This is a genomic window from Polyangium spumosum, from assembly GCF_009649845.1.
In the GTDB taxonomy this organism is placed as follows: domain Bacteria; phylum Myxococcota_A; class Polyangia; order Polyangiales; family Polyangiaceae; genus Polyangium; species Polyangium spumosum.
On the sequence record NZ_WJIE01000031.1, the window covers coordinates 1 to 42,867 of the forward strand.

At 65.2% G+C, this 42,867-nt stretch carries 31 protein-coding genes; 15 read left to right on the forward strand and 16 right to left on the reverse strand.

What is annotated here, in order from left to right:
• A partial coding sequence (locus GF068_RS41795; protein ID WP_153825165.1) for a tyrosine-type recombinase/integrase occupies positions 1–558 on the forward strand: 558 nt, incomplete at its 5' end.
• A 423-nt stretch (positions 559–981) separates the two neighbouring features.
• Here GF068_RS41795 and GF068_RS41800 read toward each other — a convergent pair.
• Positions 982–1,542 carry a hypothetical protein gene (locus GF068_RS41800; RefSeq protein WP_153825166.1) on the reverse strand — a complete coding sequence of 187 codons (561 nt, stop codon included), beginning with the start codon at positions 1,540–1,542 and terminating at the stop codon, positions 982–984.
• A 384-nt stretch (positions 1,543–1,926) separates the two neighbouring features.
• Between GF068_RS41800 and GF068_RS41805 the strand changes: the two genes are divergently transcribed.
• From GF068_RS41805 to GF068_RS41815, 3 genes are read left to right on the forward strand one after another with little or no spacing between them, the layout of a single operon-like run.
• The gene (locus tag GF068_RS41805; RefSeq protein WP_153825167.1) at positions 1,927–2,511 is read left to right on the forward strand and encodes a hypothetical protein; all 585 of its coding nucleotides are present in this window, start codon (positions 1,927–1,929) and stop codon (positions 2,509–2,511) included.
• Between the two features lie 4 nt (positions 2,512–2,515).
• Complete coding sequence (locus GF068_RS41810) at positions 2,516–3,715, forward strand: leucine-rich repeat domain-containing protein (RefSeq protein WP_153825168.1); 1,200 nt, start codon at positions 2,516–2,518, stop codon at positions 3,713–3,715.
• Between the two features lie 5 nt (positions 3,716–3,720).
• Entirely contained in the window at positions 3,721–4,689 is a 969-nt protein-coding gene (locus GF068_RS41815) for a SpoIIE family protein phosphatase (protein WP_153825169.1), read from the forward strand.
• A gap of 46 nt (positions 4,690–4,735) precedes the next feature.
• On the opposite strand, the gene GF068_RS41820 is transcribed toward GF068_RS41815, so the two are convergent.
• From GF068_RS41820 to GF068_RS41890, 15 genes are all read right to left on the reverse strand, one after another.
• Positions 4,736–5,377: a hypothetical protein gene (locus GF068_RS41820; protein WP_153825170.1), complete on the reverse strand. Its 642-nt coding sequence runs from the start codon at positions 5,375–5,377 to the stop codon at positions 4,736–4,738.
• A 187-nt stretch (positions 5,378–5,564) separates the two neighbouring features.
• The gene (locus GF068_RS41825; RefSeq protein ID WP_153825171.1) at positions 5,565–7,013 is read right to left on the reverse strand and encodes a B12-binding domain-containing radical SAM protein; all 1,449 of its coding nucleotides are present in this window, start codon (positions 7,011–7,013) and stop codon (positions 5,565–5,567) included.
• Between the two features lie 140 nt (positions 7,014–7,153).
• Positions 7,154–7,324 carry a hypothetical protein gene (locus tag GF068_RS41830; protein ID WP_153825172.1) on the reverse strand — a complete coding sequence of 57 codons (171 nt, stop codon included), beginning with the start codon at positions 7,322–7,324 and terminating at the stop codon, positions 7,154–7,156.
• Between the two features lie 117 nt (positions 7,325–7,441).
• A complete protein-coding gene (locus GF068_RS47305) occupies positions 7,442–8,821 on the reverse strand; it encodes a sigma-70 family RNA polymerase sigma factor (RefSeq protein ID WP_153825173.1) in 1,380 nt (459 codons plus the stop codon).
• Positions 8,822–9,269: 448 nt separating this feature from the next.
• Complete coding sequence (locus GF068_RS41840; protein WP_153825174.1) at positions 9,270–11,393, reverse strand: DEAD/DEAH box helicase; 2,124 nt, start codon at positions 11,391–11,393, stop codon at positions 9,270–9,272.
• Positions 11,394–11,395: 2 nt separating this feature from the next.
• Positions 11,396–12,802, reverse strand: coding sequence for a BREX system ATP-binding protein BrxD (brxD, locus tag GF068_RS41845; RefSeq protein ID WP_170320004.1), 1,407 nt, complete (start codon positions 12,800–12,802; stop codon positions 11,396–11,398).
• Positions 12,799–15,423 (reverse strand): BREX-2 system phosphatase PglZ, encoded by a 2,625-nt coding sequence (gene pglZ, locus GF068_RS41850; protein WP_153825176.1) that lies wholly within the window; start codon positions 15,421–15,423, stop codon positions 12,799–12,801. The genes brxD and pglZ overlap by 4 nt, the downstream gene beginning before the upstream one ends.
• A 2-nt stretch (positions 15,424–15,425) precedes the next feature.
• Positions 15,426–19,061 carry a DUF6079 family protein gene (locus GF068_RS41855; RefSeq protein ID WP_153825177.1) on the reverse strand — a complete coding sequence of 1,212 codons (3,636 nt, stop codon included), beginning with the start codon at positions 19,059–19,061 and terminating at the stop codon, positions 15,426–15,428.
• Positions 19,062–19,098: 37 nt separating this feature from the next.
• Positions 19,099–19,899 (reverse strand): hypothetical protein, encoded by an 801-nt coding sequence (locus GF068_RS41860; RefSeq protein WP_153825178.1) that lies wholly within the window; start codon positions 19,897–19,899, stop codon positions 19,099–19,101.
• Positions 19,881–20,672, reverse strand: a complete 792-nt coding sequence (locus GF068_RS41865; RefSeq protein WP_170320005.1) for a hypothetical protein — start codon at positions 20,670–20,672, stop codon at positions 19,881–19,883. The genes GF068_RS41860 and GF068_RS41865 overlap by 19 nt, the downstream gene beginning before the upstream one ends.
• 171 nt (positions 20,673–20,843) lie before the next feature.
• Entirely contained in the window at positions 20,844–23,243 is a 2,400-nt protein-coding gene (locus tag GF068_RS41870) for a CHAT domain-containing protein (RefSeq protein ID WP_170320006.1), read from the reverse strand.
• Between the two features lie 21 nt (positions 23,244–23,264).
• Positions 23,265–26,819: a BREX-2 system adenine-specific DNA-methyltransferase PglX gene (gene pglX, locus GF068_RS41875; protein WP_153825181.1), complete on the reverse strand. Its 3,555-nt coding sequence runs from the start codon at positions 26,817–26,819 to the stop codon at positions 23,265–23,267.
• An 8-nt stretch (positions 26,820–26,827) separates the two neighbouring features.
• Entirely contained in the window at positions 26,828–27,421 is a 594-nt protein-coding gene (locus GF068_RS41880) for a hypothetical protein (protein WP_153825182.1), read from the reverse strand.
• Positions 27,418–31,515, reverse strand: coding sequence for a protein kinase domain-containing protein (locus GF068_RS41885; protein ID WP_153825183.1), 4,098 nt, complete (start codon positions 31,513–31,515; stop codon positions 27,418–27,420). Before GF068_RS41885 ends, GF068_RS41880 begins: the two co-directional genes overlap by 4 nt.
• Positions 31,516–31,518: 3 nt before the next feature.
• Positions 31,519–32,256: a hypothetical protein gene (locus GF068_RS41890; RefSeq protein WP_153825184.1), complete on the reverse strand. Its 738-nt coding sequence runs from the start codon at positions 32,254–32,256 to the stop codon at positions 31,519–31,521.
• A 364-nt stretch (positions 32,257–32,620) separates the two neighbouring features.
• Between GF068_RS41890 and GF068_RS41895 the strand changes: the two genes are divergently transcribed.
• The 11 genes from GF068_RS41895 (at position 32,621) to GF068_RS41945 (ending at position 42,850) form a co-directional block, all read left to right on the forward strand.
• A complete protein-coding gene (locus GF068_RS41895) occupies positions 32,621–35,194 on the forward strand; it encodes a DEAD/DEAH box helicase family protein (protein ID WP_170320007.1) in 2,574 nt (857 codons plus the stop codon).
• 70 nt (positions 35,195–35,264) lie between these two features.
• Positions 35,265–35,921, forward strand: a complete 657-nt coding sequence (locus GF068_RS46770; protein WP_153825186.1) for a JAB domain-containing protein — start codon at positions 35,265–35,267, stop codon at positions 35,919–35,921.
• A 220-nt stretch (positions 35,922–36,141) separates the two neighbouring features.
• A complete protein-coding gene (locus GF068_RS41905; RefSeq protein ID WP_153825187.1) occupies positions 36,142–36,306 on the forward strand; it encodes a hypothetical protein in 165 nt (54 codons plus the stop codon).
• A gap of 438 nt (positions 36,307–36,744) precedes the next feature.
• Positions 36,745–37,032 carry a hypothetical protein gene (locus GF068_RS41910; protein WP_153825188.1) on the forward strand — a complete coding sequence of 96 codons (288 nt, stop codon included), beginning with the start codon at positions 36,745–36,747 and terminating at the stop codon, positions 37,030–37,032.
• Between the two features lie 22 nt (positions 37,033–37,054).
• The gene (locus tag GF068_RS41915; protein WP_153825189.1) at positions 37,055–37,696 is read left to right on the forward strand and encodes a hypothetical protein; all 642 of its coding nucleotides are present in this window, start codon (positions 37,055–37,057) and stop codon (positions 37,694–37,696) included.
• Between the two features lie 101 nt (positions 37,697–37,797).
• The gene (locus GF068_RS41920) at positions 37,798–38,742 is read left to right on the forward strand and encodes a hypothetical protein (RefSeq protein WP_153825190.1); all 945 of its coding nucleotides are present in this window, start codon (positions 37,798–37,800) and stop codon (positions 38,740–38,742) included.
• An 82-nt stretch (positions 38,743–38,824) separates the two neighbouring features.
• Positions 38,825–39,970 (forward strand): AAA family ATPase, encoded by a 1,146-nt coding sequence (locus GF068_RS41925; protein ID WP_153825191.1) that lies wholly within the window; start codon positions 38,825–38,827, stop codon positions 39,968–39,970.
• A 3-nt stretch (positions 39,971–39,973) separates the two neighbouring features.
• Positions 39,974–41,143 (forward strand): vWA domain-containing protein, encoded by a 1,170-nt coding sequence (locus GF068_RS41930; RefSeq protein WP_153825192.1) that lies wholly within the window; start codon positions 39,974–39,976, stop codon positions 41,141–41,143.
• The gene (locus GF068_RS41935; protein ID WP_338046786.1) at positions 41,140–41,541 is read left to right on the forward strand and encodes a DUF6573 family protein; all 402 of its coding nucleotides are present in this window, start codon (positions 41,140–41,142) and stop codon (positions 41,539–41,541) included. Before GF068_RS41930 ends, GF068_RS41935 begins: the two co-directional genes overlap by 4 nt.
• A 69-nt stretch (positions 41,542–41,610) precedes the next feature.
• Positions 41,611–41,949, forward strand: a complete 339-nt coding sequence (locus GF068_RS41940; protein WP_153825193.1) for a hypothetical protein — start codon at positions 41,611–41,613, stop codon at positions 41,947–41,949.
• Positions 41,950–42,106: 157 nt separating this feature from the next.
• Positions 42,107–42,850 (forward strand): magnesium chelatase domain-containing protein, encoded by a 744-nt coding sequence (locus GF068_RS41945; protein ID WP_170320008.1) that lies wholly within the window; start codon positions 42,107–42,109, stop codon positions 42,848–42,850.
• Positions 42,851–42,867 lie beyond the last annotated feature (17 nt).

The window sequence follows — 42,867 nt, forward strand, 5'->3', positions numbered from 1 at the left end:
ACCTCCGAAGAAAGATCGCCGAAGCAGAAGCCCGCGCCACGCCGCCGAGCTGACATCCCACCCCCACTGCACCAGAGCTCGCGCGAAAACGTCGCGTCGCTGCAGGACAGTGTGCGCGTAGATAGCGAGGGTCGGTCACACGGCGAGATCCACACGCCCAAGACCGGCCAGCGGGAGATCCCGATCTCCAGGGAGCTCGCGCGTCTCCTCGCCCCCATCGTGAAGAGGGGACCCAGGGAGGCGCACGTCGCCCTGAACGACCACGGCAAACCGTGGGGTCAGTTCGGGATCGACCAAGCGTTCGAGCGCGTCTGCCGGCGGGCGGGCCTGAGCGGGTGGTCGGTGTACGGTCTCCGACACTACGCGATTACCAGTTGGCTCCGCGCTGGCATCCCTGTCCACGTCGTCCAGAAGATGGCAGGTCACAAGCACCTGGCGACCACGCAGAAGTACGTCCACTTCCTCAAGCAGGACCTGGAAGAGGCAGCCCGCCGGCTGCCGGTACGCCGAACTCGGCAGAACGCCAAGACGGACGGCCAGGACGAGGACCAGAGCTGAGGCCACCGAACCGACCATCGTCGGTTGAGGCCACAGTGAGGCCACAGGATTTCTGGCCACCGGACGGGCGATCAACCTCGCGGTCTGTAACCCCGCGGAATCACCCAAGAAACGCCTGGAGCCGCCTTCGAGATTTGAACTCGAGACCTACGGTTTACGAAACCCCTCCGAGCCTTCTCGGGTGACTCGCCAATTGCAGCCTTTTCGCAGGGATTTCAGAGGGTTGGAGGTGGACAGGAGCGGACAGGTTGGGACGGGTCTGGACGCGAGATTTGGCAAAGATTTGGCACGGGGAGCCGCCTGACGAACGGGATCGGCATCCCGGTCCAGCAGTTGTCCTCCCTTCCCCTCCCCTTCCCTGAAGTCGGGACCGACAAACAGGCTTGACAGCCACAGGTTCTATGTGGCGGAAGCGATCCCGATCTACTGGACGCGCTGGCGAGCGGGCGAAGCCGCGAGCCGGTCGCGCGCCTCTGTCAGCCGACGCTCGAGCGCTTCGCGCGCCGCGGTCTGCGTCATGAGCTCCCGCTCTAGCTCGGCCGCAACGCGCTCGTGCTCGTCCACGATCGTCTGCCCGTATGCTGCGAGCTCGTCGTCCCCCACGTCGCGCGCAAGCTGCACGCGTCGCCGCCATTCCTCCGTCTGTGCACGCGCCGCGGCGAGCTGTTCTCTGAACGCGCTCTCGTCGCGCCTCACCTCGCCGACGGCCAGCTCGGCCGCGCGGAGCAGCGCCTGCTTTTGCGCGGCTGTCCTCGGCTTCGAGCCGCTGAGCTTCGCGAGCCACCGAGCTCTCAGGATCTCTCCTGCGTGCCTGGCGATCCCGGACTCAGCCTGAAACAGCAGGATCGCGCCGATGATCTGCGCGGTCGCCACCCGCTCGGCGGCGGCGATCCGCTCCTCGACCTGCATGATCGCGCTGTCGATCGTCGCGCGGAGTGCCGCGGCCGCCTCCACCTCGGCCTCCACATCGTGGAGGAACAGCAACTCGATCTCCTTCCTCCACCGATGTGCGCCCCGCGTGAGTGCCGCCTTCGGCAGACGTGGCCGCTTCGCACGCGCCGCACGCCTCTGCGCCGCGTGGAAAGAGGCATCGATCCGCTTCTGCCCCTCGCTCCATGTCGCCTCGTATCCGCGCCGGAGCTCGTCGCTCCGCCGCGCGACGAGCCTCACGACCGCTCGGTCGACCTCCGCAACGAGAGCGCGGGGATCGTCGGTATCCGTGCGGCGACCGTCCTTTCGGGCACGACGGGGCTTGGCCATTCGCAGAGCATGCAGCATTCGCGGCCCGACTGCGCGCACGATGTGCGACTTCGTCGGGCGACGACGGACGGGGGCGGATCGGCTATACTGCGTCTCATCGAGCGCACGATGTACACCGTGAAGCGCCTGGAGGGCTCCGACGCACCGCGCCCCGCACGCTGGCTCGGCGCAAGTGAGGGGAACGAAGGGCCGATCTACGTCCTCGAGCGCGGGGACGAGGTCGTATGGAGTGTGGGCATCGATTTCGGCAGGGCTTCCTTCGTCCCATTCCGTGAGGAGCTGGTCTGGGAGAGTGCCGACGCGATCGTCCTCGGAGGTGGGGACACCGTGTACGTACTCGACATCGGGACCAGCGCCCTCCGCGCCACGATCGCCGTTCCTTCGCGTTTCGGCCACCTGGCGCTCGCGCCCGTGCCCACTCCGGACGGAGGAGAGGAGTTCCTCTTCGTCCTGGGCTGGACGGACGTGCACGCGGTGGATCGAAGGCTCGAAACCCGGTGGATCGCACGAAACGTTGCAGTCGACGGCATCGTTTTCCACGAGATTCGAGGCGACGCGCTGATCGTATCGGCGGAGATGGATCCGCCGGGCGGCTGGGTCGAGGTTGCGCTCGACATCCGGACTGGGAGCGAGCTGTCGCGACGGTCCCCTTCGCTCCCCGGCCCACGGTCTGGTACCGTGCATAACGACTGAATTCATGGACCGAGCAACCTTCGCCTCCCGCCTCGAAACCGCATCCCTCCGGGCTCGCGACTTCGCGCGCGAGCTGGTCCTCGAGCACCTGCCAGACGAGATTCGCTTCGATGTCGTGCTCAACGCGTCCTACGACGGAAACCCCCTTCACCCGGACGAGGTTGTTTTTCCCGGCGACGGCGAGCGCTTCTCACGCGCCGACCTGAAGGGCGTCGATGCCACGACGGTCCTCGATCTGCTCCTTCGCGACGGCATGGTCCCCGAGTGGATCAACCTCACCGTGACGCACGAGCACGGAGGCAAAACGTTCATTGAAGTGCTTTGCTGCGGTCGATTCACCGCCAACGAATCATTGCTTTACCATGCGGAGGAGGGGTATCCGCCTTTTCATGTCCTGGGCCCTTCGATCCCGCCCCACGTCGAGACGCCGAGTCGCTCACGGTACAGCCTGTACTGGTCGATGGAGGTCCATGATGACGAGCTCGAAAGGCTCGATGGTCGGGACCAAGTACAGACGTTATGCCTGCGTGGCGGCGGGATCCATGACCACACGCTGGAGCGATTGGCCCGGCTGCATCGGCTGCGCTCGCTCCGGCTTGAAGGCACCTCAGTCCGCGGAGAAGGTCTCGTTCACGCGGTCGGAGGGGCGCTCCAATATCTGATGATATCGGGATCGCTCGTGCGGATCGATGGGCTTGCGTGCTTGCCGAGCAGCCTGTCATCGCTCGTTTCGCTGACTCTCGACGAGAGCCCGCTCGTCGAGGGTGAACTGGCACACCTGCAGCGTATGACGAGGGTTCATACGCTCGAGCTCACGAACACGTCCGTGACCGACGAGGGCGCGCGTCTCCTCGCGGCTGCGCCGACGCTGCGCGAGCTCGATCTCAGCGGCACGGCGATCTCCGATGGGGCCTGCGCCCATCTCGGCCGCATGGCCGCGCTGGAGACGCTCTCGCTGGATCGGACGGCAGTAACGGATGCCGGCGTGCGCCATCTCGCGAACGTGCCGCGCCTGCGGTTCCTGTCGCTCGCCGGCACGGGCGTCACCGATCGAGGAGCGGCAAGCCTGGTCGATTCAACCTGCCTGCAGCAGGTCGACCTTCATGACACGCAGGTAACGCCGACGGGTGTTGCCCTGCTGAGGAAACGCAAGATTTACGTGGTGAGAGCGCCGCGTCGTGGAAACGCGGTCCCCGCCTCATAGCCGTCATGGGCATATTCGATATTGTTGTGGCCGAAGCAGAGTGCCCGCGCTGCGGCGACCTGCAGCCGTGGCGAATCCAGTACAAGTACGGGTATTGCCGCCTGCACGAGTACACGCTTGGCGACGCGATTTGCTGGTTCGACCCACCAGGGCGACGCGCACCCCTGATCGACATGGGGGAGAACGTGGCCGGTCTGGTTGCCGTGTCGGGCACGCCGGAGGCCGCATGCCGCCACTGCAAAGTCGAGCCGGACGAAGCAACGGTGTGGTTCCGAGACAACGTCGTGGAGAGCGTCGAGGTGGGCGTCCCCGTGCCAAATGACGACTTCATACCCGTCACCCCTCCACTGGAATGGCTACAGGTCTGGTCGCAGCGGCGCGCTGGCAGTGCAAACGAGGATCGCCTTGAAGCGAGCTGCCGTGGTCGCCGGTGGACACTGGTCATTGCGGACGGCGCGGGCGGGCTTTCCGGCGGCGCGCTCGCTGCACAACGGGCAGCGGAGGCGGTGTCTGCCTTGGGTGCAGACATGGAGCTCACGCCTGCGACTTGGTGCGAACGGCTCGTGCAACTCGACCGCGAAATGTCCGCGGATCCAAAGTGTGGGGAGACGACGCTCGTCGTGGTCCAGGTGAGCGGCAGCGAGCTGTGGGGCGCGAGCATCGGAGACTCGGGGGCGCTCCTCGTAGAGGCCGGGCGGGTCGTGGAGCTGACCGCGAGGCAGAAGCGCAAGCCGCTTCTCGGCAGTGGGGAATGCATGCCTACGAGTATCGAGCGTCAGCCCCTCACGGGGCGTCTTCTCCTGGCGTCCGACGGTCTTTTGAAATACCTGCCTCAACCAAGGCTCTCCGGGATCGCTTTGGCGGGTGACGTCCGCTCGGCCGTCGATGCGCTGGTCGAGGCTGTGGAGCTTCCTTCGGGGAGGTTCCACGACGATGTCGCCGTGATACTCGCCGAGCATGTCGTGCGCTCGTGACTCCGTACGACGGCACCCAACGACGGCCATGAAGTCTACGTGTAGCTTACTCCGTTGCCCGTGCCGCCATCCATCGCCCGTGCGCGCGTTGGAAGATTAATGGCGCCGCGGGGTGCGCCAGCGGAATCCACTGCGCGCTCATGTTGCCGATGCGCACGGCCCGAGCATTTCCGTAATGCCCTGGATCCGGGCGTAGGCGGCTCCCCGGGTCCTCGGAGGTCGCAAGCGGGACGAGCTCGCGAAAGACGCGCAGCGCCGCGTTGCCGAGCGTCACGATGACCTCCGCGCGCGCAGTCCGAAGCTCAGCCAAGAGCCGGTCGCGATGATCTCGCAGCGCCTCGCGTACGATGTCGTTCTCCGAGGGATGCGGTAAAAACGTTGCACGGAGAAGCCCGTTTGCAACAGCGAATGGTGCATACGTATTCTCGATCCGTCGTGCCCCGCCGGTGCTGCCGCGGTAGGTGTCGAGGCAGTCGGTGATCCAGGCAGCGCCACGCGCGGCCCCCAGAGGCGCGAGCACCTGCCGCTCCACCCAGACCCCGGAGGAGCCGTTCAGATTTCCGCACCGTCCGATCCGACCCCACGCCGGCGAGAAGCCGACGGAAGCCTTCCAGCGCTCGATATGCACGCCTTCATCCGCCCCCGCCCAGAAGGGCTCGGGTTCGTTTGCCACCGCGAGCGCCTTCACGGGCTTCCAGGGTCGAGGTGGCTCCCACGCGACGCGAAGCGCGCTCGGATAGGCGCCGAGCACGAAAAGGCCACGGGGCGAGGACGCGGATGGCGGGCAGGAGGCGACGGGGACGCCGAAGGGGAAGCGCTGCTCCATGATCTCGTCGCCGCGATCCTACCCGATTCTGGGTCGCAAAAGCATCTCCTCATGCCACGACGCGTAACCCTGGCAGCGCGCGCGGCGCCGTCGCCATCCGCCACCCCAGCACGCTCGCCCACGGCCATTCCCCGGTGATCGCGATTCCCCAGGCATCCGGCGAACGCGCCATCGGCGAGAGTCGCTCGAGCTGGAAGTCGTTGTGCTCCACCACGGCGCGCAATCCGGTGCGTCGCGAGAGCTCTTCCCGCACCCACGCGAGCTCCTCGGCCGCAGCGACTGCGTTTTGCTCGGGGAACCCCGTGATGTAATTGACCACGAGCCCGACGCCGGCTTCCCCCGCGGCATCGAGCACGCGTAAAAACAAACCCTTCGATTGCTTCTTGTCGATGCGCCGTTGCTGTTCCGGATCGATCGTCTCGAGCCCCACCTCCAGCGTATCGCATCCACCCAGCGAAAGCCGCCGTAGCGCCGTCGCATCGAGCGATGCATGCAGCTTCGTGCACCCGCTCCAGCGAACGCGCCCCGCGATCTGCTCGGAAAGCGCCGCGAGTCGCTTCGGGACGAGCAGGCTGTCCTTGAACGCGACGTTTGCGCCTCGCTCTGCCGCTGTTCTCACGACGGGCTCGACGACCGCATCCTGGAGCGTTCGGTAGACGCCCTCGATCGTCGGGTACGTGCAGAACTCACACTTCCCATAGCTGCAACCGCGAGACGCTTGCGTCGGCAGCGTGAGGCGCGGCAATCCATACAGCGATAGATCCTGAAAGACAGGCGCATGCGTCGGATCGTCCACGGCACGACGAACCATTCGACCGCCGGCACGCAAGCATTCCTGTGGCAACGGCAGGTCGCGTGCGACCGCGTCGAGCAACTCGACGAACGTGCGCTCGGCATACCCGATCACGAACGTATCCACGAACCGGCCGAACCGGGCATCCTGCACGATCCGGTCCTGCAACGCCGTTACATGAGCGCCGCCCCAAACGATTTGCACCGACGGCCAGAGCTCCCGGGCAATCGCGCTCGCGACGAGCCCGAGCAACACCTGCCCGCTGAAAAGTACGGAGACCCCGAACACGTCGGGCCGCGTGGAGGATTCGAGCTGCGAGCGGATCCAATGGCCCACGGGTGACGCGACGAGGCGCTCGACCGCAGCATCCACGGCGTCGTGCGAGCACGTGAGCGATAGATGGGGATCCGCGTCACCGAGGCGATCGAAGTCGGTCAGGTACACCTGGAGCATGGGCACGAACGTCTCGCGCTGGAGCGCGGAAAGGAGCGCGCCGGGCTTGTCGTGGTCGCCGACGACGGTCGAAGCAGGGAGTTCGAGGTCGGGCGGAAGCCGTTCGCGAATCCACCGGATGCTCAGGTCGAGCGCGTCGGCCTCGTGCCCCGCGGCGCGAGCGGCGGCGACGAGGAGCGCGGGGCCGAGGAGGGGGCCTGCGCTGTACTTGAGAAGGGGCGGAACGACGAGGAGCGCACGGGCAGCGGGCATGAGGACCTCCGGGATCGTGGTCCGCAGGCGTCGCTGCGAACCGTCCGAAGGCCCCAGTCAGGAGGGGGCAAAACGTGACGAAGATTTTTTTCGAGAGCGCGGGGCGCGTCCCCGGAGGAGCGCGCCCCGCTGTTGTCACGTCACTTCTTGGGCTGCTCCTTCGGCGGCGACGGCTGCGCTGCGGGCGCAGGCGGCGGGGCGTTGCCATGCCCCTGCCGTTCACGGTTGATCCGGTCGGCCTCGTACGCCGGGTTGTTGGGGTTCTTGACCTTCGCGCGATCGTCGTTCGGGCTGGACGGCTTGTTCGCCATGGTTTCTGCTCGTTTTCGTGATGGGAATTCGCGCCCTCCTGGCGCGAGGCGGAGCCGCTAACCGGCTCCGCAGCTCCCAGTCACGAGGCGACGAGACGTGACAAAAATTCCTGTAAGTTACTGACATCGCTCATCAAATTTCTCCTTGAGCGCACGTACGGCCCGACTGTACCGCTGCCGTACGGCCTCCGTGGTGAGGTTGAGGCGCTGGGCGATCTCGGCGTGCGGACGGTCCTCCCAGAGGTGCTGCACGATCACCTTCCGCTCTTCCGGCTTGAGGCCACATAACGCGTCGTAGACGGCCTTCTCCCTCGCCTCCTCTCGAAGAAGGTCCGGGATGGGGCCGTCCTGGAAACATGCCACGGGGAAAGGAGGGGGATCGTTCGGATCGAGCGGGCAGGACCGGCGGCCCTGGCGTGTCTCCTTGAAGGCCGCGTTGCGCACGGATTTGAAGAAGTACTCCCGGACATTTCTGAGCCGCTGGCTCCGCGTGCAGACCGCGACGATAATCTCCTGCACGATCTCCTCCGCCGAATCCTTGTCGCGCGTGTAGCCGTATGCAATCCGGATCCCTTCGCTTCGATCGCTGTTCCCGTAGGCATCGCGATGGTGCAGAGCCTCCACACACCGATTGAAGCCCGCCTCCTCCTCCGGCGTCGTGATCTCCCCAGCCTGCGCTGGCGCCAGGCTCCGCGGTTTTCCCCCGAGCGCGCCCTGCACGACCTGCCGCGAGCAAGCCGTCGTCGACCCCGAGCACGTCTCGAGCGCACGCGCCATCTCCTGCGCCGAGAGCGCCGACGCGACCTGGCCGAGCGCATTGCCGATGAGCAGCGCGATGACCGAGACAGCGAGGCTCCCCGCCGTCACGAGCCCCGCGAAAAACGCCGACCGGCGCACGCCCGTCCAGAGCGAGCGCATCCAGAGCCACCACCCCCGGGTCGAGAGCGCCGCGGCAAACAGGAAGAGGAGCGTCGCGCCCGCGAGGATGAAACCACCGAGCAGATCCAGCGGCATCCGGATGACGCGTGATGCCTGGAATGGCACGACGCACCCGTCGACGAAGAGCGCCACCCCGCCGAGAGAGAGCCACGGGTGACGAAAGAGCTCCCGATACCAGGACGAACGCTCTTTCGGCGGGGGAATCGGCGGCACGTAGTAACCCACCGGCTGCGACGCCGCGGGTCTTGATGGTGCACCGCGGGAGCCGAGCTTGCGCACGACCGAGGCGATGGCGCCGATCAACGCGACGAACCCGGTCAGCCCGAGCAAGGACGCGGCGATCGCCACCGCGCCCTCCACGACGTGCGTCTCCCGCGCGCCGATGGCGTCGAGCGCCCACGCGCTCGCGAGGCCCAGGACGCCCGCCCAGAGGGCCAGCAGCGTGACCGCGAGCGGCAACAGGACGAGCACCGAGAGCAGCGCGAGCGACACCGCCGCCAGCGCGGCCTGCCAGCGCGGGGTGGACGAGGTTGGCGCAGTGGCCTGTGGCGTGTTCACCGGGCCTCTTGGTAGGCGAGCATGGTTGGCTGGGTACCCGAGCGTAAAGGAGAGTAGCCCGGTGGTGCAACAGGCACAGAGGGCGGGTCGTCGTCGCTCGCGACGTGCACCCTCGACGCACTAGGCCGACTCATGTAGTCTCGGACACCACGTTGCCGGAGGAGCCATGAAGCTGGGAATCATTGGGGACGCACACCTGGGCGCGACGGACTACTCCGAAAAACGGCGCGCCGACTTCTCACGTCGAGAGCGCCTCTGGGCCAGCATGAAGAGACACGAGCTAAAACTGCGCAATGCGGGGTGGCGGTTGCGGCGAGGTTTCCTTCAGCTCGCGGTTCATGATTTCGACCCCAAGCTGTCCGTCGGTGAACTGGGGGGGGAGGCTGGGGGAACTGGTACGAGTAATGGTTCCGGCGGTCGATCTGGGCATTGCCTGAACCATGCGGCCTCATCCTCCACGCCTAGACACGACCGGCACTCGTAACCGCCCCGCAAACGCCATCACTCCCTCGACATCGAACAACCTCTCCACCGCGAGCCTTCTCGCCATCCGTTCCGGCAAGCACCTTTGAAATTTGCTCACCTCCTCGAGCTTCGCGTCGTTCGCCTCGCCGCCCGCAACCTCCTCCCACCGCAGCCCCGCGAGCCTGAGCACATCTTCCCGCACGGCTCCGACCTCGACGTGCCCCTTCCGCTTCAGCGACCAGTTCCCGGCCGTCCACTCCCCCGCGCCCACCCGCTCGAGCCCACTTGCGAGCAACCGATTCAACGCTCCCCCGGCGAACGTGTACCAGCGGATCGTCTCCCCATCGTCCTCCAGCGGCGTCTCACCCTCGCCCACGAGCCCGTCGTAGTCCTCCCGCAGCTCCCGCAACTCAGCCCCCGCCGCATCGGACAACCACGCATGCTGCTCGTCACCGGCCAGCGTTCGCTTGATCTCCGCGCACACCGCCCCCGACATCATCGAAGGCGTTCCCAACCAAACCGGCACGCGCCCGGCCTTCGCAGGCGTCACACGGCACACCGCCTTCGACCACTCGACCTGCCCGACCTGCCAGGAGCGTCCCGCGAGCCGAAAGCTTCCGCCGCCCGGCTTCTCGAGCACGGCGCGGACAAACGCCGTCTCCACGATACCCACATCCTGGTTTCCATGCATCACCCGCATCGCCTGCGGGGCGTCGAAGACCGCGTAGAGCTCGAAGAAGTTCTTCCGACCGAACCGTAGCTCTCCCGCTACCCCCAGCGATAAAAGACCATCAGCCTCGTGTAGGATGTCACGCGCGATCATCGTGTCGACGAGCTCCGCCACGTCCGCCTCGTCCAGCCCGTGAAATGGCGTCGCCGATGCCACCCATTCGCGGACGCGATGCCGCGAGATCCCGCCCTCCTGAAGCACGAGCGCCATGATCTGATGCGCTAGCACGTGCGCGGCAGCGTGCACGGGACGCACGCTCTCCACCCATCCGCGCTCGGCCAAGCGAAGCAAGGCGACCGCCTGCACGAGTGTCTCCGGGCTCTCGCACAGGAACGTGCAGTTCGCCCTCGTCCCCGCACGCCGCCCCGTGCGACCCATGCGCTGAAGCAAGCTCGCGACCGAGGACGGCGCGTCGACTTGGATCACGAGATCGAGATCGCCGATGTCGATGCCTAGCTCCATCGTTGACGTACAGACAATCGCTGTGTTCGTCCCCGCCACGAAGTGCGCCTCGGCCAGCTGTCGATCGGCGCGGCTCACGGCGCTGTGGTGCACGAAGACTTCGACGCCACGACCGGCCATCGCCGCTGCCACCCGCTCGGCCTGGCTGCGGCTCTCAACGAATATGAGGCTCTTTTTGCCTTGCCCGAGCCGTGCCGCCTCCCGAGCCGCGTCCGCAACGTCGGAGACTCGGTCAATCAGCAAATTCCGTTCGGCCAGTGGCCGTGGCGGATCGACGAGACGAAATGGCCGTCGACTCGATCCCTGGAACCACGCGCCAATCTCCTCCGGGTTTCCCACCGTCGCCGACAAGCCGATACGCTGGAGATCCCGGCCGCAGAAGTGTGTGAGCCGCTCCAGAAGGGCAACGAGATGCGCGCCTCGGTCATCCCCGGCGAACGCGTGGATCTCGTCCACGATGACAGCCGATAGCTGGCGAAACAGATTGCGCGCGCTCGTCTTCTGACTGATGAGCATCACCTCGAGCGATTCGGGCGTCGTGAGCAGGAGGTGCGCAGGCTCCCTCGCAAATCGGGCCTTCTTCGTGGCAGCCACGTCGCCATGCCATTTGAATGCGTCGAGCCCCACCATCCGCGCATAAGCGCGAATGCGCTCTTCCACGTTGTTCAACAGCGCGCGGATCGGACACACGTAAAGCGCCGCGACGGGGTCGAGCCCCTCGCTCAGGATGCGGGACAGCACGGGAAAAATGCTGGCCTCGGTTTTTCCGCCCGCCGTCGGCGCCAGGACGACCACGTTGCAGCCGTCGAGAACCGCATCGACGGCGAGCTCTTGCACCGGGCGTAAGCTCCGCCATCCCAGGTCGTTCACGATGCCGTGACGGAGCTGGGGATGCAGACGGACGAAGCTGCTCATGCTCAGCCGTCCAGGCGACGCGTCGACCGCTTGCGAGTCCGTGCGGGCTTCGTTTCCGAGGGCTTCTCCTCCGCCGGCTTGGCCTCGGTGGTTTGCTCTTCGAGGTCCAGCTGCGCCGAAGGTGCGATCCCCCTGCGGGCCGCAAGCTCCTCGGGCCGCAGCTCGGCCTCGTTTACTTCGAGCTTGTAGCGACCACGCGGATCGTAGTCGGAGTGCTGATCGACCTTGTCCAGCACATCGACCACTTCTTTCAAGAAAATGCGCGGACAAACTGCAACTTGTCCGCCAAAACCGCTCGTCACCTCGCGGACCATGGCCTCGAGAAAGGCGTCATCGGCGACGGTCTGAACACGGGCGCCCTCTTGCGCTGGGAACAGGCCCCGCACCCTCTGCCCCACGAGAAGAAGGCGCTGCGTGTCGAACGGAAGAAGGCGGACCTGCAAAGCGCGAAGGTTATCGTGGCGCGGGTCTTCCTCGAAGCGCGGAGCAATCCGCTGGTAGAGCGGCGGCAGTGACTTGAGGCCCTTGTAGCCGTCGAAGAACTCAGGCGTGCCAGTGACGACGAGGTACAGTCCCGGAAGGTCGTTGTTCGCCAGCATGTCGACGAGCTGGCGAAGCGCATTCAACGATTTTTCGCGTGCCGGAGCGGACATGCGTTGCACGGTCTCCACCTCGTCGAGCACGACGACGAGCCCCGCATATCCCGATTGTCGGAGTAGCATGAGCACGCCGCGCAGGAATGCGAGCGCCGCTTGCCCATCCACGTTTCCCTTCACACCTGCCCGGCTCGTCACCGTGCGATCGACGTTCGGTTGCCCCGAGAGCCACGCGAGGAGCTGCTGGGCCGTGCCGAAGTCGTTTGCGGACATGGCGCGGTGGTAGGCGCGGAGCACCTGGGTAAACGCCGGGTTGTAGGCCCGAAGGGCCGCGAGCTTGTCCTCGAGACGCTCCTCGACGGCCGTGATGAACGCGGGATCATCGTCGGAGAGTCCACGCAGCGCGGTCACCTGTTCGCCCACGTCGAAGAGCCACGCGTCGACGATCGAGGGGAACGCGGGCGAGCCCTCGGCTGCGGTGGTGAGCCGCTCCATGAGGCGCCGGTACACCGTCTCGAGGTGCTGTAGTGGCGTGTCGTTGATCGAGATCTGGACCTCCGACGTCGCGAAGCGTCGCGCACGGGCGCGCGCACAGAGCAAGCGTGTCGCGAAGGTCTTGCCGCTGCCGTACTCGCCGCGGATCCACTTCGATAGACCGCGCCCCGCGCCGCTGCTCACGAAGTCGAGTTCCGCGTCCACGGCGTCCATCAGCTTGTCGAGGCCGGTCGCGATGTGGTGGAGCCCGCGCTCCGGCACCGCGCCTGCGCGCAGGGCTGCGACGATCTCGCGGGCTTCTATCTCGCTCACGGTCATGCGTTCCTCCGGCGCTCGGGCGGCACGAAGGTGTACTGCTGCTCGCCGTTCGGCAACCGATCCGTGGAGAAACATGGCGCCCCGACGTCATGCAGCTTGCGATGGAGCTTGGCCATCCAACCTCCCACGCGCGCGGCGGGTTTGCCCAGGACCCGCGCCACCTCGCTCATGCGTGCGCTCCCGTGTCGGGCGAGCAACGTGAGGACCGCCCGCTCGTCAGGCTCGAGCCCCTCCATCACGTCGGCTGGGAGCCCCAGGAGTCGATCTGCATCGACCGCGAGTGCCTCGATCGACGGTCGACGATCGTAGAGGTCGGTCTGGATTGGCTTGGCTGCCGGAGGCGCCGGGGCAGCTTTCTTCTGCTGGCGGGTGGGCGCCGTGGCTTTGGCGAGAGGTTCGGCCGGCCGAACCTTCATTTCCGCGGCCGAGGCGTGCGTCGGGCCGAACCACCAAGACGGCTCACCGGCGCGGACGCCATCGCGCACGAGCCAGGCCAGCGGCACCACCATCTCCTCGAGCCCCACGCCCCCGTGAAACCCAACCTGCGGCGAACCCTGGTAAGCGCCCATGCGCCAAGCAAACGCTTTCCTGCCGGACGAGCCACCGAGTTCTTCGACGTTCACCTCGACGAACCCGTCGGGAGCAGCCTCTTTCGGACCGAGCTCGCAGAAGCGTGGGGTCGAGCCCGCCCCCACGCGCAGAGCCTTGTTCCAGAACGGAGTGTGGCCGTGATCCGCGACGACGAGAATCGAACGGCCATGCGCCAAAGCCGCCTGCAGGCTCGGGATGAAGCCGGAGATCTGGTCCGGTTTGACCTGCAGCTGCGCTCCGGTGTTCGCTGAGCCAATTTGATCATCGATGGCATTGAACACCGCCGCGACGATTTCGATGCTCGTGTCCTGGAGCGCGCGAAGCAACGGGCCCGGCCCCTCGGCCAGATCCCCTTTCAGGAACAGCTTTCGCGTGCGATTGCCGAGCACCTTGTTCTGCTTGAATCTCGCCGGATCGGTCGACCGTTCGCCCTCCTCGCGCCAGACCGATTCGGCGGCGAGAGGGTCCTTGGGGATCTCCCCGAGGAAGATCGCGCCGCGGGCATGGCTCGTGATCGTGGGCAGGAGCGAGAGGGCGAGGAGCCCGGTCGCGCTGTCTCGCTCGGGCGCGCGAAGCCCCAAGGGCTCGCCCAGCTGCGCAAGCTCCTCGACGATCTCAACGAAAGCAGGGTAGCTGCAACCGTCGAGGACGACGAGGAAAAGGCCCTCATCCTTGGGACGCCGAAGGGCAACGTCTGTCCAGAGGCGGTGTAGCGGTACGACGCCCTCGGTCTTGTGGAGCGCCTCGACGTATCCTCGCGCGAGCGTTTTCGCGAACGCGAGATTGTCCCTGTTGCGCCGCTCCTGATAGGCCACGAGGGCCTTCTCAGCCTGCTCATGGAACTGGGCTGTCGATGCGAGAGCGCGACGTAGCCGAGCAGCGCTCATGTCGGCAAACGCGCCGCTCTTCTGGTAACTGCGGATTCGCCCGGCGAGCTCCGGTCCCGCCTCCTCGGCGTCAGGCGTGGCGAGGTAACGCGAGAACCGGGCCATCTCCTCGAGCAGGCTGATCTCGTTGCGCATCAAGCCGGCCGCGCGGTGCTCACGCATCCACGTGATCTCGCTGCTCGGGACGGGCTCGCCACGCGCAACACGTTGCGCGACGTCCTCGCAGCGGTTCGCCAGACCGAGCGGAAGAATGGTGCTACGCGACCGCGCGTCCTTCGACAGATGGCGCCGGCCTATGGTTTCGGCCTCCGTCAGGTACTTCTTGGCGTCATCCTTCAGCTCCTCGATCGCCTCCACCGCAATGCGCGAGAGAACGCCGCGAAGGACGTCTGGAGGAACCCCGACCTGCTGATCCTTTTGCAGCGCCTCGAGCTCGCCCCAGACGGCTTCAGGGACCTCGCCATCGATCGCGAGCAGCACGCCACGCACGACGAGCGCACGCAGGCGCTCGGACGACGCGAGGGCCCACGCGAGGATGCGGCCCTCGGTCGCATGCAGGCGGGGCAGGTTGCGCCGCACCAGCTCGCGGACACTCTCGTCCCAGTCCGGCGGATGCTCCACCCACTCGGCAAGGAGCGCGCCCGGGCTGCGCGCGCGTAGGCGCTCGCCCGAACCGAAACATACGTCGAGCAACAGCTCGTCGAGGAGCTGGCGATCGATGACGGTGGGGTGCGTCCTTTGGCTGATCTGAGCCCGCAATGCCTCCAGGTGGTCGAGCGCGAGGCGCTGTACGGCTCTATCGTCTGTCCCGACCACCGGCACGCCCAGCACGACGGAGAGCACGTCCTGGATGTCGAGCGCATGCACCCGCCTGCGACGCGCGCGGTGCAACAGATCCGCGGGCAAACTGCGGGCGAGGTCCGGCGGGAGAATCGCGATGAAGGGGGCACCGCTCGACTTCCACACCATGCGGCGCAGCTCGAGCTCCGTCCTTGGCCGACAAACCTCGTAGGTCGCCTGGCTCGTCTGGACCCGCTGCGGCACGCTCTCGAGCCCGTCTCCATCGAGCGCGAGCACGTACCCCTGCGCCGCCGGGCCTCCGGCCATTTCCACCAGCTTGCGCAGCAGCTCGGGCGTCTCCATCGCTACTTCTTCACCCGCACACGGATCTCGATCTCGAGGGGGGCAGCGCCCTGTTCCTGCAGTTTTTCGCGGAGGCGGCGCCAGAATGCGGTCAATGCATCGCCATCACCAGCCTGGAGGCGCTCCTCGGCGAGGATGACCTTCCACTCCTCGGAAGGGCCGGTCGCCTTGCCGCCAGAGAAACCCACGGTGGCGTCGGGCGCGGGTGGCATAGGTGACGGGCGCCTCGCGGATGGGTTGGTGAGCGGCGGCGTCTGGCGCAGAACCTCTTCGATGAGCCGGTGGGCCTCGGCGTTCCAGCTCGCGATGGCCTTGTCCGTGAGCGAGCGCTCGTGCTCTTCGGTGCCCAGGAGCTCGTGAAGCGTCTCGAAGTGCGCCCGCACGTCGTCCCCGAGCGCGCTGTGGCCCACGATGCGGCCCAGGTGATTTCTGGCCTTCTCGTCGAGCCCTTCGAGTGCCCGCTGGACGCACTCCACGGAGCGTACGACGACGCGGACGGGATCGGCTGTATCGTCGGGCCAGCGGATCAGGAGCTCGCGGAGCACGGTGCAGGAGTCGGTGCTCGAGCTCGCAAGCGGAGAGAGCCGCTGAAGGGCGTCCCGAATCGAGCGGAGACGAGGCGGTGGCTCGCCCTCGCCGAGGAGGGTCCGGATCCGACCATGGAGGCCCTCGAGCGCGATGCGCTTCTTTGTCGCCAGCTCGCGGAGATGGCGTGCGTAACGGTCCTGCTCGGCGAGTGTACGGTGGGAGGCTGGGGCTTGCCCCTCGAAGAGCGACGGACCCAGCTCGCGGAGGCGGCTCCACTCGGCGAGCTCGAGGAGTGGAGCGCGTTCGAGGGTGACCGAGGTGCGGAGCTTCGAGTCGATCTTCACCTCGAGCGTCTCGCGCGTGACCGTGTGGAGCGCGCGGAACCCGTACGCCCGCGCGAGGAAGGCCAGGAAGAAGTTGCAGACGGCGGGCTGCAGGCCAAACTCCTTCACGAGCTGCTCATTGACGGTGTCCCACCGGACGGTCGCCTCGGTGGCGTGGCTCGATACGGCCTTGAGGTATCGCGTGTCGCGGCGCAATCCCGCGGTGGTTTGTCCTATGTCGACGAGCTCGAGAGGGATACCCAGCCCGCGCAGCACCTTGGCCGTGGCCTCGTCGAAGTGCTTTCGTTGACCTTCGGACTCGGCCGCCTCGACCATCCAGTCGCACAGCTTTTGCAGGTCCTCGGGCCGAGGCTCCATGCCGAAGCTCGGATGTTGCGAGTAACGCTTGTCGAGAAGCTCGTGCGCGAAGCGCTCGAGGTTCTTGTCGAGCTCGGGCTCCGGGACATCCGTTTTTACGTCACTGTTGAGGGGAACCACCTCACCGTGGTTCTTGTAGACCTCGCGCAGGATGTCCCGCAGGCGATTGACGAGGTTCGCTTCGTGCTTGGAGGCCTGCTCCACGACCTGCTGACGATCGTGCATGGCGAGGTTCCCCAGGAGATCCTCCTGCCCGACCGGGCTCGCAATGTACTGGGCTGCCGCAAGGTCCGCGAGCACGCTCTCCTCGGAGGGCGTGAGGTGCCGTGGGAGCCAGCAGAGCGTGAATTGCGCACCCTCGCGCTTCCGTGCATCCCGCGCGCGTTGCCTGTCTTCCTCCACGGTGTGGCCGGGGGCGTCCCAAGGATAATCGATCAAGATGCGGAACTCGTCCCCATCCGCAGGCTTGAAGGCGGCATTCGACAGCTCGCGGATGTTCCGCAGCGCCAGCGAGCCCTTGCGCATGGTGCCGCGCCACTTCATGCGCAGCGCATGCTCGTTGTTTTCGCCGCTCGCGAAGACGAGCTCCTTCTTGGGGCCGAGCATGTCGCTGAAGACACGGTAAAACGCGCCTGCACGCCCGCTGACCGTGTCCATCTTGCTGCGCGCGCGGTCCATCACCTCGCCGAAGTTCGCCCCTTGGAGGACGACGCCTACGACGGCGCTCCGGCTTTTGCCGGTGAGCTGGAGTGCGGGCACGCGGCGCGAGAGCTCGACGAGATCCTGGTAGGCGCGCTCCATCCGTGCCTTGTCCATCTCGCCGGGTACGTCCACGTCGTTGAGCTGCACGAGGCGCTCGACGCTCATGCCGCCCGAGCCGCGCAGGCGCGGCGAGACCTCGGCGAGGAGCACGGTTTTCACGAGTTGATCGAGCACGCGACGTCGCTTGTCATCGAAGCCGGTCTTCTCCTCCTCGGCCCGCCGCTTCATCTCGCCCATTGCAGGCCGGAATCGCTGATAATAGAGCTCGTGGATGGCCTTGAGCAGCCGGAAGCTCTCGCGCCGCTCGCTGCCCTCGACGCCGCTCTCGGGGAAGATCGCCTCGAAGGCGCTTCCCACGGGCAAGAACTCACCGACCGGGAGCGTCGGGTAATGGACGATGAGCAGCTCGTAGAGCAGGCGCAGAGCCGTGCGCTCGCGCTGCATCAGCGTCGAGACGTCGATGAGCATCTCGATGAGCGCCGGGTGGAAGGGGTATACGTCGCGCAGGTAAGCGACATCGGCGCCCTGGAGCAGGGTTGGCAGGAGCTTCTTGTGTCCCTCGGCCAGCGCATCGATGACCGGCTGAACGACGTCGGGCGCTTTTCGCCGAAGAACGCGCTCCCTGCATATGTGGCGCAGCTCGACGTCCTGGAGCGTGGTGAGCTCGAAGCGCTTGGCGTGGTGGTCGAGGTGCTGGTGCAGCCCATCCTCCTGCACCATGTCCGGGAAAAATTCGCGGATGTTGCGCTGCCGGGCGACGAACACGAAGAGGGGCAGGGCGCGGCGACCGTCGGTGTGGTCGACGAGGACGTTGAGCTGGTTGATGGCGCGCTTGAACTCGGGCCCGGTCTTCTCGCTGAGCCAGAGGAGGAGCTCGTCGACGAGGAGCACGAGGCCGCCGAAGCCCTGCGCCTTCACGTGCCGCGTGAGCCGTTGCAGGCCCTCGGCCCAGTTCGGGTCGATTCCGGCGCTCGCAGCGTCGCGGCCTTTGAATGAGAGGTATGCGCGTGCAAGGTCCTCGCGCTCTTCGAGGCTGCCCTGGGCCATGGTCTGGAAGTCGTCCTTCGAGGCGACGATGCCGGCGCGCTCGAGCTGGCTCCAGAAGATGTCGCCGTATTGCTCGGCTTCGCGGAGGGCCTCGTCGAGGACGCCCTGCACGTCGAGGAACTCGAACGCGGGTTTGCCGTGGTGGCGGAGGGCGACGTTGCAGGCCTCGTACACGGCACGGTCGAAACCGGTATCCGTGTGGCTGGTCGTGAGCATGTGGAGGCGGACGACGAGGAAGTGGGCGTCGCGGATCCACGCGCGGTGGCTCTTGTCGAGCTCTCCGACGAGGGGATCTCGCTTCTTCCAGGCGACCGAGTCGTCCTCGAGCAACATGCCGAGGAAGCTCATGAAATGGCTCTTGCCGGAGCCGAAGCTGCCGTGGATGAACCGGCCGAGCTCCTCGCCGCGCTGGAAAACCCGGCGCATGCCGTCGAAGATGCGGGGGAGCTCCTCGCGTACGGCAGGCGTGAGGACGTACTCGTCGACAAGGCGGCGGCGGGTGGCCTCGGCGCCTTCGGCTTCGAGGCGGACGACGAAGCCGAGGGCGGTGATTTGGTCCCGGGTGGGGAGGTCGAAGGCGTCGAGGATGGTCTGGGTCATGTCACACAGAACCGGCTGCAGTGTGCTTCATGCAGTATCATGTCTCTCCTTGTGGATGCTGTCCATCCGGAGCGACGGAAGCGAAGAGTGCTATTGCCGAGGGGCTCGCCGCCATGGCTGGCGGCTGTGCTGAAGGACTGGTGCGCTTCGCTGTTGAACGCGTGTAATGCTGGGTGCGTGGAGGGTTTGGTACCGGCCCCGCCTCGCCAGTGAACTTCGCTACACAAGAGAAGCCGAGGTCGAGGAAGCGAGCTGCCGGCTCTCCTGGAGGAAGACCATTAGTGATGAGGGCTGACACGGAAAATTCAGGTGAGCAGACGCGCTCAGTTAGGTCGCCGGCACTGGGAGGAGGGATCCTAAGGACTTCCACGTCGCCACGGAATTTCTCGAAGTCTCCCCTGGTTACCCTGTCTTCCTCGCGCGCCTTCCGGTGCTTGGCGTCCCAAATCGCAATGATGTTCTCGTACCTGGGGGTGGTATCACTAGTCGCTTGCTGGAGCGAGATATCAGGCGCACGTTTGGCGTCGTACGCGTCAAGAATATAGGTGGCCATACACAGGTGAAGACGCTCACCTGATGGGACGGCCACCTCAAAGTGAGAATGTTTCCACTTGCTACCATGTCTCCCCGGTAGAGCATGCCCCAGCTGCCCCTTTACGTATGTGATAACAGTTCCCGAACGCAGCTTCGAAATCATGAAGAAATAGCAGAGGACCTCATACAAGAAGTCGGCATCTTTGCTCTTGAGTACGTTTTCCGGAGTGTCGAATACCGGTGCCATACTGCCGATGGCATTGGCCAGTGTACCAATCTTGCTTATCAGAGAGGCGCGGTCCACTGTAGTTCCTCAAAGCGGCGTTCGATGGGTTTATTAAGCTCGTCGGCTATCTGTGTCAATAGGCGCTCGTCACCGAGGACAAGATCGACAATTCGTTGCGCATGTTCACTTGCATCACCAAATGGCCGCGCATGCACCCTACGGTCATCCTTAATTGAAATGATCCACTCGCGAAACATCGGTTTCCCATCGCACTGAATGCGATCGTAGATCTGGCGAGCGCGCGACAAATAAGCGGCGGCAGGCAGGATGTGGTCCTCAAAAAAGCGCACAAGGAGCCGAGCCCGATCCTGGTATGACACGCTACGATCACTAATGTTGGTGCCGAGCCCCATGCAGTAGGCCTGCAAGCTAAGTTGCAGCGCCCTACCCATTCTTTCATACCAGGTCATGAAGAAAGTACGCGCAAAGAACAAGACACCATCTCTCAGGGTGATAAAGTCGTCGAGTCCAATTTTGCGGAACTGTCTATTGAAATGCACATCTGGCGAGTCGAAATTTGTTACCAATAGTAGACTGTGCGAGAATAATCGTATGGGGCGCGGCGGATTTAAATAGTTAAACGGTCCAAGCTCAAGCCGGACCGAAAATACGCCCTCGGTTCTCGATGGGCTTGTGGATTCCGCCAACAAGTCTTGCTTTGGCGCGTCGGTCGTTTTCGCGTGTTGGATGGTTGTCCACGCGTAGAACTGGATGCTTCCGTAATGGTCACGCTCGAAAATTATTGCATATGTGCCGGACTTGATTTTCGCGTCGCCGTCACGCTTTCTCATGGTCATTGAGAAAGTTTGCGGCGGGTTACCCCGACGCCCTCCACGCGAGATGGCTAGGCGCGTTCGGTCCATGTCTAGTGCCCACGCCGTATTGTGCTGCGAGCTCACAGCCAGCCTCTCCTCAGCGCATATTTGTCGGACTCAAATGATGCCATCATGGTCGACGCCACGTCATGTCTTGCGGAATCGGACTTCGCCCTCATGGAATATCGTGACAGGACCGTCGTCGGATACGACGATGGCAACCGTCGCGCTTTCCTTCGTTATCTTCTGTGCAGACAGATGGCGGGTGCCAGCGCTCAGGGCGAGCACCTGCGTGTCTGGGGATGGGGCCAGCTTAGCGCCTATTGCAAGGGTTCGACCATCATGCGAAAGAATGACGGCTCCATCTCCCTCGACCAGGCCAAGATACTCGTAAGGCGAAACACTCGCCACGGGCTTATCCTTGAGCTCGTGCGTATCACTTTCCGCAATATTCTTGTAGCCAGGGTTCAGTCGCGGTTCTGCGCCATCCTTTTGCCGTATGACGAAGATGTGGCCCTTACTCAGATCGGAGGCGACCATCGCCTTCTGCATAACATCGAGCAACACACGCTCATCGATCGACGTTCCGATCGCAAGGTCTGAAAGCACTCGTCGCAGTTCGGCGAAGTTCGAAAAGCTCCAGTTTCCCTGCCTGTATTCTCCAACCTGTTCACCAGCAACGACGAGCTTGATCCTGGATCTCTCCGGTATGATGAAGGCACAGCCCCTCTTGCTGGTTGCTGAGAACACTCCCGCCCACTTCGGATCGCCGAGGATGAACACTGCCGCGCTGTGCACGTCCATGTCCTTCAAGCTGCCGATATGCTCGCTCTCGATATCAGTCGCCGTCGGGCGAGCGATGGCCACGAACGCCCTGTCCGTACCGTTGACCTTTATGGCCTCTCCCACGAATTTCTTCATCTCGCCGAAGAAAAATCCGGGAGGCAAGCTTTCCGACCGTTTTATCACGGGATGGTTGTCATACTCTGCCGGATCATCCCGTGCGAAGAGCACCAGTGACGTCTTGAGTTGCTGGCGTTCGTGCGTTGCGTGACACATTTCCGAGGCAAGCTTCGCGATCTTGAGAAACGGTGTCACCGGGATCCGGGCTTCCCGTACGGTCCGAATCACTTTGGAGCCCACCTCAGCGCTGCCGAAAACGTTGAGCATCAGGGCAACGTCGCCGGGCGCCATTGATTCGAGTTCCACGTACGGAGACAGAAGCGTATCGAGGATGGAAGAGAGCTTCTCCTGCATCTTCCGCTTACCCCAGTCCTCGAAAGCCTTGACGTACTCCGTGTCGTCGAGCGGCCTGGACTCGCCACTTACACTTCTGGGGCGGTGGCCATCCTTGCTCCACGACAGGGAGCAGTTGGACTGGAACAAGACCAGGCCGAAGCACTCCTTTAGCATATGGTTGTTGAGGAAGAGATACTGACGGACCCGGGTAACGCTCTCTTCGACGGTGAGTCGCTCACGAAGCAGGTGGCGATAGAAGTTCAATGCGACCGCATGACCGGTAGTGTCGAGCAACTCGAACTGCAAGGCAGCGACCGCATCAACTCCATTCGAGTGCAGACATTCGGCGAGACCCGAAAATGTCTCGATTGGATCCTGAGCCGCCCCGTGACATGTGCTCAAAAACACCAGGCGGACGCTTTTCGGTTCATCGATCAGGGACGCCAGGCGAAAACTGTTGACGACGTCCATCTTCGTTCGGTCGAGTTCAGAGCACAGCGCGAGAGCGCCGAGTCCCTCACGAGGATTGAATGCTCCGTGACAACTGACATGAACGATGTGAGGCCTGAATGAAGTCAACTTTCTACGCAGCTCGTTCACTGTTGCGTTGTGGAGCACCTGGAGCTCGACGCCATGAACGACTGGCGCCTCATCCACGACGAATCGCAGCATCGACTCCTCTTTCTCGTCTTCGAGAGGAGGCAATTCGGAGGGTGAGGCCGTGACGAGAAGTATGCGCAGTGCGGCGTCGTCAGAAAGCGACTTGTGCGCAAAATCGGCTCGATTAAACAGTCGTAGTGATCTGCATGTTCTGATGTCGGATCGCTGGCACAGGAACTGGGGCAATACGCCGAATTGTGTGTCACATAGTAGCTCCCACGGGATCATGAGGAGCTCCGGAGTCGACGTAGCGATGGTCAGACGCAGAGGCTTGCCCTTCGACGCCAGGCTCCGCAGGTGGTCACGGATCGAACGCGTGAACACTGCGTCGAATAGGCCGGCCCCGAACTCGACACAGTCGTGAATCGAGAGCTCTCCGCCAGCGAGTCTCCGCAAGAATGACAGGAGATCCCCGGGCGAAAAGGGGAGCTGAATTGTTTCCACAGCTTCTGAGTTTGCTACCGCAACGTAATGCGGAAATTGCTCATCAGTCGTGGAAGTCGACCCGGCCCCGACGGGCGCAGGTGCAATACGCGTGCGCCCACTGACGACAATCCTCGGCAGAGCCGCCGCCATGCTGGGCGCTGTACCCGGCGGTCGGCTCAGGAACACCTGCAAGTCTTGGGGCTCGTAGGGGGCCTTGTTCATGGTGTCTCGTTGCCCTCCCATTCAGCGTTTGCCGCGCCCTCTGCCGCGCACCGGCTTCGCAACGCTCCTCCCCTCCGCCCACCGCCTCCCCATCTCCTCCGTCACCCCCGCATCCCCGACCGCTCCCTTCACGATCGCCGCAAACTCCTCCGCCGCATCCTTCGACTCCCACGCCACGTACGGCACCAGGAACCACGCTCCGTACAAGAGCCCGATCCGCTCCTCCAGCGGCACGCCCTCCGTCTCGGCCTGCTCGTCCAGCTCCAGCAGCACGCGCGCCCTTTGCCTGGGCGTCCAGCCGGCCCAGCCGAAGAGGGCGCCGGCGGGGCCTTCGCGGCGGGGGACCTCGGTGAAGGCGATGAAGCGCTCCTTGGGGACGTCGAGCTTGCCGCGGTGGTGCCAGTAGTCGGGCTTCTGGTAGTCGCTCGAGGCGTATTTCGGCGGGACCGGGATCGTGAGCTTTTCCCCGGCGTCTTCCCGGTGCTGCAGGCGCCAGGTCTCCTCCCAGGCGGCGCGCTTGACGAGGCCCTCGGGCTTGAAGACGTCGTATTTGTTGTTCGGGACGGCGTCGGCCTGGATGAGCTCGGCGGCGAGCTTTTCGAGGTCGAAATCGGCGCGGCCCTCGCGGACCTCGGCGACGGCGAGCACGGCGGGGTCGCCCTGGAGGGCGGCGGCGGCCTGGACGATGGTGAAGGGCTCCGTTCGTGTCTTCGCCCACGCCTCGATGCGATCGGCGAGCCATTCGGTGAGCGCGGCCTTTTCCTCGGCGGCGTGGTCGGGGCGGTACCAGCGGCGCTTGTAGGTGGGCTGCTCGACGAGGGCGAGGTCGCGGGAGGCCTCGGTGCGGGCGATGCGGGCCTCGACGAGGGCGCGCTCTCGGGGGTCGAGGGAGTCGGTCGTGGTGCAAGGCTGCCAGCCGTGGCGCTCGAACCAGGCGGTGGGGGCCTCGTCGGGCTCCTCGCCACGCGCGAGGGCCTCGCGGCGCTCGGCGTCGGCGCGGGCGAGGGTGATCTCGAAGGGGCGGAGGCCGGGGCGCAAGGGGGGGACGTCCTCGGGATCGCGGACCTCGGCGTCGGGGTCGATGCCGTAGAGCTTGTAACAGAGCCAGTCGAGCTCTTCCTGGAGGCCGACCATCTTGTAGAGGGCGTCGAGGTCGCGCTGGTGACGGGCTTCGAGGGCTTTGCGGAGGGGCGCAGGGCCGGAGGTGGCGTGGGCGTTGATGGAGGCGGGGGCAGAGTCTTCGACGCGTGAGCGGGCGAGGGCGTCAATGTGGGCGGCGAAGGCTTGGAGTTGAGGGTGGCTAATTGCGGCGATAGGGACTTGCTCTACCTTGGTGGCATTGGGTCGGATACGAAGCTCCCACACCTCGTCGCTGATGCCTCGACCATTGCCACCGCCGCCCATGTCTCTACAAATCTGCCTGAGATAAAAAGCGATGGCGGAGGAATTGAGCTGCGCTAACAATGTAAGATGCTCAGCTTTCGATTCGTGGCCGAGTTTGATGATTGGGGCGCTGCGATTGAATACACTGCCGCCGCGGTCCAGGATAAAATGATTATGTGTCGCAAACTCCGAATAGGCAATTGTTAGGGGGCTGCGAAGCTTGTCGGCGGTAAGTCGGCCAAACTCGTACCAACGCAGCCCACCCTCAACCTTCGTCTTGCCGCCAAAAAGAAGGCCGTTCGCGAGGTTCGTCCTATACAGCCATAGCAGCATTAGGCTTGGCTCAGTTGCGTCGAGTACACGCAATTCTGGTCCGTAAGGAAACATGGTGTGTTCAATTTCGCCAACAGACCAATTGCGAATGCTGTCCCCAGAAATCATCGGCCAGCAAAGGTGGCTGGGTAGCCCGATTCTTTGCCACGCTCGAAGGGGGCGTAAAAACACGTCATCTTCGAGCGTAAAGCTTGCGATACCCACGCTTTCAGCCATTCGGCTCACGATCATGTGTGCCGACTCCTCTAGTCGCGCCTTTAGTTCCGCGGCTCCCCCACCGCCGATACTCCAAGGATGCTTCGATAATGTTTGGCGAGACACCAGTGAAACAGAAACAAATTCGTCCTCATATCCAATGGTGCGATGTCCAGCGATCAGGCTAGTCCACGCCAGCCCGCGCGATGGGTCATTCGGCGTGACTGGTTCCCCTCGCTTTTTCATGGTGACAGGAATCACGTCAGAGGTCGGGGGCTTGGCCTTAATGAATAGCATGACTGTAGGGATGGCCGCCCCAGGGATGTAGACCCCAGAACTATCGAGGACCTCCTTGAGATCGAAGCGAGGTAATACCTTCTCAATTAGCTCTCGGCCGAACTCGTTTTTTGTGAATGAATTGGCGGAAATTAAGCCGATGTGCCCCTGATCGGTAGAAACCTGGATCATGCGCTCCACGAACGGTGCGCACAGCGAGTACTTCCCTGATGCCGATATGTACCTCCGAGACTTCCCGACCACTTCCTTCTGATAAGCACGCTTTCGTGCATCTTTCTCAACGTCAAAGGGCGGGTTTCCCACCACCACATGGAACCCTCGCCTCAAAATCGGCCTCAGCGCTTCCCTCACCTCCGGCCTCGTCAACAGCGCCTTCGGTTTCTCCACCTCGAATCCCATCCCCGGCAGCAATTGCTGCTCCGGCTCATCCCGCTCCACCTGCTCCAGCGCATCCGCCCAGTACACCTGCGGATGGAAATCGGAGGCCGCTGCAAGCTCGCTCTCCCTGCATAGTTCAAGCGCCGTCATCACGAGCCGCGCCCGCGCCAGCGCGCACGCGTAATCGTTGAGGTCGATCCCCACGACCCGCGCAAGACAATCCTTCACGACCTCCTTCACCGGCCGATCCCGGAACTTGTCCCGCATCCCGGCCACGAGCCGTTTGAACGCCGCAAGCAAGAAGTGCCCCGATCCACACGCCGGATCGAGCACCCGCACCGTCTCCACGCCCCATTCGTCGATCGCCGGCGTGAGCGTCTCGTCGAGGATGAAGTCGAGCACGAAATCCGGCGTCTGGAGTAGCGCATACCGCGCTTTGACGACCGGATCGAGGTCCTGATAGAGATCACCCATCAGCCGGCCATCGAAATGCTCGTCGTCGAACCGCCACCGCAGCGCGCCCGTGTCCGGATCCGGAGCCCTCCAGAAGCGCAAAAGGTCCTGCGAGCGCGCGTCCGAAGGCCACGCGACCTCGGCGGGCTGAGGCGAAAAGAGCTCGGGCAGACCGCCGTCGGGCGAGGCGAGGTCCGCGTAGACCCACCGCAGGTACGCCGTGTCGCCGAGGTTCGGCGCGAGGCGCTCGAAGAGGTCGTGCGACTCCCGATCGACGATCCGCAGCGGCCGGCAGAGGCCCCGATCCTCGAGCACGCGCACGTAGACCGACTTGAGCACCCAGAGCACGGCCGCGCGGCGCGCGAGGAGATCGGTCCAGACCATGAAGTCGTCGCCGACCTTCTCGTCGAGCCAGACCTGCCTGGCGCGCTCCTGGGCCTCCCCCGGGGTCCGGATCTGATCGCGCAGGTCGGCGGCGATGTCCGCGACGAGGCGGGAGAGGGCGGCGGTGAGGTCTTTGCGTTGCTGGAGGTCCATGAGAGGGACTACGTTCGCTGGTAGAGCAGTGCTTGGAGGTGGACGGGGGTCGCCGTCCCGATGTCGACGGTCCGGTGGAGCAAGTTTGTCGAGGCCATACCCTGAGTCGCCATCTCGACGAGTCGAATCCAGGTGGTCGCGTCGAAGCCAACTCCAACGATGATGGATGTGAGCCCTACGGGACTCACCTCGGAGCTGATGGAACAGAGCTGTTCAAAATCGGATCTCCAGGACCAGAATTGCTTGTGAGGGGTCCCCGCCTGGATGGCGACTTTCAACTCCACATAAATCGTATCGTCCGAATTGGGCTCGGCACTCACCCAAAGGTCAACGCATTTGGTGGGGCCACCAGCTTGGGGCTTTCTTTCGTAGAGCGGCGCATGATACTCGATGCCCACGTCGCCCCAGGTGCGTCCTCTACCCTCTCCCCTCCAGGGGGAGCGATTCCACTTCCTAGAGCACCAGTACGCGAGCTCCATCTTGAGCCAGCCCTCGAAGCTGCCACCGAAGGTTGCAATGCAAGCGAGCTTTTCGCGTTCCTTGGTCAAGTGCTCTGCGAACGCCTCGAATACGTCCTTCGCCGAGATCCGGTGGCTCTTCATACGATCCCCGGAATCTCGCCGAGCAGCGGCAACGTCGCCCCATCCAGATTGAACACCGGCGCCTTCTCGTTGAAGAGCACCTGCCTCTTCTGGATGATCCCCGGAACCACGAGCGCCCAGAACCCCCGCGACCCGGAAAGCGTCTCGTCGTAGAGCCTGCGCACGAGGTGCAGCGCATCACACGTGCCCAGAATGGCCGCATCCCCCACGACCACCACATTCCCCGGTTTGCCGTGCCGATCGAGGAGCGCCGCGAGCAGTGATTCCGCAGCCCGCGTGAGCTTCTTCCTTTGCGCCTTGAACCGCTCGGCGCGCACGTACTCCTCGAACCCCTCGTGCTCCATCCGCTCGAGCAGCTCGTGCTCGAACCGCACGAAGATCGCCTCCGGACCGAGCGCCTTGCGCACGCTCTCCGCGACCGCCACGTGTTTTTCCGGAGGCGCGACGATGAGGCGGTATCCCCGGGCCCGCGCCGCCGAACGCAGCATTTCCCCCGCGATCTCCTCGGGAGACTTGGCCTCTGTCCGAAGCTCGGGGGGCAGGGGATCCTGCTCGTGGGTATTCGCCTCGATCCCTTTCCCGCCCGCGGCCACGACGCGATCCCCTTCGAGCCGGCAATCGGGAATCTTGCCAAAGATCTCCGGGAGCTGTGCGGCCTCGGGCCAGATCAGGGCCTCGCCGAAGGCTTGTTCGAGATCCTGGCGGAGGTCGTCGAGCGTGACGGGGAGGCGAAGGCGGCGAAGGGCATACAGAATCGCCCGCTCGGGGTAGATCGGCGTCTCGAAGAGCTCTCCCGCATCCGTGAGTCGGAGATCGGAGAGCAGGCGGACCGCGAGGGCGAGCGGATCGAGGTCGTACTCGGGCAAGAGCGGGCGCAAGGAGCGGCGCGCGGGTTCGGCTTCGGAGAGGGGCCATATGCGCGCGATCTCCCGGGCGGCATCGAGGAAGGTGCGGAGCGTGCTGGCCGAGAAGTGCGGGCGCAGGAGGAGCGGAACCGAGACGTCGGACAAGGGATCGAGCCACGTCAGCGAGGCCGCATGCCGCCGCGCGAGAAGACGCAAGAGGCCCATGGGCTCGATGTCATCGCCGCGCGGGAAACGACCATCGATCGCGCTCACGGCTTCGTCGGCGCGAAGGATGCCGCCGGCTGCGCCGAGGTGCGCTTCGACGAGCTCGACGACGTCCTCGAGCGTACGAGCGTCGAGGAGATCGAGGGCACGGCCAAGCGCGCGGCTCACCTCGGACTGGGAGACGACGAGCTCCGCGGCGACTTGCTGTTGCGTCTGAACGGGGCCACGGAAGCCGAAGAGGGCTTCCACGACCGCGAGCTGGTAACCCTGCAAGGGACGCGCCGCGCGTGCCCAGATCGCTTCGAGCGACGCGGGCGGGCCTTCCCCGGCGCTGCGCTCCGCGAAGGACTGGAGCGCGTGGACGATCTGAACGACGCTGTTCTTGCTGACGCCGGAGATGCCTTCGAGGTCTTCCCGGGTAGCGTCGGCGAGCCTGCCGACCGTCGTGAGCCCGTGGCGGACCAGCGTGTCTGTGAGCTTCTCGGACAAACCGAGCCCGTGAACGGGAGCGGGATCGCCGATGAGCGTGGGCCAGAGCGGTTTGCGTTCGGTGGAGACGTCCGTGGATGGCGCAACGCCCTGCTCGATCAGCGCTCGCCGTAACGCGAGCACCTCGCCACACTTCTTGGTGCCGAGGTTCGGGAGGCGGCGGACTCGCTCCTCGTCGAGCGCGACGAGCTCGCCTTGCGTGTGGATGCCCGAGCGACGAAGGACGGTGACGGAAGCCGCAGACAGAGACGTCGCGCTGAGCGGCGTACGCGCGCTGTCCGAGGGGTTCTCGGGCTTGGGCGGTGGTGCAGAGGTTGGCCTGCGTCCGCCGAACGCCTCGAGAAGCGCCGCGCGCATGGCCACGGCAGAGGCGTAACGGCGCTCGGGTTGGGGATCGAGCGCCTTGCGGAAGAACGGCACGAGGCCAGGCGGCTCGAGCTCGTCGTCCTCGATGGCGGGCAGCTCGCCCGGCGCAGGCGCGCGGCCATCGAACGCGTGGCGGCCCGCGTAGAGCTCGAAAAGGCAGAGCGCCGCCGCGTAGCGATCCGACTCGTGGCTCCACACGCGCAGCGCGGGATCACGGTAGAGCGAGGTGCCGACGAGCATCTCGTCGACGGGCGTGCCAGCGAGCGAAAAGTCGATGAGCGTGAGGCCCTCGTCACCCACGACGAGGTTGTCCGGCTTGATGTCCTTGTGCGTGATGCTGCGCTCTTCGAGGTACGCGAGCGCGGCGAGGAGATCCTCGGCGTAGCGGCGCAGGACACGTGTGTCGGGGTCGGGATGATCGAGGAGCCAGCGGGAGAGGGACTGCCCGCGCACGCGCTCCATGACCATCGTGAGCCGGTCGCGGATCACGTTCGAGAGATCGACAACCTTGACGACGTTCGGATGATCGAGCCCGACGAGCGCCTTGTACTCGTTCCGGAGCGCTTCCTCGGCATGCTCGTCAGGCCGCGCGACCTTGAGCGCTCGCGTCGAGCCGCTGACGAGATGCCGCGCGGCGTAGACCGTGGCGAGGCCGCCAGCACCCAGGCGACCGCGGATCTCGTAGTCCGGGCCGATACGCGTCCCTTCCTCGAGGTTCTCGGGATCGAACGCCGGGGCGGGCTTCGTGTCGGCGACGCTCATCGCCCGTCCTTCGACGGCGCGAAGCACGGCCTTGATGGCCTCCTCGACACTCGTGAACCGATCCGCGGGCCGCAGCGCGAGCATGCGGGAAACGGCTTCATCGAGGCTCTGCGAGGCAATCCCGCCCATGACGTCGCGCAGGCGCGGCACGTGGCCATGGCGGCGCAGGAGCTCCTGCGTGGAGTCGAAGAGCGGGCGCTTGGCGACGAGGAAGGCCAGCAGCGCGCCAAGGCCGAACTGATCGCTGCGAGGCTCGGCGCTGGAGAAGCCCTGCACGACCTCGGGAGCGGCCCACTTCAGACGCTCGTCGGTGAGCGTGCTGATCGCGATCGTGTGGCGCGAGCTCATCTGCTTGGCGAGGTCGAAGCCGGTGACCCGCACGTCGGGTTTGTCCAGCTCGTTCTTGACGATGACGACCTCTGGCCGGAGCAGGCGATGCACGACGCCCTGCCGGTGCGCGTAGTCGATCGCGTCGGCGACCTTGCGCCAGAGCTCGACGACCGCCGCGAGCCACTCGCGCCCGCTCAGCTTGGAGCGATGTTTTTCGACCCAGGTCGGGAGGGAGACGCCGTGGAAATACTCGAACGGGAGGCAGATCCCGGCCTCGTCGTTGAACGGCAGATCGGCATGGAGGATGTACGGATGCGTCGCGAGCCGCGCGAGCACCTGCGCCTCCCACGCGCAGCGCTCACGCATGCGCTCCTGCACCGCCTCGCTGTCGAGCGGGCGAACGAGGTAGATGCGGAGCGCGCGCCGTTGCCCCGAGATCCCATGCTTGGCGAGGTGCTCGACGAACCGCTCCGTCTGCTCGAGCGTGGCCTCGATCTCGTATTCACGGATGCGTTTCGTGGGTCTCTGCCGGGCATCGGCGCCTCGGAGCAGGCGATCCAGCTCCTCCGCTGCATGCTTGTCGAGCGGCGGCGTGGGCCCGCGTGAGGAGCGTTTCTGCAGCGCGGCCGGGTTTTGAAGCTCGGAGAGAATGGTTTCTCGTGCGTGAACCCTGCTCTCGCTAGCGGGGCCGATGATCTGGACGCTGCGCGCCTGGTAGAGGAAAACGAGCCCCTCGACCCAGACACGCCCTGCGTCTTCGCTGGCGCGCCGCAAGCAGCTCTGGAGGACCTGTGCCGTTTTGCGGTTCAGCCGGAGCGGGCTGCGGATTGGCTCTGGGACGTACCAATCGTTATCATTGCCGAAGATCTCTCCGCGATATCCCTTGATCTCGACGACGTACACGGCGTGCGGGGCCGCGACGACCGCATCGAGCTCGTAAACGGCGCCCGTGCGCTCGGCGATGAATGCATTCGAATAAACCGTGAAGGAAGCCGGTAGCCCGTCGACCAGATAACGGATCGCGGCTTTCTCCACTTCATGCGCCGTCTCGCCGAGCTGGATGTGTTTCGCGGGCATGGTTCAAACGAGGAGAATGGTGGCGCTCGGAAACCACCCGGCCTGCTCGAGGGTGGTCTTGGTGAAAAAACCACCCTTGTCGGGATCCATACCGATCACGTAGTCGAGCTCTCCGCGCCGCTCCCGCGTCTTGGTGAGCTCGCGGTCGACGATTACGGGCGGAGCGCCGCGCAGCTCGCACTCGACGGCGACGAGCCCGGCGAGCGTGAGCTCCTGCCACGTGCCGACGACGATCGTGAAGACGTCCTGCAGGTAGATGTCCCGCTGCGTCTGGACGATGTGGTGTGCGAGCTGGCCTCCCGTCCCGGGGAGCTCGAGGACATGCTGATGCGGCTTGATCTTGTGCAGATCGGCGCGTGCCATCCGGGTCGGGAGGCCGAGGCGCTTGGCCTGGGCGGCGATGTACTCGGCGGAGGGAGCGTCGAGGGAGGCACGCGGGAGCTCGGCGAGCCAGTCGTCGAAGACCTTCGCTGGTACATCGCGCAAAGACGTATCGGAGCCGAGGATCTCGGCGACGCGGAAGGGACAGGGCTGGGTGACAGCCGCGTCTTCGAGGAGGAGCTCGACGAGCGCAGGAGTGCGGAGCCGGCCGCGGAAGCGGGTCCAAGTCGCGTGCCCGGGCTCGAGAAGGCGCTTTGGACGACGCCCGAGAGCCTCCTCGCGGGCGAGGGCATGGAGGACCGCGGCGAGGTAGGTAGCCGTACGGGTGACGCCGGAGGCGAGGGTGGGGAACGCGAGCACGGGGGGCGCAGTGTCGCGGATGTGTGGGATAAAGTCCAGAGGGGGCGGAGAGGATCGTCGAGGGTGGGTTGGAAGCAGTTTGATGGGCAGGGGGCGATCCCGGGAGTGCCTTTGTACGAGTCTTCGTCTCGCATGGAGGCAGGCCACAGACGGACAGATGGGCTCTGTCCCGGAGGCGGGGTTTGACCTCGTGCTCACGCAGGCTGGCCTAGTAAGTTGCAATCCTACGGAGGGGCCACCGGGCAAGCAGACTCGTCGTTGTAACGCGCTTAAGAATGCGGCGAGTTGGGCGCGATTTGCGGTATCAGTACCGAGTCGCCCCAGTTCCATACGCTGCGGTGCGCCCTTGGACGCGGAGAAAATCTTGAGCGAAGCCCAGCCGTCATCGCGCTTCTATGCGAAGTCCTTGCCCTTGCCGGAGTGCCGCGAGCTCCCGCAACTCGACCCCGCCCCGCACCAGGCGCGGGCGCTCAAGAAGCTCGACCGCTGGTACGCGAACCTCGGGCGTTACGGTGGAGGCGGTGTCCTCGTGCTGCCAACGGGCGGCGGGAAAACCTTCACGGCGGTTCGTTTCCTCTGCGCCGGCCCACTGTCGGATGGCTACAAGGTGCTCTGGCTCGCGCATACGCACCATCTGCTCGAGCAGGCATTCGACAGCTTTCGCGAAGAGACCGTCGGAAGCGTCCGCGAGCCGCGGCGCGCACTGCGGCTCCGCGTCGTTTCGGGGACGCCGGGACACTTCCCGCCGCGTGATGTCCGCCCGGATGACGACGTGGTCATCGCCACGCTGCAGACGGTTACACACGCGTACCGCGAGCAGCAGAAGCAGCTCATGAGCTTTCTGCGCGCGGCCGGGAAGAAGCTCTTCGTGGTGTTCGACGAGGCGCATCACGCGCCTGCTCCGAGCTACCGGAAGCTACTCCAGGCCTTGCAGGCCACGCCCGCGCCTGTCCTCGGACTGACGGCCACGCCGCTCTACTCGGACGAAAGCAGGCAAGGTTGGCTGAAGAAGCTTTTCCCTGACGGTATCCTCGATCAAGCTCGTGCGACGGATCTCATCGCAGCCGGCGTGCTCGCGAGGCCCAAGGCCGTCCCGGTGAAGACCGCGTACACGCCGACGTTCAACAGCGCAGAGTATGCGAAGTGGCTCGGGACATTCAAGGACGTGCCCGAGCACGTCATCGACGCGCTTGCGGACAACAAGGAGCGCAACGCGTTCATTGCGAAGGTCTACGCGGACAATCGCAAACAATGGGGCAAGACGATTATTTTCACCGATCGGTGGTTCCAATGCGAGGCAATCGCCGAGGCACTCGGAAAACACGGCGTCAAGGCTGGCAGCGTCTACTCGCACGTCGACGCGCGCCCGTCCACCGTCGCGCAGCGGCAGCGACGGGACCCTGACGAGAATAAACGTGTCCTCGACCGATTTCGAAAAGGCGAGATCCAGGTTCTCACCAACGTCCGCATGCTCACCGAGGGAACGGATATCCCCGATGTGAAGACGGTCTTTCTGACCCGTCAAACGACGAGCCGCATCCTGCTCACGCAGATGGTCGGTCGCGCGCTGCGAGGGCCCAAGTTCCGCGGGACCGCCGAAGCATACATCGTCTCGTTCGAGGACGACTGGCGCCAGCAAATCCAGTGGGCGGAGTTCGAATTGGCCGATGGCGGAACCAAGGAGGGGACGGCGAAGCAGGTAGAACGCCCGCCGCTGCAGCTCATCTCGATCGATCTCGTCAAGAAGCTGGCCCGCCAGATGACAGACGGTATCAACATCACGCCGGGCCCGTTCCAGACGCTGATCCCCGTGGGATGGTTCCGAACGCAGTTCGATGCGCGCATCGACGGCAGTGACGACGTGGAGTACCAGGACCTGCTCGTCATGGTATTCGAGGACGAGCGCAAGGCTTTTGATGCGCTCATCAAGAAGTTGCTCGCTTCGGTCCTCGAGTCACTCGCGAGCGAGGACGCGACGCTGGACCAGCACCGGGGACAGATCGAAGGGTGGCGAAATCGCTTCTTCGAAGGCGCCAGCCGTAACGCGTCCGATCTCGATGCCGACATTTTCCTGATCGCCCGCCACGTGGCGCAGCAGCGGGACAATGCTCCGCGGTTCTACCCCTTCGAGATGCGCGTCGAGCACGACCTGGACAAGCTCGCGGAGAGCTTCATAGACCGCGACTTAGGCCCCAGGGCAATCGATGAAGCCCTACGGGCTGAGTATGACAGGCCGGATCGCTTCTGGCGCACGCTGTTCCATCGTTATGAGCAGCTTCGGCACTTCTACGAAGGCTGCCAGACGCGCATTTTGAGCGAAAGGCGCGGCGAGGTTCCCGGTCTTCCACCTCGGCCAGCAGCGCCGCCGCATCAGCTCGAAACTCCCAGCATCTCGGAGCCGGACGAGCAGGTCAAGACAGAGGTGAAGGAGCGAGACGGCTACGTGTGCCTGGCTTGCGGGGCGCGCAGGTCTTTGCAGGTGGATCACATTGTCTCCGTGTACCACGGAGGCTCGAACGAGCCCGGCAACCTGCAGACGCTCTGCGGGCTGTGCAACAGGATGAAGGGCACGACGAGGATCGACTTTGCCAACCACGCGACCCAGCTCCAGCGCGCACTGTCGGCGTTTCCCGCAGCGCCAACGCCGCGCGCCGCAGACGCCGCAAATCCCGAGCAGTGGGAGAAGTTCCTGAGGCGAACCATTAACTTCTTCTTCCAGTGTGCTGCGGTCGACAGCGTGGAGATCGCAGGGCGGGGCGATGGATACTATAATTGGAAGGTGACCCTCATGAGCGGCAACCGACCGGACTGGCTCACGCCGCACCTCCCTGATGTGGTCGAACGCATTCAGAGGGTTCGCGATGCTGGGCGGAAACCGCGCATCGCAAGTTTGCGGATTGAAGCGCCCGGCCATAGGTACGTCGTGCACCGCGAGTGAACAGGGCGGCAGCAATTCACTGGTATTCAGCGGGGATAAGAGCGACGGCAAAGGAAAGGAGCTCTTCCCCGTGGTCGCCCCGAACGAAGATCCCCCTTCGACATACCATGTCGACATCCAACAACTGGCCGCCTCGACACTGATCGACTCCGTGCTCGGACGCCCCGGCGTCGCAGCCCATCTCCTCGAATCCCTCGGCAACCTCTCCTCCCTCGCCCGCCTCTCCCCCGAAGCGCTAACCGAACGCTTCGCCCTCACCCCCGACGAAGCCACCCGCATCCTCGCCGCCTTCGAACTCGGCCACCGCCGACTCATCGAAGGTACAGACGCCCCCCGCATTCTCTCCTGTCAGGAGGTCGTCGCTTGGGCCCACCCGCGACTCGGACACCTCGTGCACGAGGAGATGCACCTCCCCGCGCTCAGCGGTCAGGGGGCCCTCCGCGGAACTCGCCTCATCGCACGAGGCGGCCTTCACGCGCTCGCCGTTCGTCCCTCCGACATCCTGCGCGCCGGCCTCGAGCTCGCCGCGTCCGGGTTCGTGCTGATCCACAACCATCCGAGCGGAAATCCGGACCCCTCGCCCGAGGACATCGCTCTCACCCGGCGCGTGCAGGAATCCGCAGACCTGCTCGGGATGCCGCTCGTCGATCACGTCATCGTGGTCGCGTCGGGACGGTTCAGCTCGTTTGTCGCGAACCAGTGGACGAGCCAGCCGGCATCGCAATAATCGTACGAATTGGGAGATAAGAATCACGAGGAACCCCTCAAACCCTGGAGGTCACCGTGATGTCTCGTCTTTCCCGCTTCCTTCGCGACCCCAAGGCGGTCAGCAAGGCGCTTCGCATCGCAGCGGCCGTCATCACCCTGGTCGCGCAGATCATCACTATCTGCCTGGGCTGAGGAGCGACCTCGTCCCAATTCAATCCTAAAGGTATACAGGAGAACCCATGCCCATCACGCCCAACGCCGCTCCGACGAACCCCGAGAACCCCGGCACCTCGTTCATCAAGCGCGTGCTCGACAACGACAGCACGAAGAAGGGCGCCGCCGCCCTCGTGGCCGGCGTCGTGCTCGCGGTCGTGACCGAGGCCATCTGGCCCTCCAACTCGTAGCGGACATCCTCGGCGAGGCGCTGTTCGACGAACTGCGGCGCCGCCTCAAGGACATCGGCCCCGTCGCCGACGACACGCTCGAATGGCTTCGTGAAGCGGCACGCCCGCCACCGGGCGTCGAGCTCGTCAGCGAGGACGGGGCCATGTTCACCGGTGTCGTGTTCGTCGAGCGAAACCGACCCGTGGCGATGCTGGCATTCCGGCATGCGCCCACGCGGTCGGCGCCTCGCTACGGTCCGCCCCAATACCCCAACCAACACCCGCCTCCCCATCAGCGCCACCTCTTCGACGAAGACGAGGAGGAGCCGCCGCCGGCCTGGAGGCCCAGCAGGTTGTGGGATCGCTGAAAGCGTTCATCGTCCGTCGACCAGGGCGTCCTGCTGGCACGCAATGACGTGCTCCGGGGCGCCCTTCTGTTTTCCGGATAAGGAGATTCCCATGCGCGTCAATGGCCGCACGCTTCGCTACTCCACCCTCGCCGAGCGGCGCATGTTCCTCTCGCTCGGCATCACGGAGCTGCGCGTGCCGCGTTCCATGAACCCGTACACGGTCGCCCGGCGAATCGCTCGGGCGGCGAAGAACAACACGCCCGATATGGAGCTCGTCAAGAGCCTCGCCACGCAGTCGAAGCGTGCCCCCGACCAGGCGCCGGGGCCGTCGCCGGACTTCGATCGGCCCGAGCCCGTGCTGCCGGAGCCGCACGAGCCGCTCCATGCCGCGGCGTAGCAGCCTCGAAGAGTTGCGGTGCGTGCTTCGGATCGCGGAGCCCAATACGAAGAGCCTTAGCCGATACCTCGAGGAGACGTCCGAGCATGTGGCCATTCTCCTCGGGGTCGAGCGCGAGGCTCTCGAGCAGCTCGTCGGCAATCCCGACCGTGAAGTGGGGCCGAAGCTCGAGGCCCTGCTTCACAGGCGAGCAGAAGCGCAGGAAGTCAGGCGCGCGGAGCGGGCGGCCCAGATCGCCGGCTCTGCCGCCGAGCATCTCGCTCGCACAGCCGTGTGGCGCGAGGGGCGGGCGCATCTCGACCCGAGCATTCTCTTCGGTGCCATCCTTGCGGATGTGGGGCACAAGTTCATCGCGTTTCACGGCGGACGTGCCTTCGAGGTCCGCATGCTGCGCCATACTTTGTGGAGCGCGGGCGATGCGCTCTCCCGGCACGATGACCTCGTCGTCTGGGTGGATGCCGAGGGGCTTCACTTCCGCTGGAAGAACGGGCGGGGCGGCCTGAACTTCCTTTCGCAGCACGTGTCCGCGCGCGACATCGCGTACGGGCTGCACGTGTATCTCACACCGCCAGTGCAGCGGCCGAGCGTGCACCGGGCGCAGCGGCCACCGCGGCGTCCGGTCTCGCTGGGCGATGAAGTCGTGAACATGACGCTCTTCGCGTAGCGCCTCGCGACAACGTATCACTGCGACGAACCACGTCTGCGGTGCCCTCTCTTCGGACGGCATGCTTGCAAGGGCATTGCGTCCTCTCCTCGGACAACCCCATGACCAGCAGCGCTGCTTCGACCCTCTCCCGGTCCCAGCGCCGTGTCGCCGCCGCCGGAGGTCGCCATATCGGCGACATCGTCGGATGGAACACGGAGCGCATCAATGTCTCCCGCGAGGATGCTCGGAAGCTCCTCGAGCCCGAGAAATTCGAGCATCTCATCGTGGACATGGACCCCGCCACGGCGCTCTCCCGCGCTGCCGGCGAGGTCAAGCGGCCGGCGAACATCCTCGTCCGGCCGTTCTCCCGCCCGAACGTCGACACGCCCGCGTCGTTCGGGGTGTACCTGCAGAACAAGAACGACGGCGAGAAGGGCGACAGCGTCGTCTGCGGCGCGCGATGCCGCGTCGATTCTGGTGGCAATCGGATCGTCTCCCTGCCTCCCGAGGGAGGCGCCGGGCTTGAGGCGGCCCTCGCACACGCCGAGAACATCGCCGCCCACGCGAATCATCTCGTCACGCATTGCGAGACGCGGGACATCTCCAATGTCCTCGTCGCCATGGTGAAGGCCCTCTCGGGTGTGCCCATCCGCAACCGCGGCGGGCTCTACCTGCTTCCGCCGCCGTCCTGCGGCACGTGGAAGCGCCTGAAGCCCGCGCTCGAAGAGTTGCGCGTCGAGCCCCTCACCATCGAGATGCACGACGCTCCGGACAACCTCGCCGTCGCGAAGTCCGCGGCGCAGAGCGCGCTCGAGTCCGACATCGCCGAGCTCCTCACGGATCTCGAAAAGGCGAAGACCGACGGCATGCGGCAGGACGCGCTCTCGCGGCGGGTGCAGTTCTGCAACGAGCTCGTCGCCAAGGCCGAGCTCTACCGCGGCGTGCTCGCGGGCGTCTCCGATAAGATCACCACCAGGGTGAAGGAGCTGCAGGACAGCTTCCAGCGCCAGCTCTCGGGCGGTGGGAGCGGCGGGCCGTCGTTCTCCATCGCCGTGAACGACTGATTGCACGACAAACCGGCTCCGTCTCGGGCGACACCGGGGCGGGGCGCCGCCGCGGCTTCAACCAGTCGCGGATTTCCACAACATGAAAAAGAACGGTTCCATCGACATGGGCTCCGTCCGCGCACGGTTCCGCGCCGTGCGTGACGGGCTCAACGCAGCTTTCCGGGAGCGCGAAGACTCGATCGAGTGCATCTTGCTCGCCGCACTCGCGCAGAGCCACGCGCTGCTCGTCGGGCCTCCGGGCACGGCGAAGAGCGCGCTCTTCTTCGGGTTCCTCGCGTCGTTCCCGGACGCGCGGAAGTTCCAGACGCTCGTCACGAAGTTCGGCACCGAGGACGAGTACTTCGGGCCGGTGAAGCTCTCGGCGCTCAAGAACGACCTTTGGGAGAGGAACCTGGATGGCCGTCTCGCGGCCGTCGAGTGCGCCTTCCTCGACGAGGTCTTCAAGGGCTCGGACAGCGTGCTCAATGCATTCCTCTCCGCGATGAACGAGCGGCTCTACAAGGGACAGCCGATCCCCCTGCGGCTGCTCGTCGGCGCGTCGAACGAGCTGCCCGAGGAGGAGATCCTCGCGGCGATCTACGATCGTTTCCTCCTGCGCGACGTCGTCGAGTACGTGCAGGCGGATGCCACGTGGATGCATCTCGTGGCTGCGCCGCCCGAGTACAAGCCGGCGGCGCAGATTGCCCTCGCGGAGTGGGATGCCGCTTGCAAGGACGTGCAGCGGCTCGAGCTGCCTCAGCGTGTCGTCGAGGAGCTCCTCCGGCTCCGTACCGCGCTGAAGGCGGACGGCCTCGTCCTCTCGGATCGGCGCTGGATCGCGCTCACACGTGTCCTCAAGGCCGCGGCGTGGCTCGACGATGCGCCCGCGGTCGAGCTCGATCACCTCTCCGTCCTGAAGTACGGGCTCTGGAACAAGCCCGAGGATCGGGCGCGTGTCGTCGCCGTGCTGCAGACGGTCGAACGCTCCGTCGTCGCGCAGGCGATCGATATCGTGGACGAGGCGCTCCGCGGACACGCGAATCGACCGACGGAGCCGGCGGCGTATCAGTCCGCATTGCCCCAGCTCGCGGACAAGGTCACGGAGGCGGGCAAGCGCGTGCAGGACATGCTGAAGAACGGCGTGTCGCGCCGTGCTCACGCGCGCATCCAGCCGAAGCTCGACGAGCTCAAGAAGGCCCACGACGCGCTCACGGCCGACCTCTCGAAGCGCTACGCGCTGCCGTAGGCCATGGGCACGTTCTTGCAGGCGAGGCGCCGGCATCTCTGCGTCAAGGAGGCTTCCTTCGAGGACGCGGAGAAGGCCGGTGATCTGTGGAATGCGATCGTGGGGCTCGGGCGGGATCCGCCGATGCGGTCCTTTGCAGAGGCCGTGAGGGATACGGTTCCCGCCGAATACATGGCCTTTCTCGCCCTCGACGAGGTCGGCGCGGCCTACGCGTTCGGGCTCTTGTGGAAGGCGGGAAAGCACGTCCCGGAAGGTGCCTCGGCCTTCGAGATGCGCAGCGCTGCCCGCGAAGAGTGGGCGACGTTCGACAAGAAGGCGAAGCAGGTCAAGCACCTGTCGGACGGGTTTGGCTGGGATCTCTCGGCGGCCTGGGCGCAAGTCCGGCAAGTGGATGCTGCGGGAGACGACATGGATCGGGTCGAGCGTATTGCTCGGCTGGCAGGGCGCATGTTCGCCTCGCTCCGCGGCGCCCACGCCAGCAAGGTCCACGGGGTCTCGGGCGAGGTGTACTCGGTCGAGCAGGGCAATGATGTCGCCCGGCTTCTGCCGGCAGAGACGGTGCTCCTGACCGATCCGCAGATCGAGATTGTTGCCCTCGAACGAATCGCCTCTCGCCGGGCCGCGCAGTACGCGGTCCGGGGAGCGACGAAGAAGTCGAAGGGTCCGCTCGTGCTGGCGCTCGATGAATCGGGCAGCATGTCCGGAATCCGGAACGAGTGGGCGAAGGCCGCTGCGGTGGCGCTCGCTCGCGTTGCTGCTGCAGAGGATCGGCCCGTAGCGGTGGTGCATTACGCGACGTCCACCGTGGTGCAGGTCGTGAAGCCCGGAGACAGCGCTGGGGTCGTGAAGATGATCCTTCACTTCCTCAGCGGTGGAACGGCAATCGGCCTGGCCCTCGGCGTCGCAGTGGATCAGGTGAAGGCGCTCGCGCAGAAGGGCCAGCACGGCGCCGACATCATCCTCGTCACGGACGGCATCGACCGGAACGAGGAGGAGCAGAAGAAGTCGGTCGACGCGGCGTCGAGCATCGGCGCGCGGCTCTGGACGGTGGCGATCGAGTGCTCCATCGCGGAGGACTCGCCGCTCCGGAAGCAGGCCGCGCAATACACCGAGCTCAACGACAAGGCGATGACCGAGGGCTCGAGCATCACGCTGCTCGCGGGGGCAACGTGAGCGACGAGGATGACGATGTCGGTGGAGAGTTTGTCCTGATTGCGGCTTACAGCCGCAGGCAGGCGCTCGAAGACGGCACGCTCGTCGACGTCACCGAGCTGGCAAAGCAGGCCGGGATCAAGGCGCCGGTGGCGCTGACGCGCTCCGTCTGGGAGAAGTACGTCGAGCTGTCGCCGGCCGCGGAGAAAGCGGGAAATGACACCACGGGCAGGCTCTGGGATGTCCTCTGGATGTTCCGCTGCGCCGCCCTGCAACAACCGGATGAAGCTGAAATCCGGTACGAGTTGCATGTCGTCACCGACGCGATCGAACCGTCCCTCGTCGAGCTGAAGGCCATGTTTGGGCCCGGCGACGACGGTGAGGCGGTCATCACGATCCTCTTGCCTGAAGAGGATTGAGCGACAAACCAACAACAAGAATGCGGCGTGCGGTTCTTCGTGCGCCGCATTCCCTTTTCAGGGAGACACATGTCGTCCAAGCAGTCGCCCACGAAGACCGCGGAGACCGAGGATCAGGACCGCGTGGAGGAGTGCATGGCCTCGTTCGCGCTCGCCAGCGACGGGCACGTCTACATCCACGAGGACGAGCTGCCCGCCGACAAGCGGCGCGGTCGGAAGGAGTGGCGGGGCGTGAGGCTGACGCGCGCCGAGACGGAGTTCTTCGCCGAAGAGGTCGAGCTCATCATGCCGAACGTGGCCGTCGCGCTGCGGACCGCCATCGAGAAGGGCAAGCTCGGCAGCCAGGAGCCGCCCGAGGGCGCCGAGCCGGTGAACCCGGGGACGGGGCCGGAGTCGGGCGTCTTCTGATCGGACTGGGCCCGGGGGCATCTGCCTCCGGGCCCGCTTCTTCCTTTTCACAATCAATCGTCCGAAGGGAGTCGATATGGGGAAGCATCCCCAGTCGGAAAAGTGCCTCCGGAGTGAGGTTCTTTCCATTTCGCTCACGGGCCTCGTCGCGTCGCTCGTGAGCATCGTCGTCACGATCGAGACGGGCGCGAGCATGTTCCAGCTCATCGGTCTGGCCGAGGTGAGCCTTCGGGAAACCAGGTTGCGCGTCCTGTCCGCGCTGGCGCAAGTCGGCCTGCACATCGACGGGTACAGCATCAAGGTTCAGATCTCCCCCGCTGGCCTTCGGAACGAGGGATTCTTCGACCTGGCCATCGCGACAGCCGTAATTCTTGCCTTCGAGAAGAAGACGCTGCCGGGCACCGTCGTGCTCGGCGAGCTGTCCCTCTCGGGGGGAGTGCGACCCGTTCGCGGGGTGCTGCCGGCGTTGCGGGGTGCGGCGAGCAAGGGGATCCAGCATGCGATCGTGCCCCGTGCCAACCTCGCGGAGGCTGCGAGCGCATCGGAGTTCGACGTGTGTGTGGCGGGGAAGTTGGATGCCGTGCAGGACTACCTGTGTGGAGCCAGCGAGCTTGAGCGCGCAAGCATTCCATTCCGACCGAAGCAGCCTGCGGCGCTCGATCTCGCGGACATGCGCGGGATGGCATCCACGCGGCGGGCAATCGAGATCGCGGCGGCAGGCCAGCACTCGATTCTCTTCATCGGCCCGCCCGGTGCTGGAATCACGATGGCCTCGCGCCGCATTCCCACGATCCGGAACGTGTCAACGCGAACGAGACAGCGCCGTCGTGAATTCTATGAGGGTGCGGCTACAACAGCGGCAGCTCGCGCCTCGCGTCGCGGCGTCTTCGCCGCGGCGTGAGGCGCACTCTGGTTTCT

Bases quoted from the DNA above. Each gene is read 5' to 3' on its own strand.
- GF068_RS41940 (WP_153825193.1), top strand. From the start codon at position 41,611: ATGTCGTCCAAGCAGTCGCCCACGAAGACCGCGGAGACCGAGGATCAG.
- GF068_RS41805 (WP_153825167.1), top strand. From the start codon at position 1,927: ATGTACACCGTGAAGCGCCTGGAGGGCTCCGACGCACCGCGCCCCGCA.
- GF068_RS41815 (WP_153825169.1), top strand. From the start codon at position 3,721: ATGGGCATATTCGATATTGTTGTGGCCGAAGCAGAGTGCCCGCGCTGC.
- GF068_RS41910 (WP_153825188.1), top strand. From the start codon at position 36,745: ATGCGCGTCAATGGCCGCACGCTTCGCTACTCCACCCTCGCCGAGCGG.
- GF068_RS41830 (WP_153825172.1), bottom strand. From the start codon at position 7,324: ATGGCGAACAAGCCGTCCAGCCCGAACGACGATCGCGCGAAGGTCAAG.
- GF068_RS41925 (WP_153825191.1), top strand. From the start codon at position 38,825: ATGAAAAAGAACGGTTCCATCGACATGGGCTCCGTCCGCGCACGGTTC.
- GF068_RS41825 (WP_153825171.1), bottom strand. From the start codon at position 7,013: ATGCCCGCTGCCCGTGCGCTCCTCGTCGTTCCGCCCCTTCTCAAGTAC.
- GF068_RS41880 (WP_153825182.1), bottom strand. From the start codon at position 27,421: ATGAAGAGCCACCGGATCTCGGCGAAGGACGTATTCGAGGCGTTCGCA.
- GF068_RS41840 (WP_153825174.1), bottom strand. From the start codon at position 11,393: ATGAGCAGCTTCGTCCGTCTGCATCCCCAGCTCCGTCACGGCATCGTG.
- GF068_RS41885 (WP_153825183.1), bottom strand. From the start codon at position 31,515: ATGCCCGCGAAACACATCCAGCTCGGCGAGACGGCGCATGAAGTGGAG.
- GF068_RS41855 (WP_153825177.1), bottom strand. From the start codon at position 19,061: ATGACCCAGACCATCCTCGACGCCTTCGACCTCCCCACCCGGGACCAA.
- GF068_RS41865 (WP_170320005.1), bottom strand. From the start codon at position 20,672: ATGAGAAAGCGTGACGGCGACGCGAAAATCAAGTCCGGCACATATGCA.
- GF068_RS41870 (WP_170320006.1), bottom strand. From the start codon at position 23,243: ATGAACAAGGCCCCCTACGAGCCCCAAGACTTGCAGGTGTTCCTGAGC.
- GF068_RS41810 (WP_153825168.1), top strand. From the start codon at position 2,516: ATGGACCGAGCAACCTTCGCCTCCCGCCTCGAAACCGCATCCCTCCGG.
- GF068_RS41905 (WP_153825187.1), top strand. From the start codon at position 36,142: ATGCCCATCACGCCCAACGCCGCTCCGACGAACCCCGAGAACCCCGGC.
- GF068_RS41920 (WP_153825190.1), top strand. From the start codon at position 37,798: ATGACCAGCAGCGCTGCTTCGACCCTCTCCCGGTCCCAGCGCCGTGTC.
- GF068_RS41930 (WP_153825192.1), top strand. From the start codon at position 39,974: ATGGGCACGTTCTTGCAGGCGAGGCGCCGGCATCTCTGCGTCAAGGAG.
- brxD (WP_170320004.1), bottom strand. From the start codon at position 12,802: ATGACCGTGAGCGAGATAGAAGCCCGCGAGATCGTCGCAGCCCTGCGC.
- pglX (WP_153825181.1), bottom strand. From the start codon at position 26,819: ATGGACCTCCAGCAACGCAAAGACCTCACCGCCGCCCTCTCCCGCCTC.
- pglZ (WP_153825176.1), bottom strand. From the start codon at position 15,423: ATGGAGACGCCCGAGCTGCTGCGCAAGCTGGTGGAAATGGCCGGAGGC.